The 56585-nt window shown below is 69.5% G+C and carries 53 protein-coding genes and 3 tRNA genes (1 of these 56 cut by a window edge); 27 read left to right on the top strand and 29 right to left on the bottom strand.

What is annotated here, in order from left to right; translation table 11 throughout:
* Both M4I32_RS05615 and argG read left to right on the top strand, forming a co-directional pair.
* A protein-coding gene (locus M4I32_RS05615) for a Pr6Pr family membrane protein (protein WP_319033487.1) crosses the window boundary here: on the top strand, positions 1-213 show its 3' end. The gene continues 582 nt to the left of window position 1, outside the view; 213 of the gene's 795 nt are visible here — the last part of the coding sequence; its start codon lies beyond the left edge, outside the window; it ends in the stop codon at positions 211-213.
* A 9-nt stretch (positions 214-222) separates the two neighbouring features.
* Complete coding sequence (gene argG / locus M4I32_RS05610; RefSeq protein ID WP_319033486.1) at positions 223-1665, top strand: argininosuccinate synthase; 1443 nt, start codon at positions 223-225, stop codon at positions 1663-1665.
* 17 nt (positions 1666-1682) lie between these two features.
* Here argG and mnhG read toward each other — a convergent pair whose 3' ends face one another.
* The 7 genes from mnhG to M4I32_RS05575 form a co-directional block, all read right to left on the bottom strand.
* On the bottom strand, positions 1683-2078 hold the full coding sequence (gene mnhG, locus M4I32_RS05605) for a monovalent cation/H(+) antiporter subunit G (RefSeq protein WP_413466788.1): 396 nt from the start codon (positions 2076-2078) through the stop codon (positions 1683-1685).
* The gene (locus M4I32_RS05600; RefSeq protein ID WP_319033485.1) at positions 2075-2341 is read right to left on the bottom strand and encodes a monovalent cation/H+ antiporter complex subunit F; all 267 of its coding nucleotides are present in this window, start codon (positions 2339-2341) and stop codon (positions 2075-2077) included. Before M4I32_RS05600 ends, mnhG begins: the two co-directional genes overlap by 4 nt.
* A complete protein-coding gene (locus tag M4I32_RS05595; RefSeq protein ID WP_319033484.1) occupies positions 2338-2928 on the bottom strand; it encodes a Na+/H+ antiporter subunit E in 591 nt (196 codons plus the stop codon). The genes M4I32_RS05600 and M4I32_RS05595 overlap by 4 nt, the downstream gene beginning before the upstream one ends.
* A complete protein-coding gene (locus tag M4I32_RS05590; protein ID WP_319033483.1) occupies positions 2925-4478 on the bottom strand; it encodes a Na+/H+ antiporter subunit D in 1554 nt (517 codons plus the stop codon). Before M4I32_RS05590 ends, M4I32_RS05595 begins: the two co-directional genes overlap by 4 nt.
* Positions 4479-4480: 2 nt before the next feature.
* Positions 4481-5008 carry an NADH-quinone oxidoreductase subunit K gene (locus M4I32_RS05585; RefSeq protein WP_319033482.1) on the bottom strand — a complete coding sequence of 176 codons (528 nt, stop codon included), beginning with the start codon at positions 5006-5008 and terminating at the stop codon, positions 4481-4483.
* Complete coding sequence (locus tag M4I32_RS05580) at positions 5008-7956, bottom strand: Na+/H+ antiporter subunit A (RefSeq protein WP_319033481.1); 2949 nt, start codon at positions 7954-7956, stop codon at positions 5008-5010. The genes M4I32_RS05585 and M4I32_RS05580 overlap by 1 nt, the downstream gene beginning before the upstream one ends.
* A 61-nt stretch (positions 7957-8017) precedes the next feature.
* Complete coding sequence (locus M4I32_RS05575) at positions 8018-9100, bottom strand: LacI family DNA-binding transcriptional regulator (protein WP_319033480.1); 1083 nt, start codon at positions 9098-9100, stop codon at positions 8018-8020.
* 93 nt (positions 9101-9193) lie between these two features.
* Between M4I32_RS05575 and M4I32_RS05570 the strand changes: the two genes are divergently transcribed.
* The 5 genes from M4I32_RS05570 to M4I32_RS05550 all read left to right on the top strand — a co-directional run bounded on the left by M4I32_RS05570 (position 9194) and on the right by M4I32_RS05550 (position 14764).
* Positions 9194-10453 (top strand): MFS transporter, encoded by a 1260-nt coding sequence (locus M4I32_RS05570; RefSeq protein WP_319033479.1) that lies wholly within the window; start codon positions 9194-9196, stop codon positions 10451-10453.
* Between the two features lie 9 nt (positions 10454-10462).
* Positions 10463-11158 carry an endonuclease NucS gene (gene nucS / locus M4I32_RS05565; RefSeq protein ID WP_319033478.1) on the top strand — a complete coding sequence of 232 codons (696 nt, stop codon included), beginning with the start codon at positions 10463-10465 and terminating at the stop codon, positions 11156-11158.
* A gap of 115 nt (positions 11159-11273) precedes the next feature.
* A complete protein-coding gene (locus M4I32_RS05560; protein ID WP_319033477.1) occupies positions 11274-11957 on the top strand; it encodes an HAD hydrolase-like protein in 684 nt (227 codons plus the stop codon).
* Between the two features lie 9 nt (positions 11958-11966).
* Complete coding sequence (locus tag M4I32_RS05555) at positions 11967-14036, top strand: DUF2156 domain-containing protein (protein WP_319033476.1); 2070 nt, start codon at positions 11967-11969, stop codon at positions 14034-14036.
* An 83-nt stretch (positions 14037-14119) separates the two neighbouring features.
* Positions 14120-14764: a GntR family transcriptional regulator gene (locus tag M4I32_RS05550; protein WP_319033475.1), complete on the top strand. Its 645-nt coding sequence runs from the start codon at positions 14120-14122 to the stop codon at positions 14762-14764.
* Positions 14765-14844: 80 nt separating this feature from the next.
* Here M4I32_RS05550 and M4I32_RS05545 read toward each other — a convergent pair.
* A tRNA-Leu gene (locus M4I32_RS05545) sits at positions 14845-14928 on the bottom strand.
* Positions 14929-15087: 159 nt separating this feature from the next.
* Here M4I32_RS05545 and M4I32_RS05540 point away from each other — a divergent pair.
* The 7 genes from M4I32_RS05540 to pknB all read left to right on the top strand — a co-directional run bounded on the left by M4I32_RS05540 (position 15088) and on the right by pknB (position 24073).
* Positions 15088-15822: a DUF3662 and FHA domain-containing protein gene (locus tag M4I32_RS05540; protein ID WP_319033474.1), complete on the top strand. Its 735-nt coding sequence runs from the start codon at positions 15088-15090 to the stop codon at positions 15820-15822.
* The gene (locus tag M4I32_RS05535) at positions 15819-16361 is read left to right on the top strand and encodes an FHA domain-containing protein (RefSeq protein WP_319033473.1); all 543 of its coding nucleotides are present in this window, start codon (positions 15819-15821) and stop codon (positions 16359-16361) included. The genes M4I32_RS05540 and M4I32_RS05535 overlap by 4 nt, the downstream gene beginning before the upstream one ends.
* A gap of 4 nt (positions 16362-16365) precedes the next feature.
* Complete coding sequence (locus M4I32_RS05530; RefSeq protein WP_319033472.1) at positions 16366-17607, top strand: PP2C family serine/threonine-protein phosphatase; 1242 nt, start codon at positions 16366-16368, stop codon at positions 17605-17607.
* A gap of 74 nt (positions 17608-17681) precedes the next feature.
* Positions 17682-19010: an FtsW/RodA/SpoVE family cell cycle protein gene (locus M4I32_RS05525; protein WP_319033554.1), complete on the top strand. Its 1329-nt coding sequence runs from the start codon at positions 17682-17684 to the stop codon at positions 19008-19010.
* Positions 19007-20464: a penicillin-binding protein 2 gene (locus tag M4I32_RS05520; protein WP_319033471.1), complete on the top strand. Its 1458-nt coding sequence runs from the start codon at positions 19007-19009 to the stop codon at positions 20462-20464. Before M4I32_RS05525 ends, M4I32_RS05520 begins: the two co-directional genes overlap by 4 nt.
* Positions 20461-22296, top strand: a complete 1836-nt coding sequence (locus M4I32_RS05515; protein WP_319033470.1) for a serine/threonine-protein kinase — start codon at positions 20461-20463, stop codon at positions 22294-22296. Before M4I32_RS05520 ends, M4I32_RS05515 begins: the two co-directional genes overlap by 4 nt.
* 70 nt (positions 22297-22366) lie before the next feature.
* Positions 22367-24073 (top strand): Stk1 family PASTA domain-containing Ser/Thr kinase, encoded by a 1707-nt coding sequence (gene pknB / locus M4I32_RS05510; protein ID WP_319033469.1) that lies wholly within the window; start codon positions 22367-22369, stop codon positions 24071-24073.
* Between the two features lie 6 nt (positions 24074-24079).
* Here the strand turns inward: pknB and M4I32_RS05505 are convergent, their stop codons facing one another.
* The 3 genes from M4I32_RS05505 to M4I32_RS05495 are packed head-to-tail and all read right to left on the bottom strand — an operon-like array spanning position 24080 to position 25732.
* Positions 24080-24724 (bottom strand): anthranilate synthase component II, encoded by a 645-nt coding sequence (locus M4I32_RS05505; RefSeq protein ID WP_319033468.1) that lies wholly within the window; start codon positions 24722-24724, stop codon positions 24080-24082.
* A 25-nt stretch (positions 24725-24749) separates the two neighbouring features.
* The gene (locus M4I32_RS05500) at positions 24750-24905 is read right to left on the bottom strand and encodes a hypothetical protein (protein WP_319033467.1); all 156 of its coding nucleotides are present in this window, start codon (positions 24903-24905) and stop codon (positions 24750-24752) included.
* Complete coding sequence (locus tag M4I32_RS05495; RefSeq protein ID WP_319033466.1) at positions 24905-25732, bottom strand: class E sortase; 828 nt, start codon at positions 25730-25732, stop codon at positions 24905-24907. The genes M4I32_RS05500 and M4I32_RS05495 overlap by 1 nt, the downstream gene beginning before the upstream one ends.
* Positions 25733-25785: 53 nt before the next feature.
* Here M4I32_RS05495 and M4I32_RS05490 point away from each other — a divergent pair, with 53 nt between their 5' ends.
* Positions 25786-26019 carry a cell division protein CrgA gene (locus M4I32_RS05490; protein ID WP_319033465.1) on the top strand — a complete coding sequence of 78 codons (234 nt, stop codon included), beginning with the start codon at positions 25786-25788 and terminating at the stop codon, positions 26017-26019.
* Positions 26020-26091: 72 nt separating this feature from the next.
* On the opposite strand, the gene M4I32_RS05485 is transcribed toward M4I32_RS05490, so the two are convergent.
* Both M4I32_RS05485 and M4I32_RS05480 read right to left on the bottom strand, forming a co-directional pair.
* Positions 26092-26946 (bottom strand): rhomboid family intramembrane serine protease, encoded by an 855-nt coding sequence (locus tag M4I32_RS05485; RefSeq protein WP_319033464.1) that lies wholly within the window; start codon positions 26944-26946, stop codon positions 26092-26094.
* Between the two features lie 11 nt (positions 26947-26957).
* A complete protein-coding gene (locus M4I32_RS05480; RefSeq protein WP_319033463.1) occupies positions 26958-27515 on the bottom strand; it encodes a peptidylprolyl isomerase in 558 nt (185 codons plus the stop codon).
* 105 nt (positions 27516-27620) lie between these two features.
* On the opposite strand from M4I32_RS05480, the gene M4I32_RS05475 reads away from it, so the two are divergent.
* Together M4I32_RS05475 and M4I32_RS05470 are read left to right on the top strand one after the other, a co-directional pair.
* A complete protein-coding gene (locus M4I32_RS05475) occupies positions 27621-28211 on the top strand; it encodes a DNA helicase (protein WP_319033462.1) in 591 nt (196 codons plus the stop codon).
* Positions 28204-28728 (top strand): YbaK/EbsC family protein, encoded by a 525-nt coding sequence (locus M4I32_RS05470; protein ID WP_319033461.1) that lies wholly within the window; start codon positions 28204-28206, stop codon positions 28726-28728. The genes M4I32_RS05475 and M4I32_RS05470 overlap by 8 nt, the downstream gene beginning before the upstream one ends.
* Here the strand turns inward: M4I32_RS05470 and M4I32_RS05465 are convergent.
* The 11 genes from M4I32_RS05465 to dnaA all read right to left on the bottom strand — a co-directional run bounded on the left by M4I32_RS05465 (position 28691) and on the right by dnaA (position 40563).
* Positions 28691-29893 (bottom strand): FAD-dependent oxidoreductase, encoded by a 1203-nt coding sequence (locus M4I32_RS05465; protein WP_319033460.1) that lies wholly within the window; start codon positions 29891-29893, stop codon positions 28691-28693. The two genes, M4I32_RS05470 and M4I32_RS05465, sit on opposite strands and share 38 nt — an antisense overlap.
* Positions 29894-29916: 23 nt before the next feature.
* Positions 29917-30345, bottom strand: coding sequence for an NUDIX hydrolase (locus tag M4I32_RS05460; RefSeq protein WP_319033459.1), 429 nt, complete (start codon positions 30343-30345; stop codon positions 29917-29919).
* A 54-nt stretch (positions 30346-30399) separates the two neighbouring features.
* Positions 30400-30472, bottom strand: a tRNA-Ala gene (locus tag M4I32_RS05455).
* Between the two features lie 17 nt (positions 30473-30489).
* A tRNA-Ile gene (locus M4I32_RS05450) sits at positions 30490-30563 on the bottom strand.
* A gap of 87 nt (positions 30564-30650) precedes the next feature.
* Entirely contained in the window at positions 30651-31055 is a 405-nt protein-coding gene (locus M4I32_RS05445) for a DUF3566 domain-containing protein (protein ID WP_319033458.1), read from the bottom strand.
* 3 nt (positions 31056-31058) lie between these two features.
* Positions 31059-33638, bottom strand: a complete 2580-nt coding sequence (gene gyrA / locus M4I32_RS05440) for a DNA gyrase subunit A (RefSeq protein WP_319033457.1) — start codon at positions 33636-33638, stop codon at positions 31059-31061.
* A 28-nt stretch (positions 33639-33666) separates the two neighbouring features.
* Entirely contained in the window at positions 33667-35703 is a 2037-nt protein-coding gene (gene gyrB / locus M4I32_RS05435) for a DNA topoisomerase (ATP-hydrolyzing) subunit B (RefSeq protein WP_319033456.1), read from the bottom strand.
* A 124-nt stretch (positions 35704-35827) separates the two neighbouring features.
* Complete coding sequence (locus M4I32_RS05430; protein WP_319033455.1) at positions 35828-36316, bottom strand: DUF721 domain-containing protein; 489 nt, start codon at positions 36314-36316, stop codon at positions 35828-35830.
* Complete coding sequence (gene recF / locus M4I32_RS05425; RefSeq protein WP_319033454.1) at positions 36306-37505, bottom strand: DNA replication/repair protein RecF; 1200 nt, start codon at positions 37503-37505, stop codon at positions 36306-36308. The genes M4I32_RS05430 and recF overlap by 11 nt, the downstream gene beginning before the upstream one ends.
* Before the next feature lie 50 nt (positions 37506-37555).
* Positions 37556-38704 carry a DNA polymerase III subunit beta gene (gene dnaN, locus M4I32_RS05420; protein WP_319033453.1) on the bottom strand — a complete coding sequence of 383 codons (1149 nt, stop codon included), beginning with the start codon at positions 38702-38704 and terminating at the stop codon, positions 37556-37558.
* A gap of 425 nt (positions 38705-39129) precedes the next feature.
* Positions 39130-40563 (bottom strand): chromosomal replication initiator protein DnaA, encoded by a 1434-nt coding sequence (gene dnaA / locus M4I32_RS05415; protein ID WP_319033452.1) that lies wholly within the window; start codon positions 40561-40563, stop codon positions 39130-39132.
* 318 nt (positions 40564-40881) lie between these two features.
* On the opposite strand from dnaA, the gene rpmH reads away from it, so the two are divergent.
* The 8 genes from rpmH to M4I32_RS05375 all read left to right on the top strand — a co-directional run bounded on the left by rpmH (position 40882) and on the right by M4I32_RS05375 (position 46934).
* Positions 40882-41019 carry a 50S ribosomal protein L34 gene (rpmH, locus tag M4I32_RS05410; protein ID WP_319033451.1) on the top strand — a complete coding sequence of 46 codons (138 nt, stop codon included), beginning with the start codon at positions 40882-40884 and terminating at the stop codon, positions 41017-41019.
* Positions 41020-41028: 9 nt separating this feature from the next.
* A complete protein-coding gene (gene rnpA, locus M4I32_RS05405; RefSeq protein WP_319033450.1) occupies positions 41029-41358 on the top strand; it encodes a ribonuclease P protein component in 330 nt (109 codons plus the stop codon).
* Positions 41355-41729: a membrane protein insertion efficiency factor YidD gene (gene yidD / locus M4I32_RS05400; RefSeq protein ID WP_319033449.1), complete on the top strand. Its 375-nt coding sequence runs from the start codon at positions 41355-41357 to the stop codon at positions 41727-41729. Before rnpA ends, yidD begins: the two co-directional genes overlap by 4 nt.
* Positions 41730-41732: 3 nt before the next feature.
* Complete coding sequence (yidC, locus tag M4I32_RS05395; RefSeq protein ID WP_319033448.1) at positions 41733-42836, top strand: membrane protein insertase YidC; 1104 nt, start codon at positions 41733-41735, stop codon at positions 42834-42836.
* An 18-nt stretch (positions 42837-42854) separates the two neighbouring features.
* On the top strand, positions 42855-43367 hold the full coding sequence (locus M4I32_RS05390) for a protein jag (protein WP_319033447.1): 513 nt from the start codon (positions 42855-42857) through the stop codon (positions 43365-43367).
* 30 nt (positions 43368-43397) lie between these two features.
* Complete coding sequence (gene rsmG / locus M4I32_RS05385) at positions 43398-44024, top strand: 16S rRNA (guanine(527)-N(7))-methyltransferase RsmG (protein ID WP_413466787.1); 627 nt, start codon at positions 43398-43400, stop codon at positions 44022-44024.
* 946 nt (positions 44025-44970) lie between these two features.
* Positions 44971-45918 (top strand): ParA family protein, encoded by a 948-nt coding sequence (locus tag M4I32_RS05380; protein ID WP_319033445.1) that lies wholly within the window; start codon positions 44971-44973, stop codon positions 45916-45918.
* A complete protein-coding gene (locus tag M4I32_RS05375; RefSeq protein WP_319033444.1) occupies positions 45918-46934 on the top strand; it encodes a ParB/RepB/Spo0J family partition protein in 1017 nt (338 codons plus the stop codon). The genes M4I32_RS05380 and M4I32_RS05375 overlap by 1 nt, the downstream gene beginning before the upstream one ends.
* A gap of 60 nt (positions 46935-46994) precedes the next feature.
* Here M4I32_RS05375 and trxA read toward each other — a convergent pair whose 3' ends face one another.
* The 4 genes from trxA to M4I32_RS05355 all read right to left on the bottom strand — a co-directional run bounded on the left by trxA (position 46995) and on the right by M4I32_RS05355 (position 52185).
* Complete coding sequence (gene trxA / locus M4I32_RS05370; RefSeq protein ID WP_319033443.1) at positions 46995-47318, bottom strand: thioredoxin; 324 nt, start codon at positions 47316-47318, stop codon at positions 46995-46997.
* Positions 47319-47378: 60 nt separating this feature from the next.
* A complete protein-coding gene (trxB, locus tag M4I32_RS05365) occupies positions 47379-48362 on the bottom strand; it encodes a thioredoxin-disulfide reductase (RefSeq protein WP_319033442.1) in 984 nt (327 codons plus the stop codon).
* A 120-nt stretch (positions 48363-48482) separates the two neighbouring features.
* The gene (gene murJ, locus M4I32_RS05360; protein WP_319033441.1) at positions 48483-50078 is read right to left on the bottom strand and encodes a murein biosynthesis integral membrane protein MurJ; all 1596 of its coding nucleotides are present in this window, start codon (positions 50076-50078) and stop codon (positions 48483-48485) included.
* On the bottom strand, positions 50071-52185 hold the full coding sequence (locus tag M4I32_RS05355) for a DUF6049 family protein (RefSeq protein ID WP_319033440.1): 2115 nt from the start codon (positions 52183-52185) through the stop codon (positions 50071-50073). Before M4I32_RS05355 ends, murJ begins: the two co-directional genes overlap by 8 nt.
* A gap of 204 nt (positions 52186-52389) precedes the next feature.
* Between M4I32_RS05355 and M4I32_RS05350 the strand changes: the two genes are divergently transcribed.
* Together M4I32_RS05350 and M4I32_RS05345 are read left to right on the top strand one after the other, a co-directional pair.
* Positions 52390-53928 carry a methyltransferase gene (locus M4I32_RS05350; protein WP_319033439.1) on the top strand — a complete coding sequence of 513 codons (1539 nt, stop codon included), beginning with the start codon at positions 52390-52392 and terminating at the stop codon, positions 53926-53928.
* 53 nt (positions 53929-53981) lie between these two features.
* The gene (locus M4I32_RS05345; protein ID WP_319033438.1) at positions 53982-55412 is read left to right on the top strand and encodes a CCA tRNA nucleotidyltransferase; all 1431 of its coding nucleotides are present in this window, start codon (positions 53982-53984) and stop codon (positions 55410-55412) included.
* A gap of 11 nt (positions 55413-55423) precedes the next feature.
* On the opposite strand, the gene M4I32_RS05340 is transcribed toward M4I32_RS05345, so the two are convergent.
* A complete protein-coding gene (locus M4I32_RS05340) occupies positions 55424-56458 on the bottom strand; it encodes an NAD(P)-dependent alcohol dehydrogenase (RefSeq protein ID WP_319033437.1) in 1035 nt (344 codons plus the stop codon).
* Between the last annotated feature and the right edge of the window lie 127 nt (positions 56459-56585).

The following is a 56585-nucleotide window of genomic DNA, read 5'->3' as shown; positions in this document are numbered from 1 at the left end:
TTCCTCGACCCCTATGGCGACGGCGGCTGGGCCAGCGTGATCGCCTACATCGTCGCGATCGCGCTCGCGACCCTCGCGATCGGCTACATCGCCGTGGGCGTCGGGCACTGGCGCGCCCACCGTGCCCCGGTTCCCGGGAACGCGACCGGGGATGCCGAGGGCGGCGCAGCCGGGCCCTCCCCGCGTTCTCGGCGGTCGGGGGCGGCTCGGTAGACTCGAGGCATGTCGAAGGTCCTTCAGTCTCTGCCCATCGGCGATCGCGTCGGCATCGCCTTCTCCGGGGGACTGGACACCTCCGTCGCCGTCGCGTGGATGCGCGACAAGGGGGCGATCCCCTTCACCTACACCGCCGACCTCGGCCAGTACGACGAGGACGACATCGCCTCGATCCCCGATCGCGCACTCGAGTACGGCGCCGAGGCGTCACGACTGATCGACAGCAAGACGGCACTCGTCGAGCAGGGACTCGCCGCGCTCTCGTGCGGCGCGTTCCACATCCGCTCCGGCGGCCGCACCTACTTCAACACCACGCCGCTCGGGCGAGCGGTGACCGGCACCATGCTCGTGCGCGCGATGAAGGCCGACGGCGTCGACATCTGGGGCGACGGGTCGACCTACAAGGGCAACGACATCGAGCGCTTCTACCGCTACGGCCTGCTCGCCAACCCCGCGCTTCGCATCTACAAGCCCTGGCTCGACGCCGACTTCGTCACCGAGCTCGGCGGGCGCCAGGAGATGAGCGAATGGCTCGTCGCGCACGGATTCCCGTACCGCGATTCCGCCGAGAAGGCCTATTCGACCGACGCCAACATCTGGGGCGCGACGCACGAGGCCAAGACCCTGGAGCACCTCGACGTCTCACTCGAGACGGTGGATCCGATCATGGGCGTGCGCTTCTGGGACCCGGCCGTCGACATCGACACCGAAGACGTCACGGTCACCTTCGACGCCGGCCGTCCGGTCGCCCTCAACGGCGCCGAGTTCAGCGATCCGGTGGCCCTCGTGCGCGAGGCCAACGCCATCGGCGGCCGGCACGGACTCGGGATGAGCGACCAGATCGAGAACCGCATCATCGAGGCCAAGTCGCGCGGCATCTACGAGGCGCCGGGCATGGCCCTCCTCTTCATCGCCTACGAGCGCCTGGTCAACGGCATCTTCAACGAGGACACGGTCGCGACCTATCACGAGCAGGGCCGCCGCCTCGGCCGCCTGATGTACGAGGGGCGGTGGCTCGAGCCCCAGTCGCTCATGCTGCGCGAGTCGATCCAGACCTGGGTGGGCTCGGCCGTCAACGGCTCCGTGACGCTGCGCCTGCGGCGCGGCGACGATTACACGATCCTCGACACGACGAGCGCGAACCTGTCGTACTCTCCCGAGAAGCTGTCGATGGAACGCGTCGGGGATGCCGCCTTCGGACCGACCGACCGCATCGGCCAGCTCACCATGCGCAACCTCGACATCGCCGACTCCCGCACCCGGCTCGAGCAGTACACGGCCGACGCCCTGATCGGCGGGGCGACGGGAGACCTGATCGGCACGATGGATGCCGGGGGCGCCCCGCAGATCACCGGGCACGCCGCACCGTTCGACGCCGATCGGGAAGCCCTCGCCGACGCCGTGGACGAGGCATCCGAGTCTGCCGCGTTCGACTCCGGCACGGACTGACGCGGCCGGCCCCGTCGTCAGCCGCCGGCGGCCGGCGGCGTCTCGCGCGAGCGTTCCAGCTCGTCGGTGTACAGCGTCGTGCGATCGTAGGTGCCGTTGCGGTACGCGGCCCGGCCGATCATGTGCGCGGACAGCGGCGCGGTCGCCAGCTGGAACAGCACGACCGGCAGCAGGAACGCCGCCACCTGCCACGAGCGCAGCGACAGGGCGACGGCCACCGCGATGAGGATCAGGCCCAGCACCTGCGGCTTTGTGGCCGCGTGCAGCCGGACCGGCACGTCACGCCAGCGCACGAGCCCGATCGAGGCGATCAGGCAGAGGAGCGCGCCGACCAGCACGAGCACGAGAGCCGTGCCGTCGGCGATCGCGCTCCAGTCGATGCCCGCGACGAAGGTGGATGCTGTCTCGGTCACTGCGGGTTGTCCCTCCTGGCGACGAAGCGCGCCACCGCGATCGATCCGAAGACGCCGACGGCGGCGATGATCAGCAGCACCGGCAGGGTGCGTGTGTGCTGGTTGTAGACCATCTCGGCCCCGAGGATGCACATCACCTCGGTGAGGACGACATCGGCCGCGACGACCCGGTCGAGGATCGACGGTCCGAGCACGATGCGCACGAGCGCGACGAGCGCCGCCGCGGCGAAGACGACGAGCGTGACGACGATGATCGGGTTCACGTCGGCGTGCCTCCCTGCCGCGGGGTCTCGATGGCGGACGCCCGGATGGTCTCGAGCTGGGCGCGGGATCCCACCGCTCGCACGATGCGCGCCTCCCAGCCCCAGACGGAGCGCCGCTGCGCGTCCACGTCCTCCTCGGAGTCGACCCCGATCACGTGCACGTACAGCATCCGGCGGTCCCGGTCGGTCTCGACGATGAGAGAACCGGGGATCAGCGACGCGGTCACGCCGGTGTGGGTCATGATCAGGTCGTCGTCGACGCGGAGTGGCACCGCGATGATCGCGGCGCCGGGCTGGCGTCGCACGTCGAGCACCTGCCACGCGACGAGGAGCGAGCCGCGCACGAGCGCACCCAAGAACGTCACGACGAACACGAGGCCCCACCACAGGTTGACGCGCCCCGACAGCTCCACCGGCGGCAGCCGGAAGACGCGGGTCACGACCACGGCCACGATGAGGCCCGTCACGAAGGCGAGCGCGGTGAACTGACCCCACAGCAGCATCCACAGGGCGATCAGCCAGACGAAGAAGGGCAGCTGCACCCAGAGCCGCCGGCCCAGGGAGCGCGGGCGTCGATCGGGCGTCATTCGTCCACCTCCCCGTCGAGCTGCACGATCATCACCGGGTCGGCCAGCGCGGCGCCGGCCCGCATGCACAGGTCGAACAGGGGACCCGCGAACACCGTGAGTGCCAGCGTGACGCCCACCATCCCCGCGGTGGCGGTGGTCATGATCCCCGATGTCGCCCGACGACGGGTCTGGACGGCCGCCGCGGGCGCATTACCGAGGTAGGCGATCCGCGACTCCGTCTCGGACGAGTCATCCTCCTCGCGCCAGAAGGCGAGGTTCCACGCCCGCATGAGCGCGTACAGCGTCAGCAGCGAGGTGACGATACCGCCGACGATCAGAACCATCATGACCGGCGTGCCGACCGTCGCGGCGGCGTCGAAGAGCGCGAACTTGCCGATGAATCCCGAGAAGGGCGGCAGCCCGCCGAGGTTGACGGCGGGGATGAAATAGAGCACCGCGATGACGGGGGCCGCGCGCATCAGCCCCTTCACCCGCAGGATCGACGTGCTGCCCGCGCGTCGTTCGATGAGCCCGATCGCGAGGAAGAGGGTGGTCTGCACGACGATGTGATGGACCATGTAGTAGATCGTCGCGCCATAGGCCGCGGGCGTCGCGATCGCCAGCCCGAAGATCATGTACCCGACGTGGCTGACGAGCGTGAACGACAGGATGCGTTTCAGCTCCGCCTGCGCCACGGCGCCGAGCACCCCGACGATCATCGTGGCGAGGGCGATCACCATCAGCAGGAAGTTCACGTCGCTGTCGGCGAAGAGCTGCGTCTCGGTGCGGATGATCGCGTAGACGCCGACCTTCGTCAGCAGTCCCGCGAACACCGCCGTGACGGGCGCGGGGGCCGTCGGATACGAGTCCGGCAGCCAGAACGACAGGGGGAAGACGGCGGCCTTGATGCTGAAGGCGACGAGCAGCAGCAGATGCAGCACGAGCTGCACCTCGTCCGGCATCTCGGTCATCCGGTCCGCGATCTGGGCCATGTTGACGGTGCCGAGCGAGCCGTAGATGGCGGCGATCGCCGAGAGGAACAGGATCGAGGACACCAGCGACACGACGATGTAGACGACGCCGGTGCGGATGCGGGACTCGGTGCTGCCGAGGGTGATGAGCACGTACGAGGCGACCAGCAGGATCTCGAAGCCCACGTAGAGGTTGAACAGGTCGCCCGCGATGAAGGCGGTGAAGATCCCTGCTCCGAGGATGAGGTACGACGGATAGAAGATCGACACCGGCGTCTCTTCGTCGCCGTCGGCCGCGCCCTGACCCACCGAGAAGATCAGCACCGCGATCAGCACCACGCTCGAGACCATCACCAGCAGCGCGGCGAGCCGGTCGACGTAGAGCACGATGCCCACCGGCACGGGCCAGCCGCCCACCGAGACCGCGATGGGCGTGCCCTGGTCGACGGCCACCAGCAGCACGGCGGCGATCACCAGCACCAGGGCCAGCGTCGCGACTGAGACGGCCACCTGCAGTCGCGGACGACGGCCGAAGATCAGCGTGATCGCGGCCCCGAGCAGGGGAAGGGTGACCAGCAGTGGGACGAGCGCGCTCATGCTCATGCGTCCTCCCCCCGATCGGAACGGGGGGCGCGCCGGGGCGTGTCGGTGGGCGCGTCGTCACGCAGGGCGGGAACGTCGCTGCTGTGCAGCACCGTGATGGGGGCGGTGTCGGTGCCCACGAAGTCGGTCGCGGCATCCGCCTCGATCCCCTCGTCGTCCATGACGACGTCGGGACCGATGCCGCGCTCGCGCACCTCGATGTCGGCCTCGTCGTCGAAGACCGTGTCGGCCTGCCCGAGCTGCCAGGACCGGTAGATCAGGGCGAGCAGGAACGCCGATATCCCGAACGTGATGACGATGGCCGTCAGCATCAGCGCCTGCGGCAGCGGATCCGAGACGTCGTCGACGCCGTAGAACGGGGCGGCACCCGGTGCGCCCAACATGATCAGCAGCAGCAGGTTGGCGGCGTTGCCGAGCAGCAGGAACCCGATCAGCACCCGCGTCAGACTGCGCTCGAGCATCGCATAGACGCCGCACGCGAAGAGCGCGGCCATGATGATGATGAGGGTCAGCGAGGCGGGCATCAGACGTTCACCGCCGGTGCGGATGGGTCGGCCTGCGCGCGCAGCTGCTGCGCCTGGCGGTCGACTTCGGCACCCAGACTGCGCAGCACGTCGAGCACGAGGCCGACGACGACGAGGTACACGCCGATGTCGAAGATCGTCGATGTGACGAACTCGACATGGCCGAGGACCGGCACCTGCGCCTCCCAGAAGGCGCTCGTCAGCGGTGCGGCGCCGAAGGCCAGGGGCACGATCGCGCACCCGACGGCGAGCGTCATGCCGGCGCCGAGCAGCATGCCGGCATCCGTCGGCGCCGCGACGCCCAGCTCGTAGCGGCCGCCGGCGATGTAGCGCATCACGAGCGCCATGCCGGCGACGAGTCCGCCGGCGAAGCCGCCACCGGGAAGGTTGTGTCCGGCGAAGAGCAGATAGATCGACACCACGATGATGGAGTGGAACAGGATCCGCACGATCACCTCGAGCACGATGGAGCGGTTCTCAGGCCGAAGGCGCGAGCCGCCGAGCAGCCATGCCCGTGGCTGCATGCGCAGAGGACCCGTCTGCGGCTGGTGGCCTCCGCCGCCGGTCTCGACGAGGGGACGGCGCAGGCCCCGACGCGTTGCGACCGTCGGCAGACCACTGGTGAGCGTCTGCAGGTTGTCGGAACGATGCGTGACGAAGACCAGCGAGGCGACGCCGGTGGCGGCGAGGATCAGCACCGACAGCTCGCCCATCGTGTCCCAGCCGCGGATGTCGACGAGGGCCACGTTCACGACGTTCTGCCCGTGTCCGATCTCGTAGGCCAGTTCGGGCCAGGGCGTCGAGACGGGGGAGTGGACGCGCGCGCCGGTGGCGATGACGGCGATGACGGCCATCACGAGGCCGACGGCGCCCGCGAGCACCGCACGCACCAGGGGGGCGACCGAGGCGTTGTGATCGCCCATCCGAGACGGCAGGCGGCGGAGCACGAGGGCGAACGCGACGAGTGTGACCGTCTCGATCAGGATCTGGGTGATCGCGAGGTCCGGAGCACCGCTCGCGCCGAACAGCACCACCATGCCGAGGCCCGTGATCGACACCATGACCACGCCGGTGAAGCGCTTGCGGGCGCGGACGGCGCCGATTCCGGCCGCGATCATCACGGGTGCCACGACGAGCTGCCAGGGGGACTGCCACGCGTCGAGCTGCGCGCGCCATGTGGGGGACGCCAGCACCGCCGTGCCCTCGGCGGCGACCAGCACGACGAAGATCGTGCCCACGTAGATCGGCAGCGAGCCGCGCTGGGTGAGCGTCGTCGTCACGACCGAGAGACGGTCGACCACTCGGATGATGCCGTAGTAGGCGTCGGCCGCCGTGAAGGGGATCAGGCGGGCCCGCTCGTCCCACTTCACCCGCAGGGCGAGCCAGAACACGAGGGCACCCACGGCGAGGGACCCCAGCGAGAGGAACAACGCGGGCTCCAGCCCGTGCCACAGCGCGAGGTGATACGCGTACTCCGGGGCGGGCAGGCCGGCCGGAGCGGCGGGGGCACCGTCGGCATAGCCCACGAGCGCGACGTCGAGCCACGGGGCCGCGAAGCCGCCGACGAGCGAGAGCAGCGCGAGCACGCCGGGAGCCGCGACGAACCCGAGCGGCGGCGAGGGCCATTCCGTCTGCGGAACATCCCTCTTGACCGCAAAGGCTCCCCAGAGGAACCGCAGGCCGTACGCCATCGTCAGCACCGAACCGGCGACCACCCCGAGGAGCGCGACGAGGCCCCACGCCGAGCCCTCGACGGTTGCGGCGAGCAGCGCCGAGAGGGCGGCCTCCTTCGCCACGAAGCCGATGGTCGGGAAGAACCCGACCATCGAGGCGATCGCGATGACCGCGGTGATGGCGAGCACGGGCGCCCGCCGCCACAACCCCGACAGTTCGAAGACGTCACGGGTCGACAGCTGCCGGTCGATGATCCCGACGACGAGGAACAGGCAGGATTTGAACAGCGCGTGCCCGATCAGCAGAGCCAGCCCCGCAAGGGCGGCGTCGCGCGTGCCGAACCCCAGCACGACCGTGAGGAAGCCCAGCTGGCTGACCGTGCCGAAGGCCAGGATCCTCTTGAGGTCGCGCTCCCGGAGCGACTGGATGCCGCCGAGGAGCATCGTGAAGACACCCAGCGAGATGACGACCGGCCGCCACGCGGCCGCGTCCCCGAAGACGGGGGCGAACAGGGCGATCAGGTAGATGCCGGCCTTCACCATCGCGGCGGCATGCAGATAGGCGCTGACCGGTGTCGGCGCCGCCATCGCCCCGGGCAGCCAGAAGTGGAACGGGAAGATCGCGGACTTGCTGAGAGCGCCGACCAGGATCAGCACGAGCGCGGCATTGACGACACCGCCGCCGGGCGCCATCGCGAGGATCGTCGACAGGCTCGAGGTGCCGGTGTCGACGACGAGGAGGACGACGCCGATCAGCATGACGAGACCGCCGAGCGACGTGACCAGGAGCGCCTGCAGGGCCGACCGACGACTGCCCGCACGTCGGTGGTAGTAGCCGATCAGCAGGTAGGAGAGAACGCTGGTGATCTCCCAGAACATCACGAGAACGACGATGTCGTCGGTGAGGACGAGTCCGTACATGGCACCCGCGAAGGCGAGCAGCACCGCGGAGAACTGGCCGATCCCGTCGGTCTTGCCCCGGAAGTACCAGCGGCAGTAGAGCAGCACCAGGGCCCCCACACCGGTGACGACGAGCGCCATCACCCAGGCGAGCACGTTCATGCGCATGGACAGCTGCACGCCGAGGGCAGGGATCCAGTCGTATGCCTCCGCGGGTATCGATCCCGAGATCACCAGCGGCGCACGCAGCAGGGCATCGGTGAAGGCGACGAGCGCCATCGCGACGGCGACGTAGAACGCGCGCGTCCCGATCAGGCGGACGAACCACGGCATGGCGAGCGAGACCAGGCCGAAGGCCGCGAGGATGAGCAGCATGGGCGTCTCCTCGGGCTGATGGGCCGCGGGCGGCTCGCGGGGCGGACGTCGTCAGACCATCCTAGTCGAGGCGAGGGCGGAGTCCGCTGGTGTTGCCGTGCCGGAACGCACAGCTGAACCGCACGGACGCCGCGTCCTCGCCAGAGAGCATGCGCACGACCGCGTCCGCGGCGGCGCGGCCCTTGGCCGCAGCGGGTTGGGCCAGCGTCGTCAGCTCGTACGGGGCGAACCCGTCGAGGGCGATGCCGTCGAAACCGGTGACGCTGAGGTCCTGCGGCACCCGCAGCCCGCACTCCTCGGCGGCGCGGATCACGCCCGCCGCGAGCAGGTCGCTCTGGGCGATGACAGCGGTCGGCGGGTTGACGGCCCTGAGGAGGGCAGCGCCCGCCTCCCAGCCCTCGTCGATCAGGCTCGCCGCGGTCTCGAAGACCGTCGCGTCGGGGTACACCTCGCGCGCGCCCCGAAGCCGCTCGCGAGTGACGTCGATGCTCGGGTCGTCCTCTCTGGACGCGGCGACGAGGCCTCGCCTGCGCCGGCCGCTCCATGGCAGCGTCACGATGGCGACGTGCTCGTGACCGAGTCGACGCAGGTGCTCGGCCGCCTGACGCTGTGCGTCGAGGTTGTCGAGGTCGATGCGGGGGATGCCGGCCCCGGCATCCCCCTCGATGACGACCACCGGGATGCCCCGCGCGCGGAGGATCTCGAGCGAGGCAGCGAGGCGTCCGCTGGCGCCGACGAGCACGACGGCGTCGACGAGCGCCGTCTCGAGAGACAGGGCCGGTTCGGCAGGCGGGGCCGGTTCGCTCGTGCTCGCCGGCACTTCGTCTCTCAGCAGCAGCAGACCCGCGCCGAGTGGGGCGACGCCCTCGGCCAGGCCATCCATCATCAGCGTCTTGACCGGGTCGAGGAAGGCGGCGCCCAGTCGCTCCTCGAACACGACGCCGACCACGCCGCTGCGGCCGCGTCGCAGCGAAGCGGCACGGGGGTCGGGACCGGTGTAGCCGAGCCGGTCGGATGCCGCGCGCACGCGGCGACGGGTGGCGTCGGCGACGGGCGCCTTGCCGCTGAAGACCACGGATGCGGTCGAGGGCGAGACGCCGGCTTCGCGGGCGACGTCAGCGATCGTGGGGCGCCCTGTGGCCATGGGTCCTCCGAAGACGGGGTCGGGCGTGCCGTCCAGCGGTCATCGTAGCGGCATGCGAGCGCGTAATCGAATCGATTCGATAGACTGAGCGCCATGTCCCTTCCCGCCCGCGACGTCGGCGTCGACGCGCGACCAGACGCGAGAACCCTCCGACGCTGGAAGATCGCGATCTTCGCGATCTTCGCCGCGAGCGGGCTCGCGCTGGCCACCTGGGCCTCCCGGGTGCCGGCCATCAAAGACACGCTCGCAATCGACAACGTCGACGTCGGGCTGATGCTTCTCGTGGCCGGCGCAGCCTCGCTCGTCGGCCTCTCACTCGCCTCCGTGCTTCTGGCACGCGTGGGTGCGCGCCGCAGCATGTTCGCCGCGATGATCGTCTACGCCCTCGGGGTCGGCCTCGTCGGCGTCGGCGCCGACCTCGCGGGCTCATACCCCCTCGTCGTGCTGGGTCTGGCCCTGTTCGGGCTGGGCAACGGCGCCGTCGACGTGATGATGAACGTCGAGGGGGCGGCCATCGAGACGGCGACCGCCAAGACGCTGCTGCCGCTGTTCCACGCCTCGTTCAGCTTCGGCACCGTGCTGGGCGCGGGTGCCGGCGCCCTCGCGGCGCTCTGGGGCGCCGACGTGTTCACCCACGCGTCGATCATCACCGCGCTGATCCTGGCCATCGCGTTCGGCAGCATGCGCGCCGTGCCCGCCCGCCAGGCGGCGATGGACCCGGACGCCCCCGGTGCGAGGGGCACGTCGCGGCGCGCCCGGCTCGCGGCCGCGCTGTCGGCGTGGCGGGAGCCACGCACGTACGCGCTCGGGATCGTCATCCTCGGGATGGCCTTCGCCGAGGGCGGGGCGAACGATTGGCTCGCCCTCGGGATGGTGGACGGGCACGGCGCCGACGAGGCCCTCGGCGCGCTGGGCCTCGCGACCTTCTCCGTCAGCATGACCGCGATGCGGCTGGTCGGCGGACCGCTCGTCGACCGCTTCGGACGGGTCGCGACGCTGCGCGTCCTGGCCGTGACCTCCGCTGTCGGCCTGCTGTTGTTCATCCTCGCGCCGACCCTTCCCCTGGTCTTCGTCGGCGCGGCCCTGTGGGGCGCAGGCACGTCGCTCGGCTTTCCCCTCGGGATGTCGGCGGCGGCGGACGATCCCGCTCGCGCGGCGGCACGCGTCAGTGCGGCCGCGGCGATCGGCTACCTCGCCTTCTTGTGCGGTCCCCCGCTGCTGGGCTTCCTCAGCGAGCAGATCGGGCTGCTCCCGACGCTGTTCCTCCTCGTCGTGCTCATCGTCGCCTCCGGCCTCGCCTCCGCCGCGACCCGGCCGCTGCCCGGGACGCAGGTGGGCGCCGGCCGCCACTAGGCTCGTCGGGTGCGACTTGTCATCGCCCGCTGCAGCGTCGACTACTCCGGACGGCTCAGCGCGCACCTCCCTCCCGCGACGCGGCTGCTCGTGTACAAGAGCGACGGCAGTCTGCTCGTGCACTCCGACGGCGGAAGCTACAAGCCGCTCAACTGGATGAGCCCGCCGTGCACCGTCACCCTCGAGCAGCCCGACGAGGATGCCGCCGCGGTCGGCGTCGTCGAGCGCTGGCGGGTGCAGCACGCCAAGACGGGTGACGCGCTGGTGGTGAACATCTTCGAGGTGCTGCACGACTCATCCCACGAGCTGGGCATCGATCCCGGCCTGCAGAAGGACGGCGTCGAGGCCGACCTGCAACGCCTGCTGGCCGAGCAGGTGCAGCTCGTGGGCGAAGAGCTCACGCTCGTGCGCCGGGAGTTCCCGACGGCCATCGGCCCCGTCGACCTCCTCCTGCGCGATCCCGCGGGCGGCACGATCGCGGTCGAGGTCAAGCGCCGCGGCGACATCGACGGCGTCGAGCAGCTCACCCGCTACCTCGAGCTGCTGGGGCGCGATCCGCACCTCGCTCCCGTGACGGGCGTCTTCGCCGCACAGGAGATCAAGCCTCAGGCTCGCGTGCTGGCGGTCGATCGCGGCATCCGGTGTCTCACGCTCGACTACGACGACATGAAGGGCACCGAGTCCGGCGCACCGCGCCTGTTCTAGGGATACCCGGTCATTGAGCGAGGCCCGAAGGGCCGAGAAGAAATGACCTGCCCGCGCGTTTCGTCTCGCTCCGCTCGCTCATCGACCGAGACCGCCCGACCCGTAGGCTGGATCCATGCCCGTCGCCTCGCCCTGGTCCTGTGTCCTCTGGGACGTCGACGGCACCGTCGTCGACGCATCCGACGCCATCCTCCACCGTCTCACCGTCACGCTGGAGCACTACGGGCGCACCCCGCCGACCCGTGCCGAGCTGGTGCACTGGATCGGGCCGCCGATGTTCCAGTCGCTGCAGGACCAGGCGGGAATGGACCCCGAGCTCGCCGCCGAGGCGGTCGCGTGGTATCGCGAGCTCGGCGCCCGCGAGGGATACGTGCGCGGTGCGCGCCTGTTCCCCGGCATCGGCGAGATGATCCGCGACCTGGCCGCGGCCGGCGTGGCCCAGGCCACCGCGAGCAGCAAGCCCGAGACGCAGGTGCGCATGCTCATGGATCACTTCGAGCTCACCCCCGCCTTCACGACCCTCGTCGGAGCGACGGCCGATGAGCGCACGCTCAGCGCCAAGGCCGACATCGTGGCCGAGGCGCTGCGGCGGCTGGATGTCGCGGGCGTCGACATCTCGCGTCCGGTGCTGGTCGGCGACCGGCACCACGACGTCGACGGGGCGGCGGTGCACGACGTGCCCGTCATCTTCGTGCGGTGGGGGTTCAGCTGGCCGCACGAGTCCGAGGGCGCGTCGGCGGTCGTCTCGGGTCCCGACGAGCTGCGTGGCCTGCTGCTCCCGCCGATGGCGGATCGCTAGCCTGACATCGTGACCGACAGCGCTTCATCGACCACCCGCCCGCGCCGCGTCGCCCTCGTCGTGCGCCGCATGCCCGCGACCCTGGTGCTCATCGCCCTGATGATCGCCGCCGGCGTCGCCGGGCAGGGCCTGTGGCAGCCCGTCACCGGGCAGCCGTGGTTCGACGCCGTCGCCTACGGGCTGCCGGCTCTCGAGTCGGGCCGGTGGTGGACCGTGGTGACGGGCACCTTCCTCGTGGCCCACCCGCTCGTGTACATCCCGACGCTGCTGAGCTTCGCGGGGATGGCCTTCGTCGAACTGCGTCGCGGGTCGCGGGTCGCGCTGCTGTACTTCACGATCGGGCAGCTCTTCGCGATCTTCGCGACCGCGGCGTTCCTCATGGTGGGGCAGCTGCTGCCGTGGCCCTGGGCGATCGACCTGGCCGGTCAGCTCGACGTGGGTCCCTCGGGCGGGACGATGGCCTGCATCGCCGCCGCGGTCGGCCTGCTCCGAGCGCCATGGCGACAGCGCGGCTGGCTCGTCGTGTTCACCTACGCGGCCGTCAGTCTCTTTCTGCTCGGCGACCTCGCCGATGTCGAGCACACGTTCGCGATCCTGCTCGTACTCGCCCTCGACCGCTCGTTCCGAATCCAGCGCTCCACCGTGCGCGAACAGCGCCTCCTCGCGTTCTTCGCCGTGCTCGCCCTCGGTGCCATCCAGGTGCTGACGCTGCTCCTGCCCACCGACGGCCCGTTCGGTCCCACGGCACCCCTCGACGGGCCCTGGCTCGACGCGGGCATCGACACCCTCGTCGCCCTGATCGTCGCCACCGGGCTGCGCCGAGGACGCCGCTGGTCGTGGGTGCTCTCGATCGTCTGGGTGGGCGTGAACATCCTCGTCGCCGCCCTGCTCGTGACCGCGATCGCCCTGAACATCGGCCAGATCGAGTCCTTCTACGGCGACCCCGACGTGGCGCTGGCCACCAGCATGCTGTGGATCGCCTTCGGGGTCTACCTCGTCGCCGCACGGCGTGCGTTCCGCGTGCGCCGCCGCAAGCGGTTCGCCGGCCGCGAGCCGGTCTCGGTCGACGAGGTGCGCCGGACGATCCGCGCGCACGGCGGTGGCACGCTGTCGTGGATGGCGACGTGGGACGGCATGGCCTACCTGCGCACGAGCGGCGGGATCGTCCCGTTCCAGGAGCGCCTCGGCGTCGCGATCGCACTCGCCGATCCGCTGGGCCCACCGGCATCCATCGACGAATCTGTGCGCGAGTACGTGCGCGAATGCGAGAACCAGGGTCTGATCCCGTGCTTCTTCAGCAGCAGCGCGGTCACGAGGGACGCCACGCCGGAGGGCTGGCGCTCGGTGGTGATCGCCGATGACACCATCGTCGATCTCGACGGTCTGGAATTCACGGGCAAGAAGTGGTCGGCCGTGCGGCAGGCACTCAACCGCGGCGAGCGCGACGGCATGACGGTGCGCCTGACGACCCTCGCGGCCGAACCGTGGGGTGTGCGCCAGCAGCTGCGGGCGATCTCGGAGTCCTGGGTGGGCGACAAGGGACTGCCCGAGATGCGCTTCACGCTCGGCACCCTGCAGGAGGCCGAGGACTCCGAGGTGCGGCTCGCGATCGCGATCGCCCCGAACGGCGACGTCGACGGGTTCCTGTCGTGGCTGCCGATCTACGGCGAGGACGGGCAGGTGCGCGGGTGGACGCTCGATCTGATGCGCCGACGTGACGGCGGATTCGGTCCGGTGATGGAGTATCTCATCGGCGCCTCCGCACGGGACTTCGGCGCGGAGGGCGCGCAGATCCTCTCGCTCTCCGGCGCCCCGCTCGCGCACGACACGAAGCCGGACGACGGGGTCGTCGCCCAGCTGCTGGGCAATCTCTCGCACACCCTTGAGCCGGTCTACGGGTTCCGGTCGCTGCACCGCTTCAAGAAGAAGTTCAACCCCCGCTACGAGCCGATCTACCTGCTCTACCGCGATGAGGGGGATCTGCCTCCCATCGCGGCGGGCCTCACCCGCGCGTTCCTCCCCGATGCCACCCTGCGCCAGTTCGCCGGCGCCGGCGTCGACATGCTGCGCAAGAACTGACGCCGTTCCCGGAACCGGCGCGTATGCTGTCGGGCACCCGCCGATGGGCGGCTCGTCCCGCTCGTTCCGAAGGCCCTGGTCCCATGCCACTGACCCCGCCCCCGCGCCGGCTCGAAGCCGCCGGTTCCGCACTGGCCGACGAGGTCTACCGTCTGCTCGCCCGCGCGATCGTCGACGGAGAACTCGCGGCCGGTGAGCGCCTGCGCGACGTCGAGATCGCCGGCCTGCTGGGGGTGTCCCGCACTCCGGTCCGCGAGGCGCTGCAGCGGCTCGAGCGGCTCGGTCTCGTCGAGGTGGCCGCGCACAGATACACGCGCGTGACGACGCCGGATGCCGCACTGGCGGGCGAGGCGACCGAATTCATCGGCCGCATCTCGGGGGTCGCGCTCGAGCTGGCCCTGCATCACGCGGACGCTGCGGAGGTGCAGAACATGGCGGCGCTGCTGGACGAGATGATCGACGCGTCGCAGACGGACGACCCTGAGCGGATCATGGCCACCTGCGTCGCGTTCTACCGGGCTGCCACATTGGCATGCCGCAACCGCCTGCTGATCGCGGTCATCCGCGATGCCCACCTGCCTGTGGAGCGGCTCGTCGGCGACTGGGTGCCGTACGCCGGCGAGCCGGCTCGGCGCACCGAATCGTTCCGGATGCTGCGCGAGGCGGTGCTCGCTCGTGATGCGGAGCAGGCCGAGCGCATCGTGCGCGAGCAGCATCCCCTCGTCTGACCCCGGTCCGGGGCCCGGGAACAGAACGGCCCCCGTCGGGATGGTTTCCGGTCGGGGGCTGTTCTGGTCTTTCTGTCCTGTGCGCGAGGGGGGACTTGAACCCCCACGCCCTTGCGGGCACTGGCACCTGAAGCCAGCGCGTCTACCTATTCCGCCACTCGCGCGAGTCGACGATCAGGACCGCCGAAACTCAACTTCGCGAGTTTATCACGGCGCGAACGGCCGCCCGCGACCCCGTCCGGGCGGGCTCGCACTCCGCTGTCCGGGCTCGTCCAGGGGGGCTGACTACGATAGCCATACCATCCGCCCGCCCGAGGAGCCCCGTGGGACTACTTGACAGCTTCGAGAAAGGTCTCGAACGCGCCGTCAACGGCGCCTTCGCCAAGACCTTCCGCAGCGGCATCCAGCCGGTCGAGATCGCGTCGGCCCTTCGTCGCGAACTCGACACCAAGTCGGCGATCGTCAGCCGCGACCGCATCCTCGCCCCGAACACCCTGTCCGTGTCGCTCGGCACCGACGACGCCGCACGCATGGCGGGACTCGGCGAGGCCGTTCTCGATGAGCTGCGCCAGCTGGTCGAGAAGCACGCGAAGGCACAGGGGTACACGTTCGCGGGACCCGTCACCGTGACCCTGACCACGGATGCCGCGCTCTCGCCCGGAACTCTGCGCGTGCAGTCAGCCACGCAAGAGGGACAGGTGTCGTGGCGGGCCGTGATCGACGTCGCCGGCGCGCGCCACCCGCTCACGCAGGGCCGCACGGTGATCGGGCGCGGCAGCGACGCCGACATCACGATCGCCGACTCGGGCACGAGCCGCAAGCACGTCGAGATCCTCTGGGACGGCGAGCGCGCGATGGTGCGCGACCTCGGTTCGACGAACGGCACGACCCTCGACGGCGAGCGCGTCTCGCAGGCCGCCCTCGCCCCCGACGCCACCGTGCGGATCGGCCGCACCGACATCGTGTTCCGCATCGTCGCGCAGGCCCGACCGCCGCGGCCGCCCCTGCCCACCGACGCCACGCGCGCCTTCGACCGACCGACGGGCGGCACTTCATGAGCGAGCTGACGCTGCTGCTGCTGCGCGTGGGGTTCCTGATCCTGCTGTGGGTCTTCGTGTTCGTCGTCGTGTACTCGGTGCGAGCCGACCTGTTCGGGATGAAGGTGCGCCGCATCCCCAGCCCCGCCGAAGCCGCTGCGGGGGGCCCCGGCGCCGCGACGACCCCCCCGGGCGGCACGGCGCCGGCCGCCCCGACTCCGCCCAAGGCTCCGCGCCCCGCGGCCAAGGGCGGCGCCGCCACGACCGAATCGGTCGCCCGCATCGTCATCACGTCCGGACCCAAGGCCGGACTCGAGCTGCCTCTCGGCACGGAGCCGCTGACGATCGGCCGTTCGAGTGAATCGGGCTTGGTCATCCGCGACGACTACACCTCGAGCCACCACGCGCGCCTCGTGCTGTGGGGCGAGCAGTGGATGATCCAGGATCTCGACTCGACGAACGGCACGAGCCACGACGGCGTGCGGGTGCAGGCCCCGACGCCCGTGACGGTCGGCGCCCCGATCAAGGTCGGCGCGACGACGTTCGAGCTGCGGTCGTAAACAGATGGTCTTCCAGGGCTCTTCGGTCGCGCTCTCGCACACCGGCAAGGTGCGGGCGAACAATCAGGACTCCGGCTACGCCGGGTCGAACCTGTTCGTCGTCGCGGACGGGATGGGCGGCCACGCGGGGGGCGACGTCGCATCCTCGCTCGCGGTGCGCCAGCTCGAAGACCTCGACCACTCGTTCGCCTCGACGGCCGAGGCCGAGCGGGCGCTGCGCGAAGCCGTGGCCGGTACCGCCGGCGACATCATCGAGATGGTGGCGCGCCGCCCCGAGCTCTCAGGAATGGGCACGACCGTGAGCGCACTGCTCATGGTCGACGACCACGCCGTCATCGCGCACATCGGCGACTCGCGGATCTACCTGTTCCGCGATGGGCAGCTCACGCAGATCACGGCCGACCACACCTTCGTGCAGCGCCTGGTCGACTCCGGTCGCATCACCGTGGAGGAGGCCCGCTACCACCCCCGCCGCTCGGTGCTGATGCGCGTGCTCGGCGACATGGATCCGGATCCCGACGTCGACACGTTCCTCATGGCCACCCAGCCCGGTGACCGGTGGCTGCTCTGCTCCGACGGGCTGTCGGGCGTCGTCGACGACCCGCACACCTCGAAGGCGCTGGCGCAGGGCCTCACTCCGGCTCGCACGGCGGATCTCCTCCTCAAGCAGACCCTGGATGCGGGCGCGCCCGACAACGTCACCATCGTGATCGTCGACGTCGGCGGGCCGCATCCGGTCGTCACGGGCACGCCGACGATCGTCGGCTCGGCGTCGACACCGCTGGATGTCGAGGTGCCCAGCTCGACCCGCCCCGGCTGGGCGGGATGGCTGCACCCCGTGCGCCAAGCGGCGAACGAGCCCACCCACTTCGAACCCGACGCCGAGTTCCTCGAGGAGCTGATCGAGGAGGACCGGCGCCGCGCCCGGCGTCGTCGGATCGGCTGGATCTCGGGTGCCGTGATCGTCGGCGCGCTCATGATCGTCGCGCTCGTCGTGGCCTACAACTGGACGCAGACGCGCTTCTTCGTCGGTGCCGACGAAGACACCGTCGTGGTCTACCGCGGCATCCAGCAGGATCTCGGCCCGATCCCCCTCTCGAGCGTCTACGAAGAGACGGGGATCTCGCTCGAAGACCTGCCCGCGTTCACGCGACAGACCGTCGAGGCCACGATCTCGGCCGAGTCCCTCGCGCAGGCCCACGAGATCGTCGACCGCCTTCGCAGCGCAGCCGAGGCGATGCCGTGAACGCCCGGCCCGACACCGACACCTCGGCCGTGAGCGCCGACACGACCGTCGTGCGCGCCCTGCGCAAGCTGCGGATGCCGCAGACGCACCGCAACCGCGAACTGGGACTGCTGCTGCTGTCGTTCGCCGTCGTCGGGGGCGCGATCGCGCTCGTGCAGCTCGGCGCGATGGGCGGGGTGGACTGGTCGATCCTCGTCTACGCGGGGGTCCTCGCCGTGCTCGTGCTCGCGCTGCACATCGCGCTGCGCCTGACGGCTCCGAATGCCGACCCCCTCGTCGTCCCGATCGCGACGACGTTGACCGGACTCGGGATCGCGATGATCTACCGGATCGACCTCGCCGGCGACCTCGCGGGATGGGAGGCGTACTCGATCCGCCAGATCGCCTGGACGGGGATCGCCGTGGCCGCGGCGGTGACGGTGGTGCTCACGCTGCGCAACTACCGCGTGCTCTTCCGCTACACCTACCTCTCGGGCCTCGTCGGGCTCGTGCTGCTCATCCTCCCGATCATCCCGGGCCTGGCCATCGAAGACGCCAACGCCGCCGTCTGGGTCTCGGTGGGCGGCATCTTCACCTTCCAGCCGGCCGAGCTCGCGAAGATCGCCCTGGCGGTCTTCTTCGCCGGCTACCTCGTGCGCACCCGCGAGAGCCTCGCCTCGACCGGGCACCGCTTCCTGGGCGTGTCGTGGCCGAGGGCGCGCGAGATCGGCCCGCTGCTGGTCATCTGGCTCGTCTCGCTCGGGATCATCGTGCTCCAGCGCGACATCGGCACGAGCGTGCTGGTGTTCGGCATGTTCGTCGCAATGCTCTACACCGCGACCGGTCGCACCAGCTGGGTGCTCATCGGGCTCGGCATGGCCGCCGCGGGCGTCGTGCTGGCGGCGCAGGTCATGCCGTACGTCGGGCTGCGGTTCCAGGCATGGCTGCGGGCGTTCGACCCCGAGGTGATCGACAGCGTCGGCGGCAGCTATCAGCTGGTGCAGGGCATCTTCGGGCTCGCTCAGGGCGGGCTTCTCGGCACCGGACTGGGCCAGGGCCGGCCCTATCTCACGCCCCTCTCGCGCAGCGACTACATCCTCCCGAGCCTGGGTGAGGAGCTCGGGCTCGTCGGGGTCTTCGCGGTGCTGTGCCTGTACATGATCTTCGTCAGCCGCGGCATCCGCATCGGACTGGCCGGCCAGGACGACTTCGGCAAGCTGCTGGCCACCGGACTCGCCTTCACCCTCGCCCTGCAGGTGTTCATCATGGTCGGCGGCGTCACCCGCGTCATCCCGCTCACCGGTCTCACGACCCCGTTCCTGGCCGCGGGAGGGTCCTCGCTCGTGGCGAACTGGATCATCGTGGCCCTGCTGCTGCGCGTGTCGGATGCCGTGCGGTCGAGCCCCCGGGTGGTGATCGGATGAACAAGGAGCTGCGGCGCCTGTCGGTCGTCGTGCTGGCGATGTTCCTCGCGCTGTTCGTCGCGACGAGCTGGATCCAGGTCGTTCAGGTCGACACCCTCGCCGACGACCCGCGCAACACCCGCGCGCTGTACGACAGCTACCAGGTGCAGCGGGGGGCGATCATCGCGGACGGGTCCGCGATCGCGTACTCGACGCCCTCGGACGACGTCTACTCCTTCCAGCGCGTCTACGCCGAGGGAGCGATGTGGGCGCCGGTCACCGGTTACATCAACCCGATGCTGGGGGCGGCGACGGGGCTCGAGGCCGCAATGAACCAGGAGCTGTCGGGAACGAGCGGGTCGGCGTTCCTGCAGCGCGTCGAGCAGATCGTCACCGGCCAGAAGCCTCAGGGATCGAACGTCGTGACGAGCCTGGACCCCGCCGTGCAGCGCGCCGCATTCGAGGCGCTCGGCGACCTGCAGGGAGCCGTGATCGCGATCGAGCCGAGCACGGGACGCGTGCTGGCGATGGCCTCCAGCCCGAGCTTCGATGCGAACCTGCTCGCCGCGCACGACGCGTCGCAGGTCGAGGAGGTCTACGAAGCCCTCGAGGCCGACCCGCTCGACCCGTTGTCGAACCGCGCCATCGCCGGCGACCTCAACCCGCCGGGGTCGACCTTCAAGCTCGTCGTGGCGTCCGCAGCGCTCGCCTCGGGGGAGTACACCCCCGACTCCACCTTCGACAATCCCGCCCGGTGGGAGCTGCCGGGGTCGTCGAACACCATCAGCAACGCCGACGGTGGCACGTGCGGTCCGGGCGACACGGTGACGCTCGCCGACGCGCTGCGGCTCTCGTGCAACATCCCGATGGCACAGCTGGCCGTCGAGCTCGGCGACACGGCGATCCGGGAGGAGGCGGAGCGGTACGGCTTCAACTTCTCGTTCGTGATGCCGCTCGTCTCGACCCCCTCGAGCTATCCCCGTGCCCTCGACGATGCGCAGACAGCGCTGACGGGCTTCGGCCAGGGTCAGGTGACGGCCACGCCCTTGCAGATGGCGATGGTCTCGGCCGGCATCGCCAACGGGGGCAGCGTCATGAACCCCCGCATGGTCGACCGCGTGATCGGTCCCGACCTGTCGGTGCAGCAGAGCTTCGAAGACGAGGAATTCCAGCGGGCGCTGAGCGAGGAGGACGCCGCCACCATGACCGAGATGATGGTCGCCAATGTCAGTGAGGGCATCGCGTCGGGTGCAAGAATAGACGGGGTCGATGTGGCCGGGAAGACGGGCACAGCCGAGAACGGCACCGACGACCCGTACACCCTCTGGTTCACGGGCTTCGCGCCCGCCGACGATCCGCAGGTCGCGGTCGCGGTCGTGATCGAGGACGGCGGAGGTTTGGGTCAGTCGGGGCAGTCCAACCGGATTGCGGCTCCGATCGGCAAGGCGGTCATGGAGGCGGTGCTGGAGCGATGAGACCAACACAGGGTGTGTCCTTCGGCGGACGGTACGAGCTCGTCTCCCGCATCGCGATCGGCGGTATGGGGGAGGTCTGGGAGGCCACCGACCATGTGATCGGGCGCACGGTCGCCATCAAGATCCTCAAGGACGAGTACATGGGGGACCCCGGGTTCCTCGAGCGCTTCCGGGCCGAGGCCCGGCACGCGGCCCTCGTCAACCATGAGGGCATCGCCAGCGTCTTCGACTACGGCGAGGAGAACGGCAGCGCGTTCCTCGTCATGGAGCTCGTTCCCGGTGAGGCGCTGTCGACGATCCTGGAGCGGGACGGGTCGCTCTCGAGCGACAAGACCCTCGACATCGTCGCGCAGACCTCCGCGGCACTGCAGGCCGCGCACGCCGCCGGCCTGGTGCATCGCGACATCAAGCCCGGCAACCTTCTGATCACCCCCGACGGCCGCGTGAAGATCACGGATTTCGGCATCGCCCGCATCGCCGACCAGGTGCCGTTGACCGCGACCGGCCAGGTGATGGGCACGGTGCAGTACCTGTCGCCGGAGCAGGCGTCGGGGCACCCGGCATCCGCGACGACCGACATCTACTCGCTCGGGATCGTCGCCTACGAGTGCCTCGCCGGCAAGCGTCCATTCACGGGCGAATCGCAGGTCGCGATCGCGATGGCCCAGATCAACGAGCAGCCCCCGCCGCTGCCGCCGACGATCGCCGAACCGGTGCGGAACCTCGTGATGGCGATGATCGCCAAGAAGCCGGAGGACCGCCCCGCGTCGGCGGCCGCGGTGGCGCGCGCGGCATCCGCCCTGCGACGCGGAGACATGACGGCCGCCGCTGCCGCCGTGCCCGCCCTCGCCGCCGGCGTCGCGAGCGATGACGCGACCCAGCTGCTCACGCCCGAGAACCAAGACGACGCCACCCGGATCATGACCGCGGCCGGTCCGGCTGCGGCTGGTGTGGCCGCCGTCGACGAGGAGCCGGCCGCCGACGCCGACAAGCGCAAGCGGAGTCCGTGGACGTGGCCACTCGTGGCGCTCATCGTGCTGCTGCTCCTCGTGCTCGGGGGGACCGTGTGGGCTCTGCTGGCCAGCCCGGGTGGCGGGGACGACCCCTCCGGCACGCCGACGACCACCGAGCCCACGCCGGAACCCTCGACGCCGGATGGCACCCCGACGCCGACGACCGTCGACATCGACGCGCTCGACCTCGACGGCCAGGACTGCGAGACCGCCCGCCAGACCGCCCTGGACGCCGGGATGGAGAACGTCTCGTGCGAGGACGGAAACACGGCCTCCAGTGCCGACCAGGTCGGGATCGTCTATGACGTCAACCCGGTCGGGCCCAGCGTTCCCATGTCGACACCGCTGGTGCTCACCCGTTACGCACCCCAGACCGAGATGCCCCAGCCGTCGGCGCCCACGATCGACGGCGGCGCGGCCGAGGTCGAGGCTGACTCGACCGTTCCGGTGAACTGGTCGGGATACAGCTGCCCGTCGGGCACGGGTGCGGTCGCCGCGTACAACCTCACCGCCGTGAACGGACTGTTCTCCAACGGCGAGTCGACCTACGTCGCCGGCCCTTCGGAGCGCCCGGTGGATGTGACCGTGGGCTCGGCGGAAGGCGATTCCCTGATCGTCAGCTACACGGTGACCTGCGCCGGCGGACAGAGCTCGGAGCGCACCTCCGGCGCGTCGCCCGAGGGCCAGGCCACGATCGTCGCCCCCGAGAACGGTGGCGGCGACGGGGGCGACACGAGCGGGAACGGCAACGGAAACGGCAACGGATCCGGCAACGGGAACAGCGAGGGCAGCGGCGACGCCGCCGGGGACGGGGCGTGAGCCCCCGCCCCCGGAATACACGGACGAGTAGGCTAGGCTCGCAGTCGTCCGACGCGCCGAGGAGTACACCGTGACGAACGAGCCACGCGTGCTCTCGAGTCGGTACCGCATCGACGACCTCATCGGGCGCGGCGGCATGGCCAGCGTCTACCGCGGATTCGATCAGACCCTCGGTCGGCCCGTCGCCGTCAAGATCCTCAACCGCGATCTGGCCGATGACTCGGCGTTCCGCACCCGGTTCCGACTCGAGGCGCAGGCCGCGTCGCGCATGGCGCACCCCACGATCGTCCGCGTGTACGACGCGGGCGAAGACAGCGAGACGGATGCCGCCGGCGCCGTGCACACCGTGCCCTACATCGTCATGGAACTCGTCCGCGGTTCCCTGCTCAAGGACGTCATCGCCGACGGCCCCGTACCCGAGAACGATGCCGTGCGCTACGTCGACGGCATCCTCGAGGCCCTCGAGTACTCCCATCGGGCCGGCGTCGTGCACCGCGACATCAAGCCCGGCAACATCATGATCACCCCCTCCGGCGGGATCAAGGTCATGGACTTCGGCATCGCCCGCGCCGTGTCGGACTCATCGTCGACCGTGGCCGACACCACCGCCATCCTCGGGACGGCCGCCTACTTCTCTCCGGAGCAGGCCAAGGGCGAGCCCGTCGACGCGCGCGCGGATCTGTACTCGACCGGCGTGGTGCTGTTCGAACTGCTTACCGGGCGCACTCCGTTCCGGGGCGAGTCTCCCGTCGCGGTCGCCTACCAGCACGTGAGCGAAGCGCCCGTGCCCCCGTCCGAGGTCACGCCGTCGGTATCGCGTGCGCTCGATGCGGTCGTCCTGCGGGCGCTGGCGAAGGACCCCTACCAGCGGTTCCAGACCGCGGCCGAGTTCCGTGAGACGCTCGTCGAGGCCGTCGACGGCGTCGCCCCGAGCAAGCGTCAGGTGAACGCCCTGACCAGCGATCTCTACGGACCCAACCCCCGTCAGGCCGCCGAGACGGCACGCTCGCTGCGGCAGCTGAGCAGCGATACGACGATGACCCGCACTCAGAGCGGCCCGCCCGCGGCGTGGATCTGGACCGGGGTCGCCGTGCTCGCCGTCGTGATCATCTCGCTGTTCTTCTGGATCGTGACGATCCAGCCCGGTTCGGATGTGCCGGCCGACTCGCGAATCGTGCCCGACATCTCCGGAATGTCGTATGACGCCGCCGAAGTGCTCCTCATCGAGGAGGATCTCGAGCCCGTGCCCGTCGAAGAGACCAACAGCTCCGTGCCGGAAGGCGATGTGATCCGATCCGTGCCGGCAGCAGGGACGAGCGTGAACGTGGCTCAAGAGATCCGCGTGTACGTGTCGACGGGAGCCGAGACGGTCCAGATCCCCCCGCTCGAAGGCCTCAGCACCGAAGACGCGCGTGCGGCGCTCGACGCGGCCGGTCTGCAGGTCGGGCAGATCTCATCCCGCAGCGTGCCCGGCCTGTCCGAGGGGACCGTCATCTCGGCGACGCCCTCCGACGGCGCCGAGGTCATCGTCGGCTCGACGGTCGACCTCGTCACGGCCACCGGACGCGTCGCCCTGAACAACTATGTCGGGTTCACCCTCGAGCGCGCGGTCGAAGAGATCGAAGGCTCCAACGTGCAGCTGACGGTGGAGACGAGCGAGGACCCCAACTGCCCGGCGACGGACCCACCGACCGTGTCGCAGCAGTCCATCGCACCGGGTGAGGCCCCCGTCGGCTCGACGGTCGTGCTCACCTCCTGCACGGGGGACTCTCCCTGACGCTGCTCAGGATGCCGCGGCCACGAGCGGCTGACGCCCTCGTGCGGCGGGCAGCGCCTGCGGCATCCCGGCCGAGGCGAGCCAGTTGGCCAGCAGGCGGAACCCGTGCTCGGTGAGCACGCTCTCGGGATGGAACTGGACGCCCGAGATCGGCAACGTGCGGTGACGGAGCGCCATGATCGTGCCGGTGTCGGTGCGAGCCGTCACCTCGATCCGGTCGGGAGGCAGTGAACCCTCGACGACCGCCAGCGAGTGGTAGCGTCCGGCGATGAAGGTCGGCGGCAGACCCGCGAACAGACCCTCACCGTCGTGCGTCACCCGTGACACCTTGCCGTGCATCAACTCGGGCGCGGTCTCGACGCGTCCACCGAACACCTCGGCGATCGCCTGGTGCCCGAGGCAGACGCCCAGGAGGGGCGAGCGTGCGGCAGCCGCGGCACGCACCACCTCAGGGCTCGCTCCCGCATCGCGGGGAGCACCGGGCCCGGGCGAGAGCAGCACCGCGCGGTACGGCGCGATCGTCGCCGCCGCGCTACCGTCGCCGATCTCGCGGCTGCGCACGACGTCGACGCGGGCGCCGAGTTGACTCAGGTAGTCGCACAGCGTGAACACGAAGCTGTCGTCGTTGTCGACGACGAGCACGTCACTCATCGTCGTGCGTCGTCCGCGGCACCGGTCACTGCACCGTCACCTCTTCTGGTGCGAGCCACATCGACACGACCGGGAAGACGTAGAGGAACAGCGCCGCGACGATCGCTGCGGCGAGCACGAGGACGATCAGCAGCCGGAGCCACCACGGGCCGGGCAGGACGTGCCAGAGGGCGGCGTACATCAGGCGTCTCCTTCCGCCGCGAGGAAGGCCGGCGGGCCCTCTTCGCGCGGAACGAAGGAATCGAACACGCTGTACGCGATGATCCTCTCGTTCAGGGTGTGCTTGGGTGAGCAGCTGGTCATCGTCAGGTAGCGCTCCCCGACGCCGCCGACGGAGTCGACCGCCGGAATCGGATTGAGCACCTCGACGGCGCTGGGCCGCACGTAGTCGAGCGATCGGAACGTGTAGGTGTACCAGCCGTCGGCCGTCTCGATCACGATCGGGTCCCCGACGTGCAGCTCGGCGATCTGGTAGAAGGGCGCGCCGCCATAGCCGGTGCGATGTGCGGCGACGGCGAAGTTGCCCACCTCGCCGGGCATCTGCGTGCCGGGGTAGTGGCCGACGCCGATCGTGTCCAGGGTGCGCTCCCGCGAGACGCCGCCGCCGATGTTCACGGCGAAATCGTCGCCGAAGCGCGGAATCCGCATGATGCCGAAGACCTCGCCGTCCGCGGCCTCGGGGAGCACCACGGGCTCTGCGGCCGGCTCGGCTGCGGGAGTCTCCTCCGGCAGCGGCTCCGGCTCCTGCGGGTCCGCCTCGACGCCCTGGGACCACTGCTCTGACAACGCCTCTGCTTCGGCCTGGTTCTTCGCGGCAGCGAGCGCGTCGCCGATCCCCATCTGCCACACGACGAAGAGGAGGACGACGACACCGGCGGTCACCAGGACCTCGCCGATGACTCCGGGGATGCTGGCACGCCGGCGCGGCCGGCGCGCGCGCGACCGGCGCGTCTCGTGCACGGGGGCGGCAGGGGTGGGACCGTCCCCCCCGGTTTCGGCGGAATCCACGCCGCGATCATAGGACATCCTGCTGAGCGGCGCCTGCTGACTAGACTTGGACCATGGCCCGTTCAGACGACGTCGATCCCGAAACGCCGCGGCGCGACGCCGACACCCCCAACCCCGTGTGGTTCAAGCCGATCATGTTCGGCTTCATGCTGCTCGGTCTGGTCTGGGTGCTCGTCTTCTATGTCAGTGGCGGTGTCCTGCCCATCCCCGGGATCGAGGCCTGGAATCTCGCCATCGGCTTCGGCATCGCCCTCATCGGCTTTCTGATGACGACGCGGTGGCGCTGAGCGCCACGGCGGGAATTACACCGGTGTGATTATCCACACTGTGGATAACCCTGTGGATCATTTCGCGGCGGATCAGACCAGCGCGGGCACCGCGCAGGCAGCGACGAGAGCGACGACGACGGCCCCGACCAGCAGGTTCTGAGCGACCGACTGGTCGGCCCGACGCGTGCGGGCATAGATCAGCCCGAGCAGAGCGCCAACGGCGAGACCACCCAGGTGAGACTGCCAGGAGATCCCGAAGCCGGGGATGAAGCCGATCACCAGGTTGATGCCGAGGATGATCAGGATGCCGGTGATGTTGGCGCCGATGTGTCGTCCGATCACGAGGAGCGCCCCGAGCAGGCCGAACACCGCTCCGGAGGCGCCGACGACCGAGTTGTCGAACCCGATCACGAAGGGGGTCGTCGACCAGAGCGCGACGGCCGTCGAGCCGCCCAGCGCGCTGATCACGTAGAGCGCCAGAAACCGCCCGTGCCCGAGAAGCGGCTCGAGGCTGCGCCCGATCAGCCACACCGCGAGCATGTTGAGGCCCACGTGCCAGAACCCCGAGTGCACCAGTGCGACGGTGAAGATGCGCCACGGCTGGAACGGCACGCCCGTGGTCGGATCGATGAAGGCGCTGTTGAACGCCAGGAGCGACTGGACGACCGGAAACGCGAAGCCGAGGATGAAGAACCCGACCGTGACGCCGACGATCCAGTACGTCACGAGTGGACGGCTGTCGACCCGCCGCACGGCGCGGCGCACCCGCTTGGGCGTCTGCTGCTTCTGCGCCGTCATGCATTCCGGGCAGATCACACCCACCGCGGACTGCGTCTGACACTCGGGGCAGATCGTGCGCAGGCACCGCTGGCACAGCACGAAGCTGCGCCGATCCGGATGCCGGTAGCAGAAGTCGTCGGCGTTGCGCGGCGCGTCAGCGGTCACGCGGGCCGCCGTCAGAGCTTGGTGACGTCGATCGACTGGATCACGACGGGCTCGATCGGCCGGTCGCCGGCCGCCGTCGGAACCTGTGCGATCGCGTCCACGACTGCACGCGATGCGTCATCGGCGACCTCGCCGAAGATCGTGTGCTTGCCCTGCAGCCAGGGCGTGGGGTCGGTGGTGATGAAGAACTGCGAGCCGTTCGTTCCCTCGGCCTTGCCGGTGATCGAGTTGCGACGCAGGCCGGCGTTGGCCATCGCGAGGATATAGGCGGAGCCGAAGGTCAGTTCCGGGTGGATCTCGTCGTCGAAGGTGTAGCCCGGGCCGCCGGTGCCCTGACCGAGCGGGTCGCCCCCCTGGATCATGAACCCCGGGATGATGCGGTGGAACACGACATCGGTGTACAGCGGTCCCTCGCCCGGCTCACCCGTCTTCGGGTCGGTCCACTCTCCCGTGCCGTCGGAGAGGCCGATGAAGTTTCCCACGGTGCGTGGTGCGTGGTCTCCGTAGAGATTCACGGCGATGTCGCCGTGGTTGGTGTGAAGGGTCGCGACGGCGGTGGGGTGCGGCATCCTGCCATTCTCGCATAGGACTTTGCCCCAAAGCCCGGCGGGGGCGGCGCGACGTGGCAAGATGGAGGTCGACGCCCGTCGTCCATCAGCGATCGAGGAGGCCACATGAGCCTGAGCCGCAAGCGCAAGAAGGAACTCCGAAAGCTCCAGGATTCCGCCAACAAACTGTGGGAATCCCAGCAGGTTCTCGTCGGAGAGGCGGCGAACGTCGCTCGGGAAGCGCGCCGGCAGCTCGGCCACTTCTCCCGCGAGCAGGTCGGTCCCGCCGTGCAGGGGGCCTACGAGTCCCGCGTTCTGCCGGCGGTCGACAAGACGGTTCGTTACAGCCGTCACACCCTCGATGACCGGGTGATCCCCGCCGTCGGTTCCGCCGTCGGCTCGGCCATGTCGGTGTGGGACACGGCCAATGACACCCGCGCCCGGCTGGCCGCGGGTCGCGGCTTCGAGCTGCCGAGCTCCAAGAAGTTCAACAAGAAGGCCGATGGCTACCGCAAGAAGGCCACCAAGGCGATGTCGAAGAAGCTCTCGGCCTACTCGCCCGCGCCCCAGAAGTCGGGCATCGGCGTCGGCGGTGTGATCGCCATCGTGTTCGGCGCCGTCGCGGCCCTCGGCGTGCTGTACGCCGCCTGGCAGACGCTCCGGGCAGACGACGAGCTGTGGGTCGCGGACGACCCCCTCGCCGCACCGGATGCCTGAACCGGCTCCATCCGGGCATGACCCGTCAGAGGATGCCGCGACCGCGCGAGTGCGCGACGCGGCATCCTCTCTTGGTCTGTCCATCCGGGTGCGCCGCCGCCCGCCGGCCCGCTCGCTCGAGGAGGCCGCTGCGGCACTGGGAATCGCCCCCCGCGAGATCGTGAAGACGCTGGTCGTAGCGCGGCGCGGCGAGGGGTTCCTCTTCGCACTCGTGCCCGGCGATCGGCAGATCTCGTGGCCCAAGCTGCGCGCGGCTCTCGGCGTGAACCGCCTGCGTCTCGCCACTCCCGACGAAGCGCTGGCCGCTACCGGGTACGAGCGCGGCACGATCGTCCCGCTCGGCAGTGCGCAGCGGTGGCCGGTGGTCGCGGACGCGTCGATCGGCGGCCAGGTGTCGATGGGCGCCGGGTCCCACGGTTACAACGTCGTCGCGGACGCCGCTGAGCTGCTGTCCGCGCTCGATGCCGTCGTGACCGACATCACAGACGTTCCCTCCGCAGCGCACCTAGGGGAGTGACGAGGCGCAGGGCCGGAGGAAAGTCGGCGACGCGCATCATCGCGTTGCGCAGAACGATCCGCAGCCGGTTGGTCGGCACGAACCAGGCCGCCGTGCGTCGGCCGTTCGCCTGTGTGGCTTCCACACCGGGGCGCACGCGCTCCTCGAACTCGGCCAGCGCAGCATCCACGTCACCATCCTCTGCGTCCCGTCCCGAAACGGCGAGTGTCTCGCCGAGGGCGACGCCCATGGCGAGGGCGATGGAGGCGCCCTGACCGGCGATGAGAGAGACGGCGCAGGCGGCATCGCCGATCAGGATGACCCGACGGTCGTGCCACCGCGGCAGCTGGACCTGCGCGACGACATCGCTGTAGACCTCATCCTGCGGGGGGATCCCGAGCAGGTGCGGCACGAAGCCGCCGAAGGAGCGGTACCGTGCGCGTATCTCCGCCAGGGGATCGACCGGTGCGTGCCGAGCCGCGTCCGTATAGACGAAGAACGCCGCGATCCGTTCGTCACCGACGTCGTACCCGGCGGCCATGCGCCCCGGAGCGTTCATGATGGCGAAGTCCCTGCCGACCGCGTCTCGCACAGGACCATCGGCTCTCGCGAACCAGGCCGCGGTGTGCAGCCCGAGCGGCCGTACCGGGTCGATCACGGTACCGAAGACCTGCGACCGGATGCTCGAATGCACCCCGTCCGCCCCGACGAGCAGGTCGGCGTTCATCTCTTCGGTGGTCGGTCCTGTCTTGCCGTTCCCCCCGGTGTCGATCCGCAGGGTCACACCGTCCTCCCGGTGAACGATCTCACTGATGCGGGCGTCGAAGCGCAGATCCACCCCCGGCGGCAGCGCCGCGAACAGAGCACGCTCGAGATCACCGCGCAGGAGCGAGAGCAGCCGGCCCTGCGCGACCTGCCGCATCCGCGCGTAGTGAAGCCGTGCTCGTACGCGCCCGTTCCAGTCCGCCCAGGTGGCTGCATCGACCTCGTGGGCGAGCGCGTGGAGCGCGTCGAGCACGCCGATGCGCTCCGCCGCCGCGTAGCCCGGCCCGAAGAAGTCGATCATGTAGCCGCCGTCGCGCAGCCGAGGAGCCTGCTCGACCACGCTGACCCGCCACCCGTGGCGGTGCAGTGAGAGGGCGGCGCTCAGGCCGGCGATACCCGCGCCGCAGATGACCGCGTGCATGTTCTCTCCCTCCGTCCCGCACCCTACGCGCGTAGACCCGCCATCTTCAGGCCGATGTCGATCAGGCGCACACGCCGTAGGGAGCGGGCGGCGGCGACCGTGAACCATTCCGCACGGTCGGTGGTGCCGCCCACCTCGTCACGCAGGCGGCCCCCCGTGATGGCGGCGCGATAGACGATGCGCAATGCGTGCAGCGGCGCTCCGGTGTCGCGGTGCACGCGGCGGCCCTCCGGGATGACCCTCGAGTGGATGCCGAGCAGTTCATCCACGCGCACGCGATACCCGGTCTCTTCGCGTACCTCGCGTCGCACGGCGTTCTCCGGGTCTTCCCCCGATTCCAGGCCGCCGCCGGGAAGCGTCCACGCCGTGCGGCGTCCCTGCCGTCCATGGGCGAGCAGGATGCGGCCGTCGTCATCGGTGATGACGGCGTAGGCGGCGACGCGGAGGTCCATTCCTGCCAGCCTAGCCAGGCACGACGGACGGCACCGCGGAGGATGGATACTGTGTGGAGCCTAGGAGATTCGAACTCCTGACATCCTGCTTGCAAAGCAGGCGCTCTACCAACTGAGCTAAGGCCCCGCGGGGGGAGGAACCGGTGGGGCTACCAGGACTTGAACCTGGGACCTCTTCATTATCAGTGAAGCGCTCTAACCGCCTGAGCTATAGCCCCGCAACCTCCAAGACTTTACCCGAACGCGGGTCCTTTCACGAAATCTGTTCCGACGTCTGCCGGGACGCTCGTGCAGGCCGACGCGGGTCAGTTGGAGGTGAAACCGACCAGCAGTCCGCCCGTCACCTTGACGGCGAGGTTGTAGATGCCGGCGACGACCGCGCCCAGCACCGTCACGACGATCAGGTTGAGGATCGCGACGACCGCCGAGAACGCCATCACCTGCGGCAGTCCCACGATCTCCGAGATCGAGATGCCGTTCTCGGAGAAGCTCTGGAAGAACTGGTCGATCTGGGCGATCAGGCCCGTCGTCTGCACGACCATGTAGATCAGGAAGGACGAGACCACCGTCACGATCGCCAATGCCACGGCCGCCAGGAACGACAGCTTCACCGCGGACCAGAAGTCGATGTACACCAGGCGCAGGCGCACCTGCTTGGCGCTCGTCTGCCGCGTCGATTTCTTCGCCAGCTTGTCGGCAACACTACTCATGGGTCAACTTTCGTCGGGGGACGTCGATGCCTCCGAGGCGGTCGCGAGGGGAACTCCCTCTTCGCCGCTCGCGGTCGCCACCTTCGTGTCGATCTCGCGCTCGCCCCCTACCGCGACCGCGATGATCTTGTCTGCGTCATCGGGGCGGGCGAAGACGACACCCATGGTGTTGCGGCCCTTCGCCGGCACTTCGGCCACGGAGGATCGTACCACCTTGCCGCTGGCAAGAACCACAAGCACCTCGTCGTCCTCGCGCACCAGCAGAGCGCCCGCCAGAACACCCCGTTCGTCGTTGAGCTTGGCCACCTTGATGCCCAGCCCACCGCGCGATTGCGTACGGTACTCCTCCACGGCCGTCCGCTTGGCATAGCCGCCGTCGGTGACGACGAAGACGAAGGCGCCGCCGCCGCTCAGCGTCTCCCGTGCGACGCGCGCGGCGAGCAGGCTGTCGTCGTCTCGGAACGACATGCCCTTGACGCCCGCCGTGGAACGCCCCATCGGACGCAGGGTCTCGTCGCCGGCGGTGAACCGCAGCGACATGCCGTGGTGCGAGACGAGCAAGATGTCCTGTTCCGGTTCGACCAGCAGCGCCGAGACGAGCTCGTCGCCCTCCCGCAGGCTGATCGCGATGATCCCGCCCTGGCGGTTGGTGTCGTACTCGGTCAAGCGCGTCTTCTTCACCAGCCCGGCGCGAGTGGCGAGGACGAGGTAGGTCGCCGCCGCATAGTCGCGGATGTCGAGCACCTGGGCGATCTCTTCGTCCGGCTGCAGCGCCAGCAGGTTCGCCACGTGCTGTCCCTTGGCGTCACGGCCCGCCTCCGGCACCTCGTAGGCCTTCGCCCGGTAGACCCGACCCTTGGTCGTGAAGAACAGCAGCCAGTGGTGCGTCGTGGTCACGAAGAAGTGCTCCACGACGTCGTCGGCGCGCAGCTGGGCGCCCTTGACTCCTCGCCCACCGCGATGCTGCGAGCGGTAGTTGTCGCTGCGGGTGCGCTTGATGTATCCCTCGCGCGTGAGCGAGACGACCATCTGCTCCTCGGGGATCAGATCCTCCATCGACATGTCGCCGTCGAAGCCCATGAGGATCTCGGTGCGGCGTTCGTCGCCGTACTTCGCGACGATCTCCGCGAGTTCGTCGCGAACGATCGTGCGCTGACGTTCCGGACGGGCGAGGATGTCGCGCAGGTCCTCGATCTGCGCCTCGAGCTTGGTCGCCTCGTCGACGATCGCCTGACGCTCCAGGGCCGCAAGGCGACGCAGCTGCAGCTCGAGGATCGCCCGTGCCTGCAGGTCGTCGATGTCGAGCAGGGTCTTCAGTCCGTCACGCGCGTCATCCGCTGACGCCGATGCACGGATCAGAGCGATGACCTCGTCGAGCGCATCGAGCGCCTTGAGGTATCCGCGCAGGATGTGCATCCGCTCTTCGGCTTTGCGCAGCCGGTACGTCGTCCGGCGGACGATGACCTCGATCTGGTGTTCGATCCAGAGCGTGACGAAGCCGTCGAGAGCGAGGGTGCGCGGCACCCCGTCGACGATCGCGAGCATATTGGCACCGAAGTTGTCCTGCAGCTGCGTGTGCTTGTAGAGGTTGTTGAGCACGACTTTCGCGACGGCATCCCGCTTCAGCACGATCACCAGACGCTGGCCGGTGCGTCCCGACGTCTCGTCGCGGATATCGGCGATCCCCTGGATCTTGCCGTCGCGGGCGAGGTCGCGGATCTTGATCGCGACGTTGTCGGGATTGACCTGGTAGGGCAGCTCCGTGATCACGAGACAGGTGCGGCCCTGGATCTCTTCGACGTTGACGACAGCGCGCATCGTGATGGACCCGCGGCCGGTGCGGTAGGCCTCGTGGATGCCGCGGGTGCCGAGGATCTGGGCGCCCGTCGGGAAGTCGGGTCCCTTCACCCGCGCCATGAGGGCGTCGAGCAACTCCTCCTGCGAGGCATCGGGATGATCGAGAGCCCACAACACGCCGTCGCTGACTTCGCGCAGGTTGTGCGGGGGGATGTTGGTCGCCATCCCGACCGCGATCCCGACCGATCCGTTGACGAGCAGGTTCGGGAACCGCGCCGGCAGCACCGTCGGCTCCTGCGTCTGTCCGTCGTAGTTGTCCTGGAAGTCGACGGTCTCCTCTTCGATGTCGCGCACCATCTCGAGCGCGAGCGGAGCCATCTTCGTCTCGGTGTAGCGCGGGGCCGCTGCGCCCTGGTTGCCGGGGGAGCCGAAGTTGCCCTGACCGAGCGCGAGCGGGTAGCGCATCGACCATGGCTGCACCAGGCGCACCAGCGCCTCGTAGATCGGCGAGTCGCCATGCGGGTGGTACTGACCCATGACCTCGCCGACGACGCGCGCGCACTTGCTGAAGGACTTGTCGGGGCGGAACCCGCCGTCGTACATGCCGTACAGCACGCGACGGTGCACCGGCTTCAGTCCGTCGCGGATGTCGGGGAGGGCACGGCCGACGATCACGCTCATGGCGTAGTCGAGATAGCTGCGCTGCATCTCGGACTGCAGGTCGACGGCGTCGATCCTGCCGTGGTTGTGTTCCGGCGTCAGGTCCGGGCGCTGTTCGTCAGTCATCTAGGTTCTTCCGTCGGTCTCACCGGGATCAGATGTCGAGGAAGCGGACGTCCTTCGCGTTCCGCTGGATGAAATGCCGGCGGGACTCGACGTCCTCGCCCATCAGGGTCGAGAAGATCTCGTCCGCAGCGGCGGCATCATCGATCGTCACCTGCAGGAGCGTCCGCTCCTCCGGGTTCATGGTCGTGTCCCACAGCTCTTTGTCGTTCATCTCGCCCAGGCCCTTGTAGCGCTGGATGCCGTTGTCCCGCGGAATCCGCTTGCCCTCCGCCTGACCGGCGGTGAGCAGTGCGTCGCGCTCGCGGTCCGAGAACACGTACTGGTGCGGCGAGTTCGTCCACTTGAGCCGGTAGAGGGGCGGCTGCGCCAGGTACACGTAGCCCGCCTCGATGAGTCCCCGCATGTACCGGAACAGCAGGGTCAACAGGAGCGTCGTGATGTGCTGGCCGTCGACGTCGGCATCGGCCATCAGCACGATCTTGTGGTACCTCGCCCGCTGAATGTCGAACTCTTCGCCGATCCCCGTGCCGAAGGCCGAGATCATCGCCTGGATCTCGGCGTTGCCGAGGGTTCGGTCGAGCCGCGCCCGCTCGACGTTCAGGATCTTCCCCCGCAGCGCCAGGATGGCCTGCGTGTGGGGATCGCGTCCCTGCACGGCGGAACCGCCGGCCGAGTCCCCCTCGACGAGGAAGATCTCGCTGATCGAGGGGTCCTTGCTCGTGCAGTCCTTGAGCTTGTCGGGCATCGAGGCCGATTCGAAGACGCTCTTGCGGCGCGCGGTCTCACGCGCCTTGCGGGCGGCGAGGCGCGCGTTGGCGGCGTCGATCGCCTTGCGGATGATGTTCTTGGCCTGCGGCGGGTTGCGGTCGAACCAGTCGCCGAGCTGGTCCCACACGACCTTCTGGACGAAGGCCTTCGCCTCGGTGTTGCCGAGCTTGGTCTTGGTCTGGCCTTCGAACTGGGGTTCGCCGAGCTTGACCGAGATCACCGCCGTGAGGCCCTCGCGCACGTCGTCGCCCGAGAGGTTCTCGTCCTTCTCCTTGAGGAGGTTGTTCGTGCGGGCGTACCGGTTCACGAGGGTCGTCAGCGCTGCACGGAATCCCTCCTCGTGCGTGCCACCCTCGTGGGTGTTGATCGTGTTGGCGTACGTGAAGACGTTCTCGGTGTAGCTCGTGGTCCACTGCATGGCCACCTCGAGCGCGATCTTGCGCTCGGGATCCTCGGACTCGAAGGAGATGACGTCTTCGTTGACGGCGTCGGTCTTGCGCGCGCGGTTGAGGTACTCCACGTAGTCGACGAGCCCGCGCTCATAGAGGAAGGTGTCGCCCGGCTGCCGCAGCACCGGATGCCCCTCGACATCCTCCTCGAGCGCCTTGTCCGGGCGCTCGTCGCGCACCGCCAGCGTGAGGCCCTTGTTCAGGAAGGCCATCTGCTGGAACCGCGTGCGCAGCGTGTCGTAGTCGAAGTCGACCGTCTCGAAGATCTCGGGGTCCGGCCAGAAGGTGATCGTGGTGCCGGTGCGGTCGCTCTCTTCGCCCCGCTCGAGTGGCGAGGTGGGAACGCCGCCTCCGCTGTAGCTCTGCCGCCAGACGTGTCCCTGCCGGAACACCTCGACCTCCAGCCGCATCGAGAGCGCGTTCACGACCGATGAGCCGACGCCGTGGAGACCGCCGGAGACGGCGTAGCCGCCCCCGCCGAACTTGCCGCCCGCGTGGAGCACCGTCAGCACGACCTCGACGGTCGACTTTCCCTCGGTGCGGTGCATGTCGACGGGGATGCCGCGGCCGTTGTCGACGACGCGCACCCCGCCATCGGCCAGCAGCGTCACGTCGATGGTGTCGCAGTGACCGGCGAGGGCCTCGTCGACCGAGTTGTCGACGATCTCGTAGACGAGGTGGTGCAGACCGCGCGGCCCCGTCGAGCCGATGTACATACCGGGACGTTTGCGAACGGCCTCGAGCCCCTCGAGAACCTGGATCGATTCCGCACCGTACTCGGGGGACACCGGGGCGCCTGACGAGGGGCGCGGGTCCGTCGGAGCGCTGTCGTTCGAGTCAGAATTCATAGGCTTTCGGCGCTCCAGATCGTCAGGGAAGGCGACCTCCCCAGCCTACCCGAGCCGACGCGGCCGAAACGGCATTCCGGGCCTCTGCGGGCCGAAAAATGCCGCTACCCACCCAAACGCACCCTCAGCCGTATGTATCGCGCGGACCGCGCCCTGGAATCGTTCTGGTGCCCCATTTCCACGAGGGGACGTCGGGGCCGATGAACCGAATGCCTTCGATGCCCGCATCGGGGTGGGCGCGGGCCAGGCGAGTGACGATCTCGGCGCGCAGCAACGAGAGCTGTTTGGCCCACGCGGTCGAGTCGCACTGCACCGTCAGCACGCCGGCATCCAGCGCCACCGGTCGCGCGTGAGCGGCCGTCTGCGCACCCGCCACCTCGTTCCACTGCAGCATCAGATCCTCCCGGGCCAGCTGGGAGTCCCACCCGGCCTCCCGGGTGAGGGCCGAGACGACGTCGCCGAGGCCTCGCGGGTCGCGACCGGGTGCGAACGGCGCGTGCTCGTCGTCGGGTTCCCGGCGCCGGCGACGGCGGGCGCGAGGTGCGGGGATGCCGCGCAGGCGCACGTACGTGGTCACGGTCAGAGGGAGCGATGCCTCGGCGTCACCTGTCACCGGTGTCCTCGCCCTCGGTGCGCTCGCTGCGCTCGCCGTCCTCGGCGGGGCCGACGATGCTCCCCGCGTCGATGCGCACCGTGCGGCGACGCAGATCGACGGGCACGTCCTCGAGCACGGCGGCCGTGACGATGACCTGCTCGTAGTCCGCCGTGACCGCGGAAAGTCGTCGGCGCCGTCCCACATCGAGCTCGGCGAACACGTCGTCGAGGATCAGCACCGGGTCCCCCGCCTGCGATTCCGCCCGCAGGAGCTGCGCCGATGCCAGACGGAGCGACAGCGCGACCGACCACGACTCACCGTGCGAGGCGTAGCCCTTGACCGGCAGATCCCGGATCCGCAGCATCAGATCGTCACGATGCGGACCCACGAGGTTCACACCGCGGTCGAGCTCCGCCGTCCGCGCCGCGGCGAGCGCGTGACGAAAGCGATCCGGCGTGCTGCCGTCCACGGCGTCTCCGGTACCGTCGACGCCTTCCTCGGGATCGCCGCCGCCGATCGAGAGCAGCCACTCCGCACGCGGGTCGTGGTCCGCTCCCGCGATGGCGCGATACGCATCCGCGAGGGGTTCGGCGAGGTCGGCGGCGAGCGCGACGCGCGCGTCGATCAGCTCGGAGCCGAGCGCGACCAGCTTGTCGTTCCACACGTCGAGGGTCGACAGCGCGTCGCCCTTTATCCCACGCGCTCGTGCCGACTTCAACAGGGCACCGCGCTGCCTGATCACCCGCTCGTAGTCCGCGATGACACCGGCCATACGCGGACTGCGCTGGATGAGCAGCTGGTCGGCGAATCGGCGTCGGGTCGAGGGGTCGCCTCGCACGATCCCGAGGTCTTCCGGGGCGAAAACGACGACCTGCGCGTAGCGCGGCAGCTCGGCGGGCCGGACGTCTGCGCCGTTCACCCGGGCGCGGTTCGAACCCTGCCGATTCACCTGGGCCTCGAGCCGGATGCGCCGACCCGCGTGCGCGACCCGGATGCGCACGATGGCGGCATCCCTGCCGGCCCGCACGAGGGGCTGATCGCTCGAGACGCGGTGCGAGCCGAGCGTCGCCATGAAGGCGATGGCCTCGGCGAGGTTCGTCTTGCCCTGTCCGTTGCTCCCCACGAACAGATTCGCGCCGGGACCCAGCTCGACCTCCGCTCCCGCGTAGTTGCGGAAGTCGGTGAGGCTGACATGCTCGACGATCACGGGATCAACCCTAGGGCGAGGCGCGGACCCCTCAGGATCGTGCCGCCCCGTCAGCGCAGCAGCAGGTTCGGCTGCAGCAGGTACTTGAACGTGTCGTCGCCCGAGCGGTCGACCGAGGTCTGGCTCGTGATGAGCACCGGGCTCAGCTTGTTCGCGTTGTCGGACGAGGTGAAGGTGATGCGCACGAACTCGCTGCGCACCGCGGTCAGGGCCTCGATCAGGTACTGCGGGTTCAACCCCAGCACGACCTCTTCGCCCTGGATGTGCGCGTCGACCGACTCCGAAGCGCGAGCCTGGTCGCCGCCCGACGCATCCATCGTCACGCCGTCGCCGTTGAACGTGAACCGAAGCGGCGCCGAACGATCGAGCACGATCTGCATGCGGCGCACCGCTTCGGCCAGCTCAGCGGTGTTGACCACGGCGTAGTGATCATTCTGCTCGGGGAACAGGCGTCGGACCGGGGGGAAGTTGCCCTTGATCAGCAGCGACGTGACGGTGCGGTCCCCCGAGGAGAAGGCGATGATCTCGCGATCGCCGGATCCGGAGAAGGCGATCCGGATGTCGCTGCCGTGCGCGAAGGTCTTGCCGACCTCCTGCAGGGTGCGGGCCGGTACCAGCGCAGACGCGTCCTCGGCGACGGCGGATCCGCCGTCCCAGGGGATCTCGCGCAGCGCGACCCGGTAGCGGTCGGTCGCGACAAGGCTCAGGCTCGTGCCGGTGACCTCGAGCTGCACGCCCGTGAGCACTGGCGTCACATCATCGCGCGAGGCGGCGAAGGCGACCTGGGCGATGGCCGTGGCGAAATCCTCGGAAGGGACCAGCCCCGGCTCGCCCGCGACCTCGGGGATCGCGGGGTATTCCTGCACGGGCATCGCGGGGAGCGTGAAGCGCGCGGAGCCGCAGGTGACGAGGATGCCGCCGTCGTCCTGCACCGACACCTCGATCGGGGCGTTCGGCAGCCGGCTGGCGATCTCGGAGAGCATCCGGCCGTGCACGAGGATCGTGCCGGGACTGTCGACCGTGGCCTCGATGAGCGTGCGTGCAGAAGCCTCGTAGTCGAAGGCCGAGAGGGAGAGCCCGTCCGGCCCCGCCTCGATCAGCACGCCGGCGAGGATCGGCTGTGGATTGCGCTGCGGAAGCAGCTTGACGACGAACGACACCGCGTCGCTGAAGACATCGCGGTTGACGTGGAACTTCACGGGCGCTCCCTTGTCGTCGTGGGTGAGGGGTTCCCATGCTAGTGCGCCCGAGGGAGTTCTCCGTGACCACGCCTGGGACGAGCGCCCGATGGCGAAGGTCATGGGATCTCGGTGGCTTAAAGGAAATTCTTGTTAACGGTGTTAACGCCTGTGGAAACTGTGGAGAAGTCCGGGTAACGCCGTCGCCGTATGGGAACTACACGCGTGTGAGATGTGGAACCGCTGCGGAATGCGCCGGGTACACCGACACCGTCGCCGTGGTCCGACCGATGGGTTCTCCACAGGGGCGGCCCAGCGGTGCACATGTGCGCCCGGGTTGTCCGGGTTTATCCACAAGTTATCCACACTGTGAAAAGGCGTATGTTGGCGTCCCGCCGAGCTCCGTGTCAAGTGCGGATGCGTGGCGTGGCGTGCGGCGTTCGTGGTCAGCGGGAGGAGCGTCCGAGGATCGCGGTGATCTCGGTGACCTGGTTGTACAGGGACCGCCGCTCCTTCATCAGGTCGCTGATCTTCTTGTAGGCGTACATCACGGTGGTGTGATCCCGGTTGCCGAAGAGCTGCCCGATCTTCGGCAGGGACAGGCTCGTGCGCTCTCGGCACAGGTACATGGCGATCTGGCGCGCCGTGGCGACGGCCTGCGACCGACTGGAGCCGTACAGATCGTCGACGGTGAGCTTGAAGTACTGCGCGGTCGCGGTGATGATGTCGGTCGGCGAGACGACATTGGCGTCGTCCTGGTCGATGATGTCGCGCAGCACCGTCTGGGCGAGCTGCACGTCGAGGGCCGAGCGGTTGAGGTTGGCGAAGGCTGAGACGCGGATCAGGGCGCCCTCGAGCTCCCGGATGTTGCTCGACACCTTGGTGGCGATGTACTCCAGCACGTCGTCCGGCACATGGAGGCGTTCGCTCTGCGCCTTCTTGCGCAGGATCGCCTCGCGGGTCTCGAGGTCTGGCGCCTGCACGTCGGTGATCAGTCCCCACTCGAACCTGCTGCGCATCCGGTCCTCGAAGCCGGTGAGGTGCTTGGGCGGCACGTCGCTCGTGATGACCACCTGCTTGTCGTGGTCGTGCAGGGTGTTGAAGGTGTGGAAGAACGCCTCCTGCGTCTCGGCGCGTCCCTGCAGGAACTGGATGTCGTCGATCAGGAGGATGTCGACGTCGCGATAACGCGCCTGGAACGCGGATCCGCGGTTGTTGGCGATCGAGTTGATGAAGTCGTTGGTGAACTCCTCGCTCGAGACGTAGCGAACCCGGATGCCGGCGTAGAGGTTGAGTGCGTAGTCACCGATCGCGTGCAGCAGGTGGGTCTTGCCCAGCCCGGAGTCGCCGTAGATGAACAGCGGGTTGTACGCCTTGGCCGGTGCCTCGGCCACAGCGACCGCGGCTGCATGGGCGAATCGGTTCGACTGCCCGATGACGAAGTTGTCGAAGGTGTACTTGGGGTTCAGCCTGGTGTCGTTTCGCGAGGCGCTCGCCGGCGTCTCTGCGGGGGTGTCGACGTAGGAGCGCAGAGCGGGCGATCCCGTGCTCTCGGCGTTCGCCCGCGCCTCGTCCGATCCGCGGGAATCGGCGAGGTGTGCGTCGACCAGCTCGGGGTTTACCACGACCCGGAACGTGGCGGCGGAGGTGGGGTGGTCGATGTGGGCGAGTGCCTCGAGGATCGACGCACGCATGCGCTTGTTGAACTGGGCCGCGGTGAGGTCGTTCGGCACATCGAGGTACAGCGTCCCGCCCATGATCCCCTGGGGCACGGCGAGGCTGAGGAAGCCCTGGAGCTGTGGCGTGACACGATCGTCGCGGGCGAGCGCATCGAGCACGGCCGCCCAGATCGAGACGTCTGGAACATCGTGCTGAGACATGGGCCCCCCGGGCTCGAATCGCGGTGTGGGAATCCGCAGGGGAACGGGGGAAATCCGTCGCCGAACCTGTGGATAACTTCCGGGGTTCGCACCAGGGGCGCTCCCCGCGGAGCAGCATCCACTGTAGAACGCGTGGGTGTGTCACTGCCAGGTGGCGATCGGACGACCCGCCATAATCTGCTCCCACAACTCGGTTTGTGGCGGCGGTGGGTCAGAGCGTATCCTTTGGAAGTTGACTTCTGCTTTCGGGCAGTTTCGTACCGCATACCCGTCGTCTCCGGTCGCCCGCCCCGGTGACTCGTATCCCGGAGTGAATCCATGAGCAAGCGTACTTTCCAGCCCAACACCCGCCGTCGCGCCAAGAAGCACGGCTTCCGCGCTCGCATGCGCACGCGCGCAGGGCGTGGCATCCTCTCGGCGCGCCGCGCCAAGGGGCGCACCGAACTCTCCGCGTAGCCGCTCGCGGTGCTCTCGAGGGCGAATCGGCTGACCCGCGGCGACGACTACAGGCACGTCGTCCGCCGGGGCCGCCGATGCGCAGGGGGAGTACTTGTCACGCACGTCGTCCCCCATGGCGGGGATGACGTGCGTTTCGGTTTCATCGTCGCGAAGAGCGTCGGGACCGCCGTCACCCGCAACACGGTGCGGCGACGACTCAAGGCAGCGTGTCGGGACCTGCTTCCAGCCATGGAGAAGGGGAGAGACGTCGTGATCCGTGCTCTTCCGCCGGCGGCGACCGCCGATTACGCCACGCTGCACGCGCAGGTGCAGCGCTGTCTGGAGCGCACACGATGAGCGGCGCACCGCTTCCCACCGCGATGACGGGCGCGGGGCATTTCTCTGCAGCGCGGGGAGCGCGGTTCCTCGTGCAGTCGCTCGCACTCGTCCCACGCAATGTCGCGCTCGGGATTCTGTGGGTCTATCGCGCCACGATCTCGCCGATCTACGGCGACGTGTGCAAGTACTACCCCTCGTGCTCGTCGTACGCGGTCGGGGCGGTCCAGCAGTACGGCGCCGTGGTCGGCTCAGTCCGCGCGGCGCGCCGCTTGTCGCGATGCCACCCGTGGGCGCAGGGCGGCATCGACGATGTGCCTCCCCACCGAGACTTCATGTACGAGCTGACCCCGCGGGGCTTCGTCGTGCCTGCTCCCCCGAGAAAGGACTGATCCGTGCCGGATCTGATCGGAATCATCCTCTGGCCGCTCAAGTGGGCGGTCGAGCTCGTGCTGGTCGCCTGGCACTGGTTGTTCACCGCGATGGGCCTGCCCGCGGCAGAGGGCATCACCTGGGTGCTCTCCATCATCGGGCTCGTCATCGTCGTGCGCGCGGCACTGATCCCTCTGTTCGTGCGACAGATCAAGAGCCAGCGCAAGATGATGGAAATCGCTCCTGAACTGCGAAAAGTTCAGGAGAAGTACAAGGGCAAGCGTGATCAGCTCTCGCGTGAGGCGATGAGCCGCGAGACGATGGCCCTGTACAAGAAGCACGGCACGACACCGGTGTCGAGCTGTCTGCCGCTGCTGGTGCAGATGCCCATCTTCTTCGCGCTGTTCAGCGTGCTGAACGATGTGCAGCGTATCGGCGACGACCCCGGCTTCAGCGGCGTGGGGCTGCTCAACAACGAGCTCACCCAGGAGTTCTACGACGCGAGGCTGTTCGGCGTGGCTTCGCTGCACGAGACCCTCATCGATGCGGTCAACAGCAGCAACACCGTCGCGATCGTCATCCTCGTCATCCTCGTGGCGCTGATGATCGTGTCGCAGTTCTTCACCCAGCTGCAGATCATCTCGAAGAACCTGTCGCCCGAAGCCAAGACCGGCCAGGCGTATCAGATGCAGAAGATCATGCTCTACATCCTGCCGCTGGCGTTCATCTTCTCGGGTGTGTTCTTCCCGCTGGGTGTGGTCATCTACTGGTTCACGTCCAACATCTGGACCATGGTGCAGCAGTTCATCGTCATCCGCGAGATGCCGACTCCCGGGTCGGATGCGGCCAAGGCGCGTGAGGAGCGTCTCGCGCGCAAGGGAAAGGCGATCAACGCCGAGGGCAAGGTCGTGCCGATGTCCAAGTGGGTCGAGGAGCAGGAGCGCCTGCTGGCCGAAGCCGAAAAGGCCAAGTCCCAGACTCCGAAGCGTCAGCAGCCGATGGGCAAGCAGCGCGCCAAGAAGCAGGGCCAGACGGGTAAGACCGCGGGAAACCGGGATGCCGCCGGCGGGTCGAAGAAGCCCGGCGGCGACGGTCCCGACTCCCCCGGCAAAAGTACTTCTCGCTGAGCGCGAAAGGGTAGACGAATGACGACGACAGAGGCGCACGAGAGCGCGAACGACGACGAGACGTCGGTGGCATCGCTGGAGCAGGAGGGCGATGTCGCGGCGGACTACATCGAGGAGCTGCTCGACATCGCCGACATCGATGGCGACATCGACCTCGACGTGAGGGCGGGGCGCGCATACGTGTCGGTCGACTCCCCCGATACGACGGAGTCCGGCCTGAAGGCGCTCTCGCACCCCGACACGGTGCAGGCGCTCCAGGAGCTGACGCGTCTGGCTGTGCAGAACCGCACGGGCCGCTTCTCCCGGCTCATCCTCGACATCGGCGGCTCGCGCGATGCCCGGCAGGACGAGTTGGATGCTCTGGTCGGCCGTGCGATCGATCGTCTCGACGAGGGTGCGGGTCAGGCGTCATTGCCCGCGATGTCGAGCTATGAGCGCAAACTCGTGCACGACCTGGTTGCCGCGCGCGGGTACGTGTCGGAGTCGTTCGGCGACGGTGCCGACCGGCACACCGTCATCCGGCGCGCATGACGTGTTTCACGTGAAACAACCATGACGCAGATGGTGCTGGAGCCCGAACCCGCCGCCTCCGCGGACATGTTCGGCGACCGCATTGAACTGGCGCGAACATTCGTCGCGCAGCTGGCGCTCCACGGGGAGACCCGCGGACTGATCGGCCCGCTTGAGATCCCGCGGCTCTGGACGCGGCATGTGCTGAACAGCGGCATCATCGCACCGCTGTTCACCTCGGGCGCCCGCGTTGCCGACGTGGGTTCGGGTGCGGGGCTCCCCGGGGTGGTCCTGGCGATCGCCCGCCCCGACATCGAGTGGCTGCTGATCGAGCCCATGGAGCGGCGCGTGCTCTGGCTACAGGAACAGGTCGCTCTGCTGGGACTGACGAACGTCGAGCTGCGGCGAGCTCGGGCTGAGGACGTCGAGCACGGGTGTGTCGATCAGCTGACGGCGCGCGCCGTGTCGGCGTTGCGCAAGCTCATTCCGCTCACGGCTCCGCTGGTGCGGGACGGGGGCGAGCTCATCCTGCTCAAGGGCGCCGGGGCGAACTCCGAGATCGACGCAGCCGCGAAGCAGGCGAGACGCTTCTCGCTGTCCGACGTGCGCGTCGAGATCGTCGGTGAGGGTGTGCTCGCGGATCCCACGCGAGTGGTCCGCGCGCGCGTCCGCGCATAACCACCCTCGCGGGCCCATCGCTCTCAGCCGGTGAGCACGAGGCCACGTCGTGTTTCACGTGAAACATCCTGTATAGATCGACGTGTCGACTCGAGCGAGACGTGGGGAGGGATGTGTGGACCGAGGGGTGCACCCCTCCCGTTGTTTCACGTGAAACACCGTTCGCGCGAAGAGTACGGGCGTCGGCGTGGATGCTCAGGGTGTGACCCCGCGTGTCAATTCGGTGTTGCCCGACGGGCCCCTCCGTGCCGGCGCTGGTGAGAGCGATAAATGCACGAAGAGGTTCGCGCGTCTGCGTCGAGCGGAGCAGCATCCGGCCGATGTCGCCGATCTCAGCGGATGCTGCGGCCACGGCGTCCACGACGCCGGCTTCCTCTCGCGCCTCGGTTCGCCCGATGGTGGTGACTGTGAAGAGCGGCTGCGGTGCACCGTCATGACGTGCCTTGCCGCGGCGTTCCTGCGTGTCATGGTCGAGCCGGACGACGAGCCAGGCCTCTGCGACGTGCCGGCCGGGGCCGTTGTGGACTCTGGTCGCGTGGTGTCGTCGGTGCGCTCCTCGCCCGAAGGTTGCGAGCCGACCTGGTGGCGCCTTCGCGATCGCTACATGGTCGTCAGAGATGCGGCCTGGTGTGAGAGGGGTGGCGCCCGCGGCTTCGGGGTCGAGTGTGGGCGCCGTGTTCCCATCTCGCCGTGGCGCCAGCCGCGCGCAGCCTGACATCGTCGCGTGGGCGTCAGGAGAGTTTCACGTGAAACATGGCGCTCGTGTGAGCACGGCTGCCGGAAGCGACGGGTGTCGATGTGCCTGAGGGCGCTCGACGTCCAGTACGGGGTGGATGTTTCACGTGAAACACGAACGGCTCGTTCATCAACGGAGCGCGCGGCAGGGAATGTCGGGTGTGCGGCTTAGAGTAGGTGGGTCCCCGATCCCCTGACTGGAGCGTTTCACGTGGAACATTCCGAGCCGGCAGGCGCCCCGGCATCCGTCTCGACGGTGGACGACACCCCGTTGGCGAGGGAGCTCGCCGATCTCTCCGCGCGGCGGCGTGCCCTGAGCGACGTCCGTGTCGACCTGCCGGAACGCACACGCATCATGACCGTCTCGAACCAGAAGGGCGGCGTCGGCAAGACGACGAGTGCCGTGAACATCGCAGCGGCGCTGGCGAGTCTCGGTGCGCGCGTGCTGGTCGTTGATCTCGACCCGCAGGGGAACGCATCCACTGCGCTCGGCGTCGAACACGGCGCCGACACGCCCAGTGTCTACGACGTGCTCATCGACGACTTTCCGCTGTCGGACATCGTGCAGGCCAGTCCGGAATCCCCGTTGCTGTTGTGCGCGCCGAGCACGATCCATCTGGCGGGCGCCGAGATCGAGCTGGTGTCGCAAGTCGCCCGCGAGCATCGTCTGCGGACCGCCCTCGAGACCTATCTCGAGTCTTCGGCGGATCCCGTGCACTTCGTGATCGTGGACTGCCCGCCTTCTCTGGGTCTGCTGACCATCAACGCCTTCGCTGCAGCGGACGAGGTGTTCATCCCGATCCAGTGCGAGTACTACGCGCTCGAGGGCCTCAGCCAGCTGATGGGCAGCATCGGCATGATCCAGCGGCACCTGAATCCGCCGCTGCACGTGTCGACGATCCTGCTCACGATGTACGACGGGCGCACGCGGCTGTCGCAGCAGGTTGCGGACGAGGTCCGTTCACACTTCGCGGAGCAGGTGCTCAACACTGTCATCCCGCGGTCGGTGCGCGTCTCGGAGGCGCCGAGTTTCGGTCAGACGGTGATCGCCTACGATGGCCAATCGGCCGGCGCGGTGGCGTATCGCGAGGCGGCCGTCGAGATCACACGCCGTCATGCCGAGAGCTCGGCCGACGCCCAGCAGAAAGGACGCAGTTGATGGCGGCTAAACGCACAGGACTCGGACGGGGGATCGGCGCGCTCATCCCCACGAGCGAGGCCGAGCGCCGACCGGTGGACGTCTTCTTCCCCGGCGGACGATACGGTGAGGCCGAGACCTCCGCCACGGCGGTGGTCGACGACGGACCGGTCGCAGCATCCGAGGGCGAGGGCGACGCACCGTCGGGCGGGGAGGACCTCGTCGCGGTGCCCGGGACGCTTCTGGCGCAACTCGACCCCCACGCGATCTTCCCCAACCCTCGGCAGCCGCGCACCACCTTCGATGAAGACGACCTCGCCGAGCTGGTGCACAGCGTTCGCGAATTCGGCGTTCTGCAACCCGTCGTGGTGCGCACTCTGGATGCGCAGGGCGGGACCTATGAGCTGATCATGGGGGAGCGGCGTACGCGCGCCGCTCGCGAGGCGGGTCTCGAGACGATCCCGGCGATCGTCCGGGACACCGCCGACGAGAACCTGCTTCGCGATGCCCTGCTCGAGAACCTGCACCGCTCCCAGCTCAACGCGCTGGAGGAGGCGTCGGCCTACCAGCAGCTGCTGGAGGACTTCGGCATCACCCAGGAAGAGCTCGCGACACGGATCGGCCGCTCACGCCCGCAGATCAGCAACACCATCCGGTTGCTTCGGCTGCCCGTTCCCGTGCAGCAGCGGGTGGCCGCCGGCGTGCTCTCGGCGGGGCATGCCCGTGCGATCCTGTCGGTCGAGGATCCCGAGGGGATGCAACGACTCTCGGACAAGATCGTGAACGAGGACCTGTCGGTGCGCGCCGCGGAGGCGGCTGCCAAGGCCGGCGCCAAGCCGAAGCCCACGAAGCCGCAGGCGGGGGGTCGTCGGGGTCACCTCGACGACCTCGCGGAACGTCTCGGCGACCGTCTAGACACTCGGGTGCGGATCAGTCTTGCTGCCAAGAAAGGCCAGATCAGCATAGATTTCGCCTCAGTCCAGGACCTGAACCGCATCCTGGGCGAGATGGGTGTGGACGTCTACGGCGCGTCCTGAGCACACGAATGCCCCCGCAGCCTGAAGGGCTCGGGGGCATTCACCTGTGAGGCAGCGACCTCAGCCGATGAACGGCGCGAGATCCTTCTCGAGCGCATACTTCGGCTTGGCGCCGATGATGGTGGTCTTGACCTCGCCACCCTGGAAGACCTTCATCGCCGGAATCGACGTGATCTGGTACTTCATCGCCAGATCGGGATTCTCGTCGACGTTGAGCTTGAGAATCGTGATCTTGTCGGGGTGCTCGGACTGGATCTCGTCGAGCACCGGCGAGACCATGCGGCACGGACCGCACCATTCCGCCCAGAAGTCGACGAGCACCGGCCCCTCAGCCTGAATGACGTCCTGCTCCCAGGTGTTCGAGGTGGTGGCTTTGGCGCTCATGGGGATCTCCTTCGTGTGGTGTCGCTTGAGTCAACGGCCGGCGCCGCTGTGTTGTTCCCGTCAGGCCGCTGCGGCGTCGTCGTCTCGCTCGTCCGCGTGCAGGTCGGCCTTCTCCTCGGCCTGCTCGAGCGCGGCGAGGAAGTGCTCGGCGTCGAGTGCGGCGACCGTGCCGCTGCCGGCCGCGGTGACCGCCTGCCGGTAGGTCGGGTCGACGACGTCGCCCGCCGCGAAGACGCCCGCAACCGAGGTGCGTGACGAGCGGCCGTCGACCCAGATGGTCCCGTCGGCGGTGAGATCGAGCGACCCGTGCACGAGGTGCGTGCGCGGGTCGTTGCCGATCGCGACGAAGAGGCCATCGAGGGCGAGTTCGCGGGTGCTGTCGTCGACGGTGGAGCGCAACAGCACGCCCGAGACGGCCTCATCGCCGAGGATGTCGGCGACCTCGGCGTTCCAGACGAACTCGATCTTGTCGTTCGACATCGCCCGCTCCTGCATGATCTTCGAGGCCTTGAGCGTGTCGCGGCGGTGGATCACGTAGACCTTCGAGGCGAAGCGCGTGAGGAAGGTCGCCTCTTCCATGGCGGAGTCGCCCCCGCCGACGACGGCGATGACGCGGTCTCGGAAGAAGAATCCATCGCAGGTCGCGCACCACGACACCCCGCGGCCCGAGAGCCGTTCCTCGCCCTCGAGCCCGATCTTGCGGTAGGCGGACCCGGTGGCCACGATCACGGCGGCCGCCTCGTGCACCGCCCCGCTGCCGAGGGTCACAGTCTTGACCGGTCCCTCGACCGAGAGCTCCACGACGTCGTCGTAGAGCACCTCGGCGCCGAACTTCTCGGCCTGTGCCTGCATCTTCTCCATCAGGGCCGGACCCTGGATGCCGTCGGGGAAGCCGGGGAAGTTCTCGACCTCGGTGGTGTTCATCAGTTCGCCGCCGGCTTCGACCGAGCTGGCGACGACCAGGGGCGCCAGGTTCGCGCGAGCGGCGTAGATGGCCGCGGTGTATCCGGCGGGACCGGAGCCGATGATGATGACCTGACGCACGTGTGTTCTCCGTTTCATGGCGCTCGGACGAGTTCTTCCGCAGCGTGCAACACATCGTAGCCCGGGGGCATTCCGCGGCCTTCGCCGGGTTTCGCAGACCGGAAAGAGTTCACGGGCCGTTCAGCGGCGCAGGCGTCGCAGAGCCGCTCCCACGCTCGCCAGCTCGGGTGCACGCAGCACCGCCAGTCCCGCCGCGTAGACGATCACCACGACGGTCCCGATCGCGGCCGCGCCGAGCATCGCCGTGACCAGCGACGACAGCATCCACCCGCCGGCGCCGCCCAGCAGCACGAAGGCGAGCCACCCCGCCAGCGCGGCCGGAAGGGCGGCGCCCGCGAAGCGCGCGATCGCGATCGCCGTACCGCCCAGCTGCAGCGGCCCGGTGTGGCGACGCAGCAGCCAGACGGCGATCGCGAGCTGGATCAGGCTCGATGCCGACTGTCCCAGGGCGATGCCGGCCGCGAGGAACGTCACGGGCAGCACCGCTCCGGCGAGCACAGCGGTGCCGGCGGCCAGCGCGGCCTGCACGAGGGTGAACAGGAAGGGGCTGCGGGTGTCGTGGAACGCGTAGAACGCCCGCTGGATCACGAAGAGCACGGCGAGCGGCACGAGGCCGACCAGATACGCGCCCAGCACCCACGCCGTCGCAACGGCCGCCTCGGCGTCGTTCGCGAAGATCCGCGAGACGGGCACGGCCGTGGCGGCGACGACCGCGGTCGCCCCCATCATGAACACCCCCAGAGTGCGGATGCTGACGTCGAGGTCCGTGCGCACCTCGACGAGCCGGCCGGCGGCCACGTGCTCGCTCAGCTGGGTGAAGTAGGGGGTGCCGATCGAGAACGCGATGACGGAGTACGGCAGCATGAAGATCAGCCACGAGATCTGCATCGTCATGACGGATGCCGCCGCCCCCGAGGCTTCGGAGACGACCCGGGTCTGAACCAGCGCGGCGAGCTGACCGACGACCACCATGAGGAAGGTCCAGCCCGCCAGCGTGCCGATGTGGCGCAGCCCCATGCCGCGCCACCCGAAGTCGGGTCGCACGCGCAGCCCGGCCCGGCGCCAGAAGAACAACAGCACGACGGACTGGACCGCGATCCCGACGGTGGCGGTGGCTCCCATGACGGCGGTCATCGCGGGGCTCCACGCGAGTGCATCCGCCCGGTCGGAGCCGAACACGGCGATGAAGACGAGGAATCCCGCGATCGAGACGATGTTGTTGACGATGGGCGCCCACGTGTAGGGCCCGAAGACCCTGCGGGCGTTGAGCACCTCGCCGACGAGCGCGTAGATGCCGTAGAAGAGCAGCTGCGGCAGACACCAGTACGCGAACGCGACGGCGAGCGCGAGCTGAGGACCGGTGAAGCTGGGGCCGTAGAGCGAGACGAGCCACGGGGCGACGGCCAGGGCCAGCGCCGTCGCGGCGACGAGGACGACGGCGCCCAGCGTCATCAGCTTGGAGACGAAGCGCGAGCCGCCGTCGCTGTGCGACGCGGCGGCGACGATCTGGGGCACGATCACGCCGGTGAGGATGCCGGTGGAGATGATCGCGTAGATGTTGTTCGGCAGCTGGTTGGCGACGGCGAACGCGTCGGCGGCGGAGCTGCCGACCGATCCGATCGCGGCGACGAGCACGATCGTTCGCACCAGTCCGGTGACCCGCGAGACGAGGGTGCCGGCGCCGAGGATGGCGCTCGCGCGACCGAGGCTAGCCATCGGCGGCATCCGTCCCCGCATCCGTCTGCGCACGTGCGCGCCGGCGGCGCAGGATCGTGCGGGTGACGCCCACGCCCAGCAGACCGGCCACCAGGAGCGAGAGGACCACGATGCCGATCCGCTCCCACTCCGCGCGCACGTGCACCTCGACGGTGCGCTCGGGCCCGATCTGCTCGAGGGTGGGGCTGAGCAGCCGCAGGTCGATGTCGACCTCGCCGCTGCCGACGCGGGCGCGCACCGGCACCTGCACGCGGGTGTTGACACCGGGGTCCGCCCGCACCTCGATACTGCGCTCGACGTCGAGACGCAGGCTGTCGGGGGTGGCGACGAGCACGACGTTGACCGGCCACGGCAGCGCGTTGCGCACGTACACCGGGATCGGGGATTCGGTGCTGACGAGCTGAATCGTGCTCGGTGGCTGGATCTCGACGGCGGTCAAGGTGGCGGCGGTCGCGTCGCGGTGCGCGGCGAGCGCGTCGTCCCACTCGAGGGGCACCCCCCGCCAGGCGGTGGCGATCAGCTGAAGGATCTGCGCGCGCTCCGGCCCGAGCATCAGGTTCGGATCGTCGATGATCGCCGAGAAAGCCTCGAGCTGCTCCTCGCCCGCCAGCAGGCCCTCGAGCGCGTCCACCCGAGCCTCATCGGGCGATTCCGTGGCCACGCGTGCGGGGGCCGGCGCGGCCAGCAGCTCGTCGAGCGACGCGGGCGAGGCGCTCGACGAGCCGTACAACGAGCCGATCGCCGCCTGCAGCCCGGGGGTCGAGACCTCGGCCGTGCGATCGAGGGCGATCAGCACCGGTTCGCCGTCCGCGGCGGATCCCGCGAACGACACGAAGCCGCTGAGCGCGGCGAGGGCCGCCGCGCGGGGCTCGTCCGTCGCCTCGTCGACCGGGGCGACGGACGCGGCGAATGCGGCGGAGAGGGCGGCGTCCGAGATCAGGATGCGGTGACCGTCGATGGTGCCGCCGGCGGTGACGGGAGTGCCTTCGATCGCCTCCGACGACAGGAACGTCAGGGGGGCGGCATCCGGATCGTCGTCGACGGCGTCCTCGGCGAGTGCGGCGACCACGGCGTCGCCGGCCAGGCCCGCGGCGGGCCAGTACGTCGAGGCACGGGCGCCGGGGATCTCGAGCAGCTCGGCCGTGGTGGGCAGCTCGACGGCGTCGCCGTCTTCGTCCTCAGCCGGCGGGGTGGGGGCGGGGGACGGTGTCGTCGGCTGCTCCACCGGCTGATCCGCGAAGTCCGCCGGTGAGAGGGCGTACGAGAGATCGGGCGCCTCGAGCAGCTCGGGCAGGCCGGCGCCGATCTGCGCCGCGACGTCGGCGTCACCGAACTGCAGGGCGAACCGCGTGTTGGGCAGCCGCTCGAGCCGCTCGAGCCAAGCGGTGGCAGACGGCGGTGCGGCCGTGCCCAGGGCGCGGATGGAGGCGGGGATCACCGGATCGATCGCAAGAACCGCGGTCGATCCGGCGATTCCGTCCAGCAGCGCGAGAAGGCGACCCCCCTCGCCGGTGAGCTGTGCGAGCTCGTCGGCATCGATGAGCCCGTCCGCACGCGGACCGGTCGTGATCGGCACGAGGAGCCCCGTCTGCGGCACGGCCGCGTCGGAGTCCGGGTCGTTCACGACGACGACGCTACGCGAGGAGGCGCCCTCGGATGCTGTCGCCGAAGTCCATGTCGCCGCGAGCGGATACACGCCGGGGGCGAGGTCGTCCCAGTCGGCCGCATCCGCCGCGACCTCGATCGTGACCGCCTCGGCGGCGTCCGGCTCGACACCGGGAGCCGAGCGGGACTGGAGGGTGCGGGTCTCGCCGACGCCCGTGCCGCTCTCGAGCCAGTCCGCGAGCGCCGCCGACGAGGCCAGCTCGTCACCGATGGCGAGCGTGAGATCGCCGGGCTCGACGGCCTCGTCGTCGGCGCGCAGCACGACCGACGCCGTGAGCTCGTCGCCGCTGTCGACGAGCCCGCGGTCGGAGGGCGCGAGGACGATCGTCGGAACGGCGGCCGGTGCACTCGGCGACGGCGTCGCCGCCCACCCCGCGATCCCGGGCGAGAGCACGATCAGCAGCAGGGCCAGCAGCGCCGCGAGCGTCGCGCGGGTCGCCATGGAACGCGCGCACGCGGAGCGGTGCCGCGCGCCGGAACCGAGAAAAGGGTGCGTCACGCTTCGTCCGGGGGTCGCTCGCGCACGATGGTCACCGCGCGCGTGCCGTCGATTCTACGTCGCCGCCGGCTGGGGACACCGTCAGACGGCGCGTGCCCGACGCGCGGTCGATGCGGGGGGAACGGGCGGGCGGGGTTGAATGGACGGATGATCAGCGAACCCCGGGCCGACCTGTGCGCGGCGCTCGCCGCCGACCTCACGGGGCTGTCGTACACCTCCGCCCGACTCCGGGCGCTCTGGGGCGTGCCCGCGGACGCGGCGCTCGGCCGGGGCTCGGCACACCCCGCCCGCGCCGCGCTGCACGCGTCGAACGATCCCGTGGCGCTCGTGGCGCGTCTGTTCTGGCTGGGGGACCCGGTGCCGGCCGACGCGCTGGCCCCGGTCATGCCGAGGACAGGAATCGACGGACTGGGCCAACTCGGGCTGGTCGAATCCGACGGCGAGCTGGTGCGACCGCGCGCGATGATCCGCCCCCAGGCCTACGTCGATGACGCGGGGACGGGGGAATGGTGGATCGCGAGCGACCTCGACGAGCTGGCGCTCGGCGGGTCCCTGCCGCCGGACCACGTGCTCGGCGTGGGTGGGGCCTCCATGACGCTCGCCGGTCTGCAGGTGCCGGTGCCCGGCGGCAGCGTGCTCGACCTGGGGGCGGGATGCGGCATCCAGGCGCTGCGGGCACGCCGCGCCGCCGCGAGCGTGCTGGCCACCGACGTCTCGCTCGCCGCGCTGCGCTACACCCGGTTCAACGCGCTGCTGAACGGCGTGGACGGCATCGACGTGCGCCACGGCAGCCTCTACGAACCCGTCGCCGGCGAGCGGTTCGACCGCATCGTGTCGAACCCGCCCTTCGTCATCACGCCGCGAAAGGAGGGCGTGCCCGCCTACGAGTACCGCGACGGCGGCCTCGTCGGAGATGCGCTGGTGCAGCAGGTGGTGGCGGATGCGGGTCGACACCTGACGGCCGGCGGGATAGCCCAGCTGCTCGGCAACTGGGAGTATCGCGACGACGAGGACGGGTTGGACCGCGTGCGGCGATGGGTCGGTGAGTCCGCCGCCGCGGCATCCGGTGTCGAGCTCGACGCGTGGGTCATCGAGCGGGAGCGCCTGGACCCGGCGGCGTACGCCGAGATGTGGATCCGGGACGGGGGGACGGTGCCCGGTTCACCCGCCTTCGACGAGCTGCTGGGCGCGTGGCTGCGTGACTTCGCGGACCGGGGGGTGTCGGAGGTGGGCTTCGGATACATCCTGCTGCGCCGGTCGGTCGCCGGGAACCCGCCCCTGAGCCGGTACGAGCGCATCGCGCACCCGATCGCCGAACGCGGCCTCGGTGCCCATCTCGCGGCCGCGCTGGCCGCGCACGACCGGCAGGCGGCGCTGGACGACGACGAGCTGGCGACCACGCGGCTGCGCGTCGCCGACGACGTCACCGAGGCGCGCCATCACCTGCCCGGCGCCGCGGACCCGAGCGTGATCGAGCTGCGCCAGGGCGGCGGGTTCGCGCGCACCGTGACGGCGGACACCGGCCTCGCGGCGCTCGTGGGCTCGTGCGACGGCGACCTCGACGTCGGCACGCTCGTCGACGCGATCGCCCACCTGCTCGAGGTGGATGCCGCCGACCTGCGCCGCGAGCTGCTGCCGCGGGTGCGGGAGCTGCTGGTCGACGGCATCCTGAGCTTCGTCGAATGACCGACCGGCCACGGCCCGAGGGCGCGTCCCGAGCGGTCGGTAGGCTAGCGGGCATGGTGAGCATGGCCGATGGGATCGCTCGGCTCGGCACACTTGCCGCGTCGCCGGTCGTCGCGACTCTCGCGGCGGCGTTCCACGACGCGGGGTTCGAACTCGCCGTCGTCGGCGGGCCCGTGCGCGACGCGCTGCTGGGGCGCGAGATCAACGACCTCGATTTCGCGACCGACGCGCAGCCCGACGACATCCTGCGCGTCGTCACGCCGATCAGCTCCACGCAGTGGGACGTGGGCCGTGCTTTCGGGACCATCGGTGCGCGGGTGCGCGGCGAGCAGGTCGAGATCACGACCTACCGCGCCGACGCCTACGACGGGACCACGCGCAAGCCGGTCGTCGCGTTCGGCGACACCCTCGACGCCGACCTGGTGCGCCGTGACTTCACCGTGAACGCGATGGCCCTGCGGGTGCCCGAGCGCAAGCTCGTCGACCCCGGTGGCGGCGTCGAGGACCTGCTCGCGGGCGTGCTGCGCACGCCGTCGACCCCGGAAGTGAGCTTTCAGGACGACCCGCTCCGCATGCTGCGGGCCGCCCGGTTCGCCTCGCAGCTGTCGTTCGCCGTCGATGAGGCCGTCGTGCGCGCGATGGCCTCGCTGCGCGAGAGCCTGGGCATCGTCAGCCCTGAGCGCATCCAGGGCGAGCTCGTGCGCCTGCTGCAGACCGACGACCCGACCCGGGGGCTGCGGCTGCTCGTCGACACGGGCCTCGCCGAGCTGTTCCTGCCCGAGGTTCCGGCGCTGCAGCTCGAGGTGGACGAGCACCATCACCACAAGGACGTCTATGAGCACTCGCTGACGGTGCTGACCCAGACCATCGGCCTCGAGCGCGAGCGGCATCCGGGCACCGCGCCGGACGTGCCGCTGCGCCTGGCCGCGCTGCTGCACGACATCGGCAAGCCCGATACCCGCAAGCTCGAGCCCGGCGGCGGTGTGAGCTTTCACCACCACGACATGGTGGGGGCCCGCTTGGCGCGCAAGCGGCTGAAGGCGCTGCGCTTCGACTCCGACACCATCGCGGCCGTGACGCAGCTGATCGAGCAGCACCTGCGCTTCTTCGGCTACGCGGAAGGCACGTGGACCGATTCAGCCGTGCGCCGCTACGTGCGCGATGCCGACGGCAACCTCGAGCGCCTGCACATCCTCACGCGCGCCGACGTCACCACGCGCAACAAGCGCAAGGCGGCGCGGCTGCGCTCGGCCTACGACGACATCGAGGACCGCATCGCCGCGCTGCGGGAGCAGGAGCAGATCGACGCCGTGCGGCCCGAGCTCGACGGCAACCGCATCCAGCAGGTGCTCGGCATCCGCCCCGGCCGCGAGGTCGGCGAGGCGTACCGCTTTCTGCTCGATCTGCGCCTCGACGAGGGCGTGCTCGGCGAGGCCGAGGCGGAGCGCCGCCTGCGTGACTGGTGGGCCGCCCGCGCCGGCTGAGGCGCGACCCGCTAGGGGACGACCACCGCGCGGCCGCGCACCGTGCCCTCGTGCAGCTTGCCGTAGGCCGTGACGGCATCGTCGATCCCGTACCGCTCGGTGTGCACCGACACGGCGCCGACGCGCGCGAGGTCGAGCACCTCCATGAGCTCGTTGCGGGTGCCCCAGTAGGGGGCACGCACCGCGGCGCCGAAGGGCGTGGAGAAGAACCCCGTCGGCAGCACGCCGCCGCCGATCCCCACGATGTGGATGTAGCCGTCGATCGCGACGGCCTCACGCGACATGTCGAGGGTCGGCTGGGCGCCGACGAAGTCGAACACCGCCTCGGCGCCGAGTCCGCCCGTCAGCTCGCGGATCTTCGCCGCGGTCTCGGGCCCCGAGATCAGCGTCTCGTGCGCGCCGACTTCGGCGGCCAGGGCGAGCTTGTCCTCGTTCAGGTCCACCGCGATGACGCGGGCCGGCGAGATGGCGCGCAGGATCTGGATGCCGACGTGCCCGAGTCCGCCCGCGCCGATGACGACGGCGGTCGAGCCCGCGTAGAGCTTGTGCTGCGCGGCGCGGATGGCGTGGTACGGCGTCAGACCGGCATCCGTCAGCGAGACGGACTCGACGGGGTCGAGGTCGCCGAGGGCGACCAGGTGACGCGCGTCGTCGACGATCATGTACTCGGCCATGGCTCCCGGCGCCCCCAGTCCGGGAGGGGCGATGCCCATTGCGGCGGCGTGAGGACAGTAGTTCTCGGCGCCCTGTGCGCAGGCGTGGCACAGGCCGCATCCCCAGGGTCCGTAGACGGCGTAGGAAGCGCCGAGCTGCACGCCCTGCACCCCGTCGCCGAGCTTGTCGGCGACGCCCGCGCCCTCGTGCCCCAGGGTGAGCGGCAGGCCGTAGGAGTACTGCTCCTCGGGCAGATCCATCAGGAACCAGTCGGAGTGGCAGAGCCCCACCGCCGTGATCTTCAGCCGGATCTGTCCGGGCCCCGGCTCCGGCACGTCGATCTCGACGACCTCGGGTCCCTTGCCGATCTCGCGATACTGCACAGCCTTCATGACATCTCCCATCGTTGGATGCCTCCAGCCTGCTCCCTCTCGCCCGTCCTGTCACGGGCCGGGGCCGGAACAAACCCGCGGTGTGGATGCCGGGCCCAGAAACCAGGGTTCGCGCGAAAAATCGCGC

The sequence above is a fragment of the Microbacterium sp. LRZ72 genome (assembly GCF_033792225.1).
Lineage (GTDB): Bacteria > Actinomycetota > Actinomycetes > Actinomycetales > Microbacteriaceae > Microbacterium.
The sequence above is the reverse complement of the archived record's forward strand: the minus strand, read 5'-3'. Positions and strand labels throughout refer to the sequence as shown.

Excerpts from the sequence above, each read along its gene's own strand:
- argG (WP_319033486.1), top strand. The coding sequence starts at position 223 with ATGTCGAAGGTCCTTCAGTCTCTGCCCATCGGCGATCGCGTCGGCATC.
- M4I32_RS05595 (WP_319033484.1), bottom strand. The coding sequence starts at position 2,928 with ATGACGCCCGATCGACGCCCGCGCTCCCTGGGCCGGCGGCTCTGGGTG.
- M4I32_RS05590 (WP_319033483.1), bottom strand. The coding sequence starts at position 4,478 with ATGAGCGCGCTCGTCCCACTGCTGGTCACCCTTCCCCTGCTCGGGGCC.
- M4I32_RS05585 (WP_319033482.1), bottom strand. The coding sequence starts at position 5,008 with ATGCCCGCCTCGCTGACCCTCATCATCATCATGGCCGCGCTCTTCGCG.
- M4I32_RS05580 (WP_319033481.1), bottom strand. The coding sequence starts at position 7,956 with ATGCTGCTCATCCTCGCGGCCTTCGGCCTGGTCTCGCTCGCCATGCCG.
- M4I32_RS05575 (WP_319033480.1), bottom strand. The coding sequence starts at position 9,100 with ATGGCCACAGGGCGCCCCACGATCGCTGACGTCGCCCGCGAAGCCGGC.
- M4I32_RS05570 (WP_319033479.1), top strand. The coding sequence starts at position 9,194 with ATGTCCCTTCCCGCCCGCGACGTCGGCGTCGACGCGCGACCAGACGCG.
- M4I32_RS05560 (WP_319033477.1), top strand. The coding sequence starts at position 11,274 with ATGCCCGTCGCCTCGCCCTGGTCCTGTGTCCTCTGGGACGTCGACGGC.
- M4I32_RS05550 (WP_319033475.1), top strand. The coding sequence starts at position 14,120 with ATGCCACTGACCCCGCCCCCGCGCCGGCTCGAAGCCGCCGGTTCCGCA.
- M4I32_RS05535 (WP_319033473.1), top strand. The coding sequence starts at position 15,819 with ATGAGCGAGCTGACGCTGCTGCTGCTGCGCGTGGGGTTCCTGATCCTG.
- M4I32_RS05530 (WP_319033472.1), top strand. The coding sequence starts at position 16,366 with ATGGTCTTCCAGGGCTCTTCGGTCGCGCTCTCGCACACCGGCAAGGTG.
- M4I32_RS05525 (WP_319033554.1), top strand. The coding sequence starts at position 17,682 with ATGCCGCAGACGCACCGCAACCGCGAACTGGGACTGCTGCTGCTGTCG.
- M4I32_RS05520 (WP_319033471.1), top strand. The coding sequence starts at position 19,007 with ATGAACAAGGAGCTGCGGCGCCTGTCGGTCGTCGTGCTGGCGATGTTC.
- M4I32_RS05515 (WP_319033470.1), top strand. The coding sequence starts at position 20,461 with ATGAGACCAACACAGGGTGTGTCCTTCGGCGGACGGTACGAGCTCGTC.
- M4I32_RS05505 (WP_319033468.1), bottom strand. The coding sequence starts at position 24,724 with ATGAGTGACGTGCTCGTCGTCGACAACGACGACAGCTTCGTGTTCACG.
- M4I32_RS05500 (WP_319033467.1), bottom strand. The coding sequence starts at position 24,905 with ATGTACGCCGCCCTCTGGCACGTCCTGCCCGGCCCGTGGTGGCTCCGG.
- M4I32_RS05490 (WP_319033465.1), top strand. The coding sequence starts at position 25,786 with ATGGCCCGTTCAGACGACGTCGATCCCGAAACGCCGCGGCGCGACGCC.
- M4I32_RS05480 (WP_319033463.1), bottom strand. The coding sequence starts at position 27,515 with ATGCCGCACCCCACCGCCGTCGCGACCCTTCACACCAACCACGGCGAC.
- M4I32_RS05475 (WP_319033462.1), top strand. The coding sequence starts at position 27,621 with ATGAGCCTGAGCCGCAAGCGCAAGAAGGAACTCCGAAAGCTCCAGGAT.
- M4I32_RS05470 (WP_319033461.1), top strand. The coding sequence starts at position 28,204 with ATGCCTGAACCGGCTCCATCCGGGCATGACCCGTCAGAGGATGCCGCG.
- M4I32_RS05465 (WP_319033460.1), bottom strand. The coding sequence starts at position 29,893 with ATGCACGCGGTCATCTGCGGCGCGGGTATCGCCGGCCTGAGCGCCGCC.
- M4I32_RS05460 (WP_319033459.1), bottom strand. The coding sequence starts at position 30,345 with ATGGACCTCCGCGTCGCCGCCTACGCCGTCATCACCGATGACGACGGC.
- M4I32_RS05445 (WP_319033458.1), bottom strand. The coding sequence starts at position 31,055 with ATGAGTAGTGTTGCCGACAAGCTGGCGAAGAAATCGACGCGGCAGACG.
- gyrA (WP_319033457.1), bottom strand. The coding sequence starts at position 33,638 with ATGACTGACGAACAGCGCCCGGACCTGACGCCGGAACACAACCACGGC.
- gyrB (WP_319033456.1), bottom strand. The coding sequence starts at position 35,703 with ATGAATTCTGACTCGAACGACAGCGCTCCGACGGACCCGCGCCCCTCG.
- dnaA (WP_319033452.1), bottom strand. The coding sequence starts at position 40,563 with ATGTCTCAGCACGATGTTCCAGACGTCTCGATCTGGGCGGCCGTGCTC.
- rpmH (WP_319033451.1), top strand. The coding sequence starts at position 40,882 with ATGAGCAAGCGTACTTTCCAGCCCAACACCCGCCGTCGCGCCAAGAAG.
- yidD (WP_319033449.1), top strand. The coding sequence starts at position 41,355 with ATGAGCGGCGCACCGCTTCCCACCGCGATGACGGGCGCGGGGCATTTC.
- M4I32_RS05390 (WP_319033447.1), top strand. The coding sequence starts at position 42,855 with ATGACGACGACAGAGGCGCACGAGAGCGCGAACGACGACGAGACGTCG.
- rsmG (WP_413466787.1), top strand. The coding sequence starts at position 43,398 with ATGGTGCTGGAGCCCGAACCCGCCGCCTCCGCGGACATGTTCGGCGAC.
- M4I32_RS05375 (WP_319033444.1), top strand. The coding sequence starts at position 45,918 with ATGGCGGCTAAACGCACAGGACTCGGACGGGGGATCGGCGCGCTCATC.
- trxA (WP_319033443.1), bottom strand. The coding sequence starts at position 47,318 with ATGAGCGCCAAAGCCACCACCTCGAACACCTGGGAGCAGGACGTCATT.
- murJ (WP_319033441.1), bottom strand. The coding sequence starts at position 50,078 with ATGGCTAGCCTCGGTCGCGCGAGCGCCATCCTCGGCGCCGGCACCCTC.
- M4I32_RS05355 (WP_319033440.1), bottom strand. The coding sequence starts at position 52,185 with ATGGCGACCCGCGCGACGCTCGCGGCGCTGCTGGCCCTGCTGCTGATC.
- M4I32_RS05350 (WP_319033439.1), top strand. The coding sequence starts at position 52,390 with ATGATCAGCGAACCCCGGGCCGACCTGTGCGCGGCGCTCGCCGCCGAC.
- M4I32_RS05345 (WP_319033438.1), top strand. The coding sequence starts at position 53,982 with ATGGTGAGCATGGCCGATGGGATCGCTCGGCTCGGCACACTTGCCGCG.
- M4I32_RS05340 (WP_319033437.1), bottom strand. The coding sequence starts at position 56,458 with ATGAAGGCTGTGCAGTATCGCGAGATCGGCAAGGGACCCGAGGTCGTC.